Origin of the sequence: Stenotrophomonas sp. PI_27, from assembly GCF_027854495.1 — a bacterium.
Lineage (GTDB): Bacteria > Pseudomonadota > Gammaproteobacteria > Xanthomonadales > Xanthomonadaceae > Stenotrophomonas > Stenotrophomonas pavanii.
In genome coordinates this window covers 1-56,711 of sequence record NZ_JAJNOF010000018.1, presented here as the reverse complement: position 1 = coordinate 56,711, position 56,711 = coordinate 1, and the positions used below count along the sequence as shown (strand labels likewise).

Here is a 56,711-nt window from a genome sequence, read left to right as displayed (position 1 = left end):
AGGGAACTTTAGTGCTGCGGGCACGCCGCGTCCGACAAAGCGTCCGCTTCCGGCCATAAAGCGGACATCTCGCTCCGGCATGCCTGCGCTAGATCTACACAATGTGCGGGAACGCGGCTTGACCAACCATTACAGCCCAGCTTGAACCCGAACTAGCTCGAAGCCGCCATCGCAAAAATCATCGTTGCCCGCCAATGCTCGATACAGCTTGGCGAGCCAGTGGTTGGGACCTGAGACTTCCTCGAAGTCGACTGCTCCCTCGATCAGCTTCTCCGCGACGCGCTCCGCATTTTCACTAGAACCATAAGCGCGACGAAGCGCGGGATACTGCCCACCCAGATGCTCGAGACCCATCCGCCTGTAACGATCAGCGAGGTCAAGCTCGTTGAAGTGCGCGCGCAGATGCCTGAAGGTTCGGAACGCCATCCCCACAGGTCGCGTCAGTCTGTAGGAGAGGATCAGGGCGTCCGCCTCCATGCGCGCACGCACAGTCAGAAACTCCATATTCGGAATTACATCGTAACAAGGGTGCAGGAACATCCGTACCCTCGTCCCCTCGTCCAGGATGCGATCTCGTTTGCGCGTGTTGCAGACCGCACAGCTCGGAACGAGGTTCTTCGGGAATACTGAGAACTCGGGATACTGCTCCTTCGGCAGATAGTGGTCGAGCGTCGAGGATTCGCTGATCCCGCAGAACGGGCAACGCGCGACGCTGATCCGCTTCAGGAGATTGCCGCGGAGTCTCGCCATCGGCTCGGTCTCCACGGTGAACGCGTGACGCATTGCCTCCTTCTGCGGGTCGGTTAACGCGGCTTCGTCTAGCTCGCCCACCTCAGGGACCGCACTCTCGTAGCCCTGACAGGCGGCCAGCACCTCCGCGCGCGCCGCCTGCATCCGGCTGCGTCGCGGTTGGTGCTTGGCCGCAGCGATCTCATCGAACAAGTTCGTCGCATCGACTGCGAGCATTGGAATCGAGCGCATCCGCTACTCCTCGATCTCATCGCGAATGCTTAGAACGTAGGAGCGTGCTGCGAAGCCGAGCTTCCGACCGAACGCCTCTTCGATGCTCTCAAGCGTGCTCCGACGCGCCAGTGCGCTCAGCGTCTCGTGCCAATCGGCTGAGCCGTCACCAAGATTAAAAACCTCCTGAGTGATGACGCCAATGCTTTCTGCGAAGGTTTCCACACTTGGCGCCACAACGCAGCTCTGGTCAGCTGCTCGCCGCAGCACCTGGACGTATTTCGCGGGAGTCTCCTGCAGGACGACCGGCGAGTGTGTGGCGATAATTGCATAGCCGTCGAACGCCTCCAGGCAGGCTCGCACGCTCTTGAGAAATGCAGCGAGCAGCGGTGGATGGAGGTGCGTTTCGGGTTCATCGATGAGAACTAGGGTGGGCTCCGATCCCGAAATGTGCGCTGTGAGTTCGGTGACAATCTTAAGAACAACCTTGTGACCGCTGCTCAGTCCGCGGAATAGCTCACCCAGCTCCTCGTCGTCGCGATTGGCGTAGAGTTGAGTCAATCCGATGCGCTGGAACGATGGGTCGCGCAGGAGCGGCTTCAATATCTCCAGTAGGTTCCCCATACGGTCGGCTTGGCGGACGCGCTCGAGCGCCGACAGGTACTCTGCCTCGATCTCCGCCGGCGTGCGCAGCCGATAGGCCTGCTCACCGTTTAGCGAGTCATCGTCCGATCGTTCTCGAAGGCCGCAATAGACGTATCCGAATATTTCTCCACGCTCTTGCAGCCTCTCCTTCTCTGCCTCGGTGCGCCCAGGGATGACGAAGGTGTCGAACGCGCTATAGGACACCACGACCACGGTTTTAAACGGTGGCGCAATGCCGACGAACCGACCAGCTGCGTCGTCCAACACGTCTCTTTTGCTGCCATAGCCGTATCCGCTCGCCACGATCGCGAGGTTCGAAAGCAGCCGAGTCTTGCCAGTGCCGTTGTATCCGATCAGAGCGTTGATGCGGTTCGGCAGCCGACCGCGGCGCCGAAAATCGAAGTCGACTGTGAAGGCATTCGACCGCTGCGCCACCTGTGTCTTGAACTTGACTCTAAATCCCGCGTTTCGGCGTTTCGTGGGAAGGGTAGGTGCACGCAGCAATCGGGCGGCGTCACCAATCGTCCGCTCGGCACCGCCAAAACGCAACAATGAAACCCGATACGCCTCGCTATCTTCGATGCTGGCCTTGATCTCGTCGTCGAACGCAACATCTCGAAGACCTATCAAGTACGGTTCGAAGACGTTGCGCCCGAGTTTATAGATTTTTTCATAATAGTCGAGGTCGGCACCTAGCGACGCGTGGCCTTCCGGCAATTTAAAGAAAGGCCGCTTGGGCATTGCGGTGTAGCCACTCGTGCGACCCGCCTCGATGATCTTGATATTGCCGAGAACATGACTCTCTTCGGCCGACACATGCAGTGTGACGTGGAAGGTGGTCTTATAGCCATAATCATCCCAGTTGTCCTGCACGAGCACAGCATGGGGGTAACGATTGGTCGTGGGCGAGTCGCCTGACCTGAACTTGACAACAAACCTCATTCCAATATACCCCTCATGTCGGATTTTACCGTTGAACCAATGGCACAGGTACTTTCGGTCAGCCGCCGCGCGCTTGATCACCAGACACGCGGGAAAAGCATCATGGGCGTCCAATGCTCATCTCAGTGATTCTGTGCCGGGAGTACATGCTCACTGAAACTCAAGTGCCCCGGCCAAGCTTAAGCCAGATACTGACATATTGAACACTTCCTGTCCTGCTCCGAGAACGGACAGCTGCGCGCCACCTGCAGCGTCTGTTGTCGGCCAGAAGCGGACGTCAGGGAACAGAATTATTCTGCGCTCAACCTCGGAGTCAGGTCACGACGTCGAGAGTACTGATGAAGATAATCTACAAGTCACAATGTCTTGCTCCGTTCAACATCTCGATCGTATTTCAGGCCGAGCGCATATGTCTTGGCTAAGTCCCACTTGATGTCGGTCTCGAGCACCCTGAATGAGGGGCCGAAGTACTCCCAAAACACCCACTTCGCCTTTGGCTCCCAGTACTCAGTGATCAAATTGGTGATGCTTTCTTCGTCCCGAAGCCGATTGTGCAGCTCATGTATCAGCCGAAGCGGCGCCTTGTGGAAAACACTCATCTCGACTCGATAGACCTTGATGTCGCACTGAGCTACTCCGGGTTGGCTCATCAAGAATCGCGCCGCAGCTTCGGCGCTATCAGCGGCAAAGACGCAAGTTGAACGCGAGGGGAGTCCAGGTGGTCGCATCCGTTCGAGTTCTGCAACGACGTTCAAGTAGTAGCAAGTTGGCGAACTTGCAGTGATTACGTTACCGGCGACCAAATCGCTGGTAGTTGCGTGAAAGAGAGTCGCGTCGCTGTTTGACATTAGGGCCAACTTGTTTTTTAGCGCCAAATGCTAGTTCAGTCTGGTGGGCATGGGAAGCCGGATGACGTATGGATCCTCTTTGGGTAAAAAGTGGGCGCAGGCACTGCGGCCAGATTCCCACCCAAAACCGAAGACCGCTTTCGGCCAGGAGCGGACATCAATCGCAAGAGTCTTCCTTATCACGGAACACCGGCACGAGAGTATGAGCCCCGTCGGGCCGGTTTGATGCGCGATTCTCAAGCTCGACCCTTGCCACGCTACTGCAGGATGATTGCAGGCTATTGGCCTTGGTCTACTCCAGAAATTCGTCACTCCCGCCTTTCCGCCTGGATATGGATAGACGAAACACCAGAAACCAAGGAATGACTGGACCAAGCATCCAGCTCTTCTGCAATTGAGCCACTCAAGAGCCATCCGCGGCCGGTGCACTGAGCCGAAGCCAGGGCAAGAACCACAAATTCAGGCCACGATTGCGCGGCATGACGGGAGCAGGCACTCACCACGAAGCCACCCTTGTGATAGGGCTCGGCGTGGAGATTGCTGACTTCAAGACCTGCTTGCTCAAACATCCGCGCCGCGAGCTTGAGAGTCGCCTGCTGCGATGTGCAATTGGTGAACAAGCGCCAGTACAACTCCATGAGTCCACAATCTTCCAAAAGGCCCTCTGGGCGCGGTTGCGCTACTTATAGCAGAAGGCGTGCACGACCTTTCCCCTCTTGCCACCCGAGGTGCCTGCATCAAGGAACAGATGGTTGAAGACCGCCCACGATTTGAACAGTGAGCACCCTGGCATGAATCCCGAGAAGATCACCTTGAGCTGGGGCCGGAGAATCGAGAAGTCCTTGGTCGGTCCTCTATGCTCCTGTCGCGCGCCCCATCAATGCACAGGCTGCGCCTTCCGCGCGCTTGAACCCCGCCGCAACAGATACAACGCAACCAGGAACGGCCACAGCGAGTTGATCGACGAGAACAGGCGCTGTGTCAGCCCCCTGAACCCCTCCGGATCCGCTCCCACCACGTTCAACCAGAGATAGACGATGCTCGCGATGCTCACCACAGCGGTCACGGCATACGCCCTTCGGTTGGCAGACCACGCGCTCAGTTCGATGTGCGACATCGCCGGTGCAATGATGTTTGCGATACCAATGGTGTAGAAGCCGTGCATCGGATGGCCCATGGGCCAGAGCCCGTTGGTCAGCATGGAAATGCCAAAGACCAACCAGCAGATTGCACCTACTGCAATCCGGCGACCGGACTCCCGCCATACCCCGATGGAGAACGCCACGAAGCCCATACCGGAGCCGATAGCCGCGATCCTGCCGCAGATGCTTGCAAGCGTTGGCGCCTGCAGCAGCTCGCTGGCGTGCTGCGCAAGCGGGTTGTAGCCCGGCGCGAACAGGGCGGCAACGCTGGTCCAGAACAGGAACCACGGAAGCGGGACCAGACCCGCACAGAGAAGCAGTCGGCTGCGGTGTGACACGTATAGTGGTCCTTGTTTGGCCTGCGCCAGTGGGTGGAATCCGTTCAAACGCCGCAGAACCTTCCTGATCGGGGCAGGGTGGCTCCGGCTGACTACAGAGGTAGTCACCTTCTGCGCGACGCCCTAAGGGGTCAATAGGCAGAAAGTCACTCATGCCCGCAAGCGATGCAGACAACAACCTCATCATTCTGGTCCAGCCTGAGCTTCCACCATCTCTGGCTGTAAAGTCGACGTGTCCCATGCTCAGGTTTGCCATGTCCGCCATCGACCAGAATGACATTGTCGGTGCACAGCACGAAGTGCAACAGCTTCTTGGCCGTTGCATTCTGCGACTTCAGCAGTGCGAGCAACTGATGAAATCCATGCTCGCCTTTCAGAAGTTGTTCGGTACGCCGGAAACACTCCCAATGGCTTTGGACAAGCGCAAAGCAGAGATCAGCGGCAAGACCATGGGGGTGCTGGTAGGTCACCTGACTGCCGAATGCGTGGTCAAAGAGGGCAGCGAAGCCCCTGGCGGCCCATCGGGTTACGACAGCAATTCAAGCTTCGTCGCTCTGCACATGGGGCTAGAGTTTCCAGAGCAATCCCATGCAACGCTGCAAGCCGACCTGCGCGAACTGGTGAACCTCAGGAACGTGCTCGTTCACCACTTCATCGAGCAATACGATATCCAGACTGTCGAAGGATGCCTGAAGGCACAGGCTGCACTCAGCCGTTCCTACGCTCAGATCGACCGCCAGTTTCAACGGCTGCGTGCACTTGCGGCAGATGTTGCGCAGGGAGCGAAAGCCTTTGCGGAGCTGGTTCACTCTCCCCAGTTCCATGAGTTCATGGTCAACGGCATCGCGCCTGATGGGCAGATCCATTGGCCGCTCACAGGTATTGTCAGTGCGCTGAGACAGGCCTTCCGAGAACGGGCGATCGACGGCTGGGTGAGTGTGGACACAGCCGTTCGCTGGGTAGCAGAGCACCACCCGGAACAAACCCCCAAGAAGTACGGCTGTGCCCGATGGCGGCACGTCATTCACGAATCTCGTCAGTTCGAACTGCGCCACTTCGCGCACCACGGCCAGTTCGGGGCTTGGTTCCGCGAGCGGCCAGATTCGACTGGCTAGCCAGGCGCCGCTATTGGTAGTAGCAATACGCTTTCGCCTACCAAGTGCTGTCGCATTTGCCGCTCCCTGCGTCTCTAGCGGAAGGTTCTGACGACTCCGTTCCAGAAGTGCCGCTGCGCCAAGCACGCCAAGGCTCTCGCCGCTTCCGGTGCTATGCGACAATGCCAAAAGCGTCTCGGGTTTTGGCGGCATTGACCCCTACCCGTTGGCATTCCGCACAACAGCAGGTAATCGTTACTGCGCCACCGTGCATCGGTGGTCGGGACTCGAAAACCCGGATTGCTAGACGTAAGTTTGCGCTTGCCAGCCGGCACCACCGCGCGTGGTGCCGGCTGGCAATCCGTCTGCCGGCTATGGCGGGCGGGGCGTGGGGGCCTCGTGCCCGCCGGCTTTGTCTAGCAACCGGTTTTCGAGCCACGCCCTGTCCGCCACCTTTATCGGTGGCGGCTTCTGCCTGCATGCACGGAGCCCGCCATGACCACGCCGCACTCCCCTCCCCCGCGCCCGATCCAGGAAGCGCCGTCACGCGCTCCGAGCCCTGACCCCAACAGCCTCATCGCCATCCTGCACGCCATTGGCGCAGGCGCTGCGGCCGATGGCCAGCCCTGGCCCGAGCGGCATCATCTACGCAGCCGGCAGATGCAGTTGTCCGACGCCGACTGCGCACTCACCGGCCAGCGCATCGTGCAGGAGATCCTGCTGGCGGCCGAGCGCACGCGCCAGAACGGTGAGCCCGAGCAGTACGTCGGCGACCGGGTGATGGAGGGGCTGGTGATGGCCGATCTGGCGCTGACCGCCTTCATCCACGAGCGGATGCGACCCAAGGACTGAGCGCACGCTTATGGCGCGGACCTTTCTGCCTGTGTGCGGGGGCGACGAATGAAGATGCACGGCCTGGCCGCTGCGGTGGTGTGCATCGCAGTGATCGGCGCGATGTGGGTGGAGTGGCCCGAGCCCGCGGGCGATCAGGTGTGGGCCTACCAGAAGCTGCAGCCGGCCGATTACCGCCTGCTGCACAGTGATGCGCGCGGCTTCGTGACCGCGAAGGCCCACGAGGGCTTTGAACTGCACGCGCGCCATGCCGGGGCGACGTCCTTCGAGATCCGCTGCAAGGGCGTGCTGGTGATGGAGGTGGAGAACGCGCCCTCGCGCGTGCTGATCCGCATGCCTGCCGATGCCCACTGGCGGGCACCGGATATCGAACGGCTGCGCATCAGCTTCGAGCGTTGGCTGGATCTGCACCAGAGCCAGGGGCGGTTGCTGGTGGAAAGCGCGGGGCCTTCGTGGGTTGAGGCACGGTTTGGGCGCTTCAATGGGTTGGTGCTGGATGAGCAGCGGTGTCTGCTTGGGGCGCCAGCCCACCGCCAGGCCGCTCCCACCAATTACCTCAGCGCTGAAGTGCCTTCGTAGGCTGAAGCTCACAGTTGCGCTGTGCCTGCACCGCAAGGGGCACGGCAACCGGTCAGGGGCCGAACCCAAGTGCCATTGCAACCACTTTTCCGTCCCGAACGTAGAAGCATATGTTCGATCCGCTTTCCGAGAATCCACAGGTGCGCTCGACCTTGAAGCTGCCCAGCGTTGCCTGCTCTGTGTCCCTCTGACCATACCCGCCTGCTGCGCTGGCGGCCTTGGACGCCGGGTCACCCATGGCAACGCCTTTCAGCTTCACGCCGCGCAAGCTCTCGATTCTGCCCGCAGCAGGTTGCCCCGCGCTGATCGATGAAACGCGGATTTCATCGATGGTTCGGAACTCCGGAGCGACGTCAGGGTTGGAGGTCATCAGCACCTCCAATCGGGTAGTGGGATCCAGGTACCTGCGCCGCATCAGTCCTGCCGCGTCCACGACCATCTCGCCATCACCATAGCGGCGCAGGACATCCCGCTCGCTGTAGACATGCGGGATGAAACTTCCGTCGCGGAAGGCTTTCGATACAAAGTCCACACGTGGACTTCCTGCGGGAAAGCCTGCAGCTGCAGGCAACATACCCAGCGCAATCAAGATGAGTCTGCGTGTCTTCATGACAACTTCGTCCATCCATCTGAAAGAATGATCACAGAGCATTCGTGACTCATGTGCGGATAGCCCACTCGTTCCAGAGGCGCATCACCATTTCAGATCAAGCGGAATGCTCTCCGCGACACAGATTTTCCGCAACGCCGCCTCCAGCTTGCTGCCGTTGTCCAACGTTCTCAGTGTCACTGCAATCCCACCAGTGATCCCAAGCTTCCTCTGTGCACTTTCGGAGAGAGACAGCTCAAGCTCCATGCGCCGCAGAGAGATATGCACCAGACCGCCATAGCAAGGCTCAAGACCTCCACCGACCTCGATATGGGCGTGCGCCATGCCCAACTCTTCGTCCTGGTCGTCATACGCCTTCGCGTTCTGCAATACCACGTAACGAGACGGATTCGTCGAGCTGTCGGCCAAGCCAACTACGATGCAGTAGTCATCTTCCTCTATGGAAACGACTTCGGCCGTGAATCTGTACATCCCCCGGGTACTCCCTATATGTGGAAAACTCAATGTCTACTCCGCCGCTGTCCTGGTGCCGCTCTCAGGTTGCCCGTCACTGACCATCCGACCGATGTTGCAGTCGCTCCAGCCGCCGCATCCGCTTTACTTCCTTGCCTATCACAGGGTCGGATCGCAGCTCGTTCAGCAGCATCTTCGCCCTGGGGCTGCGGGACTTCTTCAGGGCGAGCAGCAGTAGCACCCGCTTGAAGCCAGCGTTGGAATCACTCGCCAGCCTGATGACATCATCAATGACGGTGTCGTCGGCTGCAGCGGACAGGATGCCAGCGGTCAGATAATCGATCTGTGGCGGTAGCGCCAGCGTGTCACTTTCATAAATTTCAACCAGGCATGGCCACCACGTTCGCGCGCCGGGTGTGGCCAGGGCGCGCAGAATTCCCTCGCGCACGCGCTCTGGATACGGGATCAGTGCATGCGCGAGAAGCACACGCAGGGCCGCATCGTTGTCACCCTTCCAGCCCACAAGGTCCCATACGGAATCGACATTCATTCCGGACCCGCGAAGCTCCCGGACCAGTCCGGCCTCCGCTTCCGCGAGGATCCCGGCGGCTTTCATCCGTTGTGCCTCTCTTTCCTGCTCACGCCGTACGAACTCCGGATCGGACATCAGCCTGTCCATCAGCTGTGAGGCGGTGATGCGTTCGCTCATGCGTTGATCTCTCGAAAGAAGTAGCGGCCCAGCGGACGACGCCAGCACATCATTCCCACTGCGTTCTGCACGGATGCGAAGTTTCAATCGCTCTGATCGCTCTTGCGACTTCTTCGCGGGGACTTACTGCTGGCGACAGGACCATTGGGCCGAGATTGGATTCAATGGGCGCCGTTTTGTCCAGCGCATCATGCAGAAGAGGCAGCACTGGACGAGCTCGACACCCCAGCATCGCCAGCATCCTGGAGGCGTAGAACCGGCCCACATCCCCATCCATCTCCAACAGAGAGGCGATCTCTCGCACGCTGGAGAGACTGGCTTCATCAAGCTGTCGTTTCTCGAGACTCGACAGACATTCAAGTAAGGCTCTCATGGCCAAGGCCCTTCGATCCGCGTTCGGCTGTGCTTTCAGCTCGCGAACCGACAGCGCAACACGCCGATTCACATCCATGAGGTCAACATGGGCACCACAGCCCTTTTCTTCGTGGATGGCCAAGGTCGATGCAGAACCAAGCCCTGTCTCATGACCATCACCGTCGTCGCTAATCGCACTGACCGGGCCAACCAGGCCAAGCCCAACAGCGAGGGCAACGCATACAGCGGCGCGTGTGGAACCGCTCCGCATCCGAGAATCGGCCCCGTACCGGATAACACTTAAGATAGATACAGGAACCATTGCCACTCCTCTTATCTCCCCTACTCCATGCCAGCCTTCCATCAGTGAACCTGCGCAGGCGCAACCCGGTTGCCCGACGTACCCCGGAATCGCGTAGGTTGAATCACCTGCGATCGCTCGCTCAGGTCCACAACGACATCGTCACCCGAGAACGTCAGCCGGAACCGGAGCGCGTTGATGTTTCCGATCTCGTTGTAGTCGAAGACAAAGGTGTTGCTGCTCTCCCATCTGCCACCTACTGCTACGGGCAGACCGAAATTTCCATTGCCTGACACGCGCGGAGTGCCATCCAACCCAACCGGCCGGGATGGCTCGTGGCGGCTGTTCAATTCAAGTTGGAGCTGCGCCACCTCTGCACCCGAGAACGTGAGCATCAGCGACTTCGCGCCAAGCGGGTTCTCCGACAGTACGTACCGCTTGCCTGACACCGTGCGTGCCAGTGGCGGCATGAACGATACCGGCGGGGGCGGTCTTGCCGCGTCGCTCACCGCGGCCGCCAACCGTGCCACCGCCGCCGGATTCTCCGGCAAGGGCTGGTCAGACGTGAGCGACGCAAGAATGAAGGCGCCAATATCGCCGGGTCCGAACGTCCCGCCGGTAAACACGACGACGATATTCTTCTCTGGACTTACGCTGATACGTTGGCCACCGCGGCCATTGGCCTCGAACAGCGACGGCTTCCTGTCCGGCTGCAGCCAAAGACCGTACCCGTACTGCTCGTCGCTACCTTCCAGCTGCGCCTGCGGTCGGACCGCAGCACGCATCCATGCTGCCGGGACGAGTTGCCGGCCTTCCCAACGGCCATCGTTCAACCAGAGGTAGCCCAGCTTCGCCATGTCCAGGGGCTCAAGGTGCAGATCGCCCCACCCATACGAAACCCCGTGGCTATCGGCTGGCCAGGCCGCATGGGTGATGCCGAGTGGGCCAAACAACTCGCGACGGGCGAAGTCAAACGCACTCTGGCCCGTCGCCTTGGTGATCGCCGCAGAGAGCAGATGCATGCCGCCGGAGCAGTATTCGAAATGGCTGCCGGGCGCGTCGCGCATCGGCAGGTCCAGCATGAACCGGCTCCAGTCGCTGCTCTGCCTCATCCGCGACAGCGTGATTTCGCCCTGGCTGGCATCGCAGTCCAACCCGGAGGACATCGTCATCAGATGCTCGAGTGTCACTCGCTTCTTCCGTTCGTCCAGATTCGCGATGCCCTGGGCGGCGAAGACCGACGTCAGCGGCTGGTGCAGTTCCAGCGCGTGCTTGCCGATCGCGATGCCCGCCAGCGTGGTGGTGACACTCTTCGTCACCGACGCAACATCGTGGTACTGCCCTTTCTGGAACGGCCAGAAATAGGCATCCACCACCACATAGCCGTTGCGGATGATGGTCAGGCTGTGGATGGGCGTCTGGTGCGCGCGCACGTAGTCGAAGGCGTTGGTCAGTACCTCCGAATCTATCCCTTGCGCTTCCGGGGAGGAGTGGCGCCATTCCTGGGTCGGCCAGTAGGGTTCCTGCGCCGCTGCATCGGGGATGCCTGCGTAGCCGGAGGCCACCACGGACATTACGCACGCAGCAACGAGTCGTATCGAATATCGCACGGGATCTCCTGGGCACTGACGGCGGAGGGCACTGCGTCGCGTTGTGGATCTGCCAGCCGCCGTAGAAGGGCACGGGGCCGGCCAGCGCCGATTCTGCCACGGTAGTGGGGTGAGTCCATGGCGGTGACTGGGCGCCATTCGCCCCGCCTGCGAGCCCATCCGTATTCTTTTGTGTTCGGCCGATGCTCGATCATCAAGGGCGGCGCCAACGTCACGGGCGGTCTGTACTGACCGAAACCGAGCCGTCCTGCCGCATGCGGACGTTTACGTATGCGTCTGGCGGCGGTATCCGGTCGATCGACGCCCCTGCGGGGAGAATGTCCCAACTGGTGATCGGGCCGCAGACTGTCCTATGCACCAAACGGCTGCTATCCAACCCTCGCTTGGCAAGCTCGGCCACAACTACTTCAGGCGGCTGGCGGTCGAAGCCCTTGTAGGCGGTGCACGTCTCTCCCGTCTGGTCAATGGGATACGTTGAACTCTCCACCTCATCCCGGCACCCCGGCAGGCCCATGGCGAGCGAGAGGGCCATCAGTACTCGAATGCACTGCATTTCAGCTCGCTCCTTTCCTTCACTGCCCTGTAGTACGCCTTGTCTGACGCAACACCTGCGAGACCGCCATCGCAGAGCCGCGCTGCACAGATCATTTGCCCTCGATGCGCACGCTGCACCCTTTGCAGGCAGAAATACCCCGAGACGCATTGCCGGCAAACCCCGATAGTCCCACGCAGATTACCTGCCGCATCATCAAGCGCCCCTCCGCAGGAAACCACACATGAGCCTGGCGCTGGTCCACAGCCGTGCCCGCGCCGGGGTCGATGCCCCGCTGGTGCGGGTGGAAGTGCACCTTTCTGGCGGCCTGCCTGCCACCCAGATTGTCGGCCTGGCCGAGACCAGCGTGCGCGAGTCCCGCGAGCGCGTGCGTGCCGCCCTGCTCTGCGCGCGCTTCGACTTTCCGCAGCGGCGCATCACCTTGAACCTCGCGCCCGCCGACTTGCCCAAGGAAGGCGGGCGTTACGACCTGGCCATCGCGCTGGGCATTCTGGCGGCCAGCGGCCAGGTCGATCCGCAATCGCTGCTGCAGTACGAGTTCCTGGGCGAGCTTGGACTGACCGGCGAACTGCGGCCGGTGGCCGGAGCGCTGCCGGCGGCAATTGCGGCGGCAGACGCCGGGCGCATCCTAGTGGTGCCTCCGGGGAACGCCGCAGAGGCAGCTTTGGCCGAGCATGCCGATGTGCGGGTAGCGCGTACGTTGCTGGAGTGCTGTGCCGGGCTGGGCAATCCGCGCCTGCTGCCACCCGTTGAGCGCGTGGACACGACGCCGTTGCCGCTGCCCGATCTGGCCGACGTGCGCGGGCAGGCGCATGCGCGGCGCGCGTTGGAAGTGGCGGCCGCCGGTGGGCACCATCTGTTGTTGATCGGCAGCCCTGGCTGCGGCAAGACGCTGCTGGCCTCGCGCCTGCCCAGCCTGTTGCCGGATACCGAAGAAACCGAGGCACTGCAGCTGGCCGCGATTGCCTCGGTGAGTGGCGAAGGGCTGGACCCAAGACGATGGCGGCAGCGGCCCTTCCGGGCACCGCACCACAGTGCGAGTGCGGCGGCGCTGGTGGGTGGGGGCAACCCACCCTGCCCCGGCGAGATCTCGCTGGCCCATCACGGTGTCCTTTTTCTCGATGAGCTGCCCGAGTGGAACCGAAGTGCGTTGGAAACTCTGCGTGAGCCGCTGGAATCCGGCCACATCCGCATCGCCCGCGCGGCGCGCAGCGTGCAGTATCCCGCGCGATTCCAACTGGTGGCTGCGATGAATCCCTGCCCGTGCGGCTGGGCCGGTGACCGCAGCAACCGCTGCCTGTGCAGCGACGAGCGTATCAACCGTTACCGTGCGCGGGTGTCTGGTCCGTTGCTGGACCGTATCGACCTGCATATCAGTGTGGCGCGCATGGACGCAGTGGAGTTGCGGGAGAGCACGCCGCTGGGGGAGCCCAGTGCTGCGGTACGTGCACGGGTGGAAGCCGCCCATGCCAAGCAGCAGGTGCGTGGCGGGCTCAACGCGCATCTGCCGCCGGCGGCACTGCGGGCCTGTACCCGACTGAGCGAGGCAGATCAGGACATGCTGGAACAGGCCATCGAGCGCTTGCAGCTGTCGGCGCGGGCGATGCACCGGATTCTGCGGGTGGCGCGCACGATTGCCGATCTGGCGGGTTGCGAAACGATCCAGACGGCGCATCTGGCCGAGGCCATTGGCTACCGGCAGTTGGACCGCGGGAAGGCGAGCACGTAATCGCAGCGGGCAGAATCAGGCCGCGTCATGCGGGCACACGTTCAAAAAGATCCGGCAGCCATTCCGGCTTGAACAGGGAAGCAGGCTGTTCTCTCATCTCTTCTACGCGCCACCATTTCCACGCCCTGATCGTGGCATTTTCCTCCTCCGTCCATCCGTCACGCTGGATGTCGGGCTGGTTGGGGCTGCGGACCAGAAAATACACTTCCAGCCATCGCGCGGGCGTTGATCGGGCGACCGCGTAGACGGCATCGCGCTTTTCCAGCCGCACGCCTATCGGCAGATCCAATCCGGTCTCCTCCCTGAGCTCACGCCGTGCGGCGTCCGCATATCCCTCCCCGGGCAGAAGCTCCCCACCCGGCGTAGCCCAGAAGGGAGCGTGGTGTTCATCGTGATACCGGAACAGCAGCACCGCATCCTCAGCAACGATCACAAGGCGTGCAGATCGTCTGATTTCCATCGTTTCCCGTCCTTACCGGCCCGCCCCAGAATAGGCCAAAAGCAGGCGGACCGAGAGAAAGCCATCAACGCGTGTCGATTCCTGGCCAGTGATTCACTTTCCCGGCGTGGGCGCTTGTCGCCGGACGGCAACGGACGCCATGCGGCGGCTGACAAGGCCGAAGAGGTCCTGCAGTTCGGCTGCGCGCTCGGGCGTGCTGTTGCTACCGAAAAGCACACGCGCCAGCGCGGCTTCACGGGTGTCATGCGGGAACCGCAGGCGGTCCCGGTACACCTTCTGGCACACCAGCCAGGCCCGGCGCAGCCCACCGCCGGGCAGCGGGCGGACCACGCGTTCGTAGACCTGCCAGAACTGGTATTCGCCCTGCAAGTCGATCGCCGGCGCCACGGAAAGCGCCTGCCGCGGCCGTCGTGGGCCGCCGATGCCGAGCAATCGGGTTGGCGGGGTGTGCTGTGCCATGCCAACAGGATGACCCAGCAACATTGTGGGAACCTTGCGTCGCTGCCAGAAAACCCCTGTTGTTTGCGCAAGGCGGGGTTCTAGGCGGGTTTTGGGGGTCAGAGCCCTTTGCTGCGCAAAAGGGGTCTGACCCCGATCATGGGATGGCTGCGGGGTCGGATCCCTTTGCGCAGCAAAGGGCTCTGACCCCACCCTCGCCGCCTCAGAACGCCATCGAGGTGCTGAACATCAGCTGCCGTGGCGCGCTGCGCTGCAGGGTCTGGTAATCCCCCGAGAACGACGAGCCGGCGATGGTGGCGGTGCCGATGTTGTGGCGGTTGAACAGGTTGCTCACGTCCAGCCGCAGCTCCAGGCCGGGCACGGCGCTGTCGGCACCGAAGCGGTAGGCGGCATAGGTATTGACCTGCCAGAACGTCGGCACGCGGATGTCGTTCTCGTAGGTGAAGGGCTGGCGCAGGTACGAGGTACTGGTGGCCCCCAAACGCCAGTCACCGAAGTGCGCGGACAGGTCGCTGACCAGCGAGATCTGCGGGTAGCCCGGCTGGGCGTTGCCCTTGATCGGGTACACCGTGTCGCCCACCACGAAATCGCTGTCGTAGTACGAACGGGCCACGGCCACGCCCTGGTAGAACTGCAGGTGCTCAGTCAGGTCGGCGGTGATGCCGAGGTCGGCGCCGATCACGTGCATCTTCGGCATCAGCCGCACGGTGTTGATCTGTGCGAACTGGGTGCCGATGGCGGCCGACAGCAGGCGGTTGCGGATGTCGTTGTAGAACACGTCGCCGGTGATCGTCAGCCGGTCGACGCGATGCGAGGCGCCCACGGTCAGGTTCCAGTTCTTCTCCGGGCGCAGCGTGCCGGCCACCCGGTCGAACTCTTCCTGATCGGTGATGGTCCAGGCCGAGGCGGTGTAGCCGATGTTGCCGCGCTGGGCGACCCGATAGCCGTTCATGGTATTGGCCAGGTCGATGAAGGCATCGGTGGATTCGGTCGGGCTCCAGAACAGCGAGACATGCGGCAGGAAGTTGCTCTTCGCGCGCAGCGTGCCGTTCACCGGCCGGTCCTTGGCGTCACCGAGCCCACCTCCACTGGTGCGGAAGTCCACGGCCTTGAAGCCAACGCCCAGCTTCAGCGTGTCGTTCAACACGATGTCGTCCTGCAGGTAGAACTGGCGCGAGCGGGTCATCCAGCTCGATGCGTTGTCGGTCTTGAACGCGGGGCCGTACACATCGAACGGGCCGATGGCCTTCAGCGGCGGGCCCTCGCCCAGCAGCGGCTGCTGGTACCACTCGGTCTTGGCCGCGGCTTTGCTCTTCTCCTGCCAGAAACCGGCGGTGACGGTGTGCGCGCCCGCCTCGAACTGCAGGTTGAGCATGCCGCCCAGCCGGTTGAGGCGCGGGGTCTGCACCTGTTCGGAGAACGGCGCGCCGTTGGGCGATGGCACGTTCGGGTCGGTGAGCGTGGCCTGGGTGTGGCTGTTGGCGTTGTACAGCTGCACGTTGCCGCTCAGCGCCGGGCTGATCTGGAAGCGATGGTTGATCGAGGACACCCGGTCGCGGGTGCTCTGGCCGGTGTCGTACGGAATCAGCCCGGACAGTTCACCACAGGTGTAGGCGCCGCAGGATTTGTCTGCGTTCTCCGGCGAGGCCACGTAATACGCCCACGCATAGTCCGGATAGAAGATGTCGGCTTTCCAGCCCAGCTTGCGGATCATGTCGAAGGAGATGTTGTTGTAGCCCCAGACCTGGGCCTTGCTGTCGGAGACGAACACGGTGAAATCGCCCCACGCCACATCCTGCTGCAGCTTCAGGTCACCGCGCAGGAAGTTCTGCGTGCCCTCACCCTGGTACTTGTCGGCGGACACGCGTTGCAGGTCGACCAGCACTTTCGGGCCATGCTCGCCGAGCTGGCCGCTCTGCCCGGATACGGTGGTGACCAACGTGCTGTTGCTGCCCACGCCCTGCTTCACGCGCAGGCTGGGCGTGTCCTGCAGGTCGCGCAGCCGGTATTCCAGGCTGCCGCCGTTGACGCTGCTGGAGAACACGCTGACCGGTGCGCCACCGGGGCTGACCGTGATCGCGCTGATGCCATCGGGCACGCCCACGTTCACCACACTGGTGCCGGTGAGCGAGAGGAAGCCGTTGTCGTTCAGCGGCACGCCTTCGAAGGTGATGCCCATTTCATTCATGCGGAAGCCGCGCACGAACAGGCTGGTGGCCGAGATATCCAGGCCCAGCCCGTCGGTGGCGGTGTAGCTGGCGCCCGGTACCTGCTTCAGCATGGCCAGGCCGTTGTTGCCGGTGACCATCGCGTCGAGGTCTTCGGCCTTGATGATGTAGCGGTTGGGACCGACCACCTGGGTCGGTGCCACGGCGGCGCCGCGCGGCGTGGCGATGACCTGCAGGGCGTTGAGCGTGGTGGGCGTGTCGAGCGCGGCGTCGTGCGTGTCTGCGGCGTACGCAGGTGCAGTGATGGCCGCGATGATGGCCAGGGCGAGGCGCGTCGTGGGTGGGGTGTTCATGGCAGTAGATCCAGGTGCAGGGAGAGAGCGGCGCAGGCGCACGCCCAGCGCGTTGCAGCACCGGTGTCGGCGCCCTGGGTGGCGATGCGGCTGCGTTGAAGGCTTGACGGCGCGGTGCGTGCCGGTCAGTGGCAGACGAAGACGATCATCTGCCGTGGGATTCGTTGGGGTGATTTCGACGTGCGGAATTCTTGCATCGCACTGCCGCATCCGCCATTGCACCGTGGTACAGCGCCAATAGCGGTGGGGATGGGTGGGTTATACGTGGGTATAGCCCCGGCGTGGTGGGGGCCGACCTTGGTCGGCGCTCGTGTGCCAACCGAGGTTGGCACCTACCGGGGCGGATGAGGTGGGCACCTACCAGGGCATAGGGACGCGCGGTTACTGCAGGACGAAACGCTCAATGGCGCGCGCCACGCCTTCGTCGGCATTGCTGCTGGTCTCAAACCGCGCCACCGCCTTCACCGCGTCGATGGCATTGCCCATCGCCACGCTGGTGCCGGCGTACTGCAGCATGGTCAGGTCGTTCTCCTGGTCGCCGATGGCCATCACGTTGGCGCGGTCGATGCCCAGGTGCTCGGCCAGTCTTTGCAGGCTCGGCCCCTTGCCCGCGCGGTGGTCGAACACTTCCAGGAAGAACGGTGCGCTTTTCAATACCGCGAAGCGCTCGGTCAGCGCGCCGGGCAGGCGCGCGATGGCAGCGTCCAGCACCTCGGGTTCGTCGATCATCATCAGCTTGATGAAGGACATCGACGGGTCCATGTCTTCCACGCGGCGATACGACAGTGGCATCCGCGAAAGATGCGAGTCGGCCACGGTGTAGTAGCTGATGTCCTGGTTGGGCGTATACATGCGCTGGCTGTCCAGCGCCTGGAAGTGCACGCCCAGGTCGCGGGCCACCTGCTCGCAGAACAGGAAGTCGTCGAAGCTGAGCGGATACGCGACCACGGTTTCGCGCGTGCCGATGCGCTGCACCAGGCCGCCATTGCAGGCGATGCAGTAGTCGTCGTTGCCGGTGATGCCGAGCTCGTGCAGGTACGGCGCCAGGCCCGGAACCGGGCGGCCACTGGTCAGCACGATGTGCACGCCCAGCGCCCGCGCCTGCGCGATGGCCTTCCGGGCGCGGGGGGTGAGCTGGTGCGACGGGTCCAGCAGCGTGCCATCCATGTCGATGGCGACCAGTTCGATGGTCGATTGCCTGCGGCCCATGTCCATTGCATTCAACTCGTGCGGGGCACGCCAGTTTACCCCCTCATGCCCGGTTCACCTCTTTGCCCACGTTGGCCGGGATACTCCAGGGGCCTGTGCGTCCCCCACCGCAGGACGGCCCGCTGACCGCCCTTCCCTGGAGAACCTTGCGACGCATGACCTACCGTGCCCCCGAAACCAATGACAGCGCGCCCCTGGCCCAGCAGATCGAGCAGATGATCGAGGAGCTGCCCGGCGACCAGGTGCGCGTCGGCACCCTGCTCAACGCGCTGGGCGATGAGGGCCTGCTGCTGATCGTGATCCTGCTCTCGGCCATCTTCATCATCCCGGTGTCGATTCCAGGGCTGAGCACTGTGTTTGGCGCCTCGATCCTGCTGATCGGCCTGAGCCGTGTGCGCGACCGCCCGCTGTGGGTGCCGCAGAAGCTGGCGCGCCGCGAGATCGCCACCGACAAGCTGAAGGCCAACCTGGGCCGTGCACTGAAGTGGGTGCACCGCATGGAGCGGCTGTCGCGGCCGATGCGGCTGGCGGTGATGGTGCGCTCGAAGAAGATGATGCGCCTCAACAACCTGATGCTGGTGTTTGCGACCCTGCTGTTGATGGCGCCGGCTGGGCCGATTCCCTTCAGCAACACGCTGCCGGCGTTGGCGCTGATGTCGTTTGCGATTGGCTTCATCCAGCGCGATGGTGCGGCGGTGGCAGCCGGCTACGGCTTCGTGGTGGCCACGGTGGTGTATTTCGGCGTGCTGCTGGGCGGCGTGGGGTTCGCCGCCGAATCGGTGTTCAGTGGGTTCCGGGCACGCTGAACCCGGTGGTTGAGCCGACGGGGTGGAGTCGACAGGGTAGAGTCGACTGCTCTTCGCTGCTCACAGGAAAAGCACGCGCTGCGCGCGCGAGTCGACTGACAGTCGACTCTACCGGATGTCCTTCGGCCATGGCTCAACGCTACACGGCTACTTGGCTGAGACCCGCCACACCACGTCGCCCACGTCGTCGGCCACCAGCAGTGCGCCCTCGGCATCCATGGCCATGCCGACCGGTGCGCCCATCAGGGTCTTCTCGTCCTTCGAGGTGAACCCGCTGACAACGGTCTGCGGCCGCCCGGTCGGCTTGCCGTCCTTGAACGGTACGTAGACCACTTCGTAGCCACTCAGTGGCGAGCGGTCCCAGCTGCCGTGTTCGCCGATGAAGGCGCCGCCGTGGTACTGCGCCGGCAGTGCCTGGCCGGTGTAGAACAGCAGGCCCAGCGGTGCCACGTGCGAGCCGATAGCGTAGTCCGGCACGATCGCCTTGGCCACCAGGTCCGGTCGCTGCGGCTGCACGCGCTCGTCCACGTGCTGGCCGTAGTAGCTGTAGGGCCAGCCGTAGAAGCCATCTTCCTTCACCGAGGTGAGGTAATCCGGCACCAGGTCGGCACCGATCTCATCACGCTCGTTGGCCACTGCCCACAGCTGGCCAGTGCTCGGCTCCCAGTCCAGCCCGGTCGGGTTGCGGATGCCCGACGCAAAGATGCGGCTGCCACGGGTGGCCACGTCCACTTCCAGCACGACCGCGCGGCGGTATTCAACGGCCAGGCCGTTCTCGGTGATGTTGCTGTTGGACCCCACGCCCACGTACAGCTTGCGGCCATCGCGGCTGGCCAGCAGTTCCTTGGTCCAGTGGTGGTTGATGGTGCTGGGCAGGTCGGTGAATTCGCGTCCCTTGTCGGACATGCGGGTTTCGCCGGGCACGTAGTGGTACTGCATGATGTTGCCGGTGTTGGCCACGTACAGCGTGTCGCCGATCAGCTGGATGCCGAACGGCGAGTGCAGGCTTTCGATGTAGACGTGCTGGGTCCAGGTGTTGGTGCCCGGCGAGCGGCGCAGCAGGGTGACCCGGTTGCCGCCCTTGCCGGCCTTGCCCGAGCGCGCCTTCACCTTGCCGGCAATCCACTGCTTGGGCGTGGTGACCGGCTCTTCGCCGGGGCCATTGCCTTCCACCACCAGTACATCGCCGTTGGGCAGGGTCAGCAGCCGGCGCGGGTGCTGCAGGTTGGCGGCGATGCGCTCGATCTTCAGGCCTTCGGCCACCGTGGGCGACTGGCCGTCGGCCCAGCCCACGCCCTTGGGCACCTGCATCGGCGGCATCAGGAAGTTGGCCGGCTTGGGCAGTGGCGGCTGCGGTCCCGACTGGTCGGCCGGATGGTACTCGGCCTTGCCGGCGCAGGCCGAGAGGGTGGCGGCCACTGCCAAGGCGGCCACGGTGTGCAGGATGTGCTTAGCCATGACGACCTCCCTGCAGCACTGGCGGCTGCAGCGACAGCAGGATCAGGCCCAGCGCGATCAGGGCCACGGTCAGCGCCGACAGAATCGTGCCCGGCACCGCAACGGCGTACGCATCACGGCTGTGCACGAAGGCGTTCCAGATGGCCAGCACCACGGCGACCAGGTTCAGGAAGAAGTCGATGCGGTCGATGCGGGTGGCCGTGCCGTTGCGGCGCCAGACCGCGAACAGGTTGATCAGGCGCGGCACGATGGCGATCAGCAGGCCGAACGTGATCAGCCAGGCGGCGGCCTTGCCCCACATTACCTCGGCGCTGTTGAGATAGATCGCGTCGAAGATCAGTGCGCCGACGAAGAAGCCGAAGGGTATCGGATTCAACAGGCTGAACAGCGTGGTGCCAAGGCCGCGATGGGCCTGGGCGAGCGGATTGACCATCATCGTACTCCGTGCGGAAGGGTGCACGGGCTGTAGTAGCACAGCCGGGTGTGAGGGCCGCGCCGAGACACGATGGATACACGCCCTGCTTGGATACAGGTGCCAGAAGGTTTGCCTCCCCATATGCCGACCGCAGCCGTCGTCATTGCCGCGCCTCATAAGTGTCTGTGACGAAATTCGCACTTCTGCATCTTTCGGGTGTGAAGAGGTAGGGGGTTCTTCGTTGTGTCGCGTTTGGCTCGTTGCGATGGGGCAGTTCCGCCCCGCCGTCCTGCCATGCCGATTCACAACAGAAGGATTCGTGTATGAAGCGACACACGCAACGCTCCGCGCCACCGCGCTCTGCGCGCCTGGCCCTTGCCACTGCCCTGGTGCTGGGCAGCCTGGCCGCCACCGCGCAGGCCCAACAGGCCGACCCGCTGGCGGGTATCCAGTGGCACCTGCTCAACACCGGGCAGACCGTCCCGGCCGACACCCGGCCGGTGGCGGGCAACGACCTGAACGTCGATGGCCTGTTCCGCAACGGCATCCGCGGCCAGGGCGTCACCATCGCCATCGTCGACGATGGCCTGCAGATCGCGCACCCGGACCTGGCCGCCAACGTGGCCGCGGTGGCCGGCAAGAACTTCACCAACGGCTCGAACAACCCCACCCCGACCAACCCGGATGTCGACAACCACGGCACCATGGTCGGCGGCATTGCGGGCGCGGTGGGCGCCAACAACCTGGGCGTGCGCGGTGTGGCCCCGGCGGCGACGCTGAAGGGCTTCAACCCGATTTCGCGCTCGGCCCTGGGCAACCAGCAGAGCAACATCGAGTACGCCTGGTGGGACGGCGCGGAATCGGCCGACGTGCAGGTCTTCAACAACAGCTGGGGCGCCGGCCCGGGCAATCCGAACCTGCCGTTGGCGTACAGCGAAAACACGATTCGTTCGTATGAGCAGGCCCTGTCGGGCACGCGCGGTGGCCGCGGCGGCATCTACGTGAAGTCGGCTGGCAACAACTTCAACAATGCCTCGATCAGCCAGACCCAGGATGTCTGCACCACCGACACCAAGAACCGCAACACCGGCTGCGTGCCGGCTGGCCGTGATCCGCGCAACAACCTGTTCAACGTGATCACCGTAGGCGCGGTGCGTGCCGATGGCGTGCGCTCGTCCTACTCCTCCACCGGCTCGGCGCTGTGGGTCTCGGCCTTTGGCGGTGAGTACGGCCTGCAGGCCCAGTACGCACCCGGCCTGGTGGCACGCGCGTACGACCCGGCCATCGTCACCACCGACGTGACCGGATGCGCGCAGGGCAGCAACACCAACACCAACCGCCAGAACACTCTGGACAGCAACCTGTCGGCCATCGACAGCACCTGCAACTACACCGCCAAGATGAACGGCACCTCGGCGTCGGCGCCGATGGTCTCGGGCGTGGCGGCGCTGGTGCTGGAAGCCAATCCGAACCTGTCCTATCGCGATGTGAAGTACATCCTGGCCACCACCGCCACCCGCAACCACCCGAACCAGCCGGCGGTGACGCTGGCCGACGGCCGCACGCTGGTGCCGGGCTGGACGGTGAATGCTGCCGGCCGTGCCTACAGCAACTGGTATGGCTTCGGCGTGGTCAACGCTGCACGCGCGGTGCAGGTGGCCGAGAACTTCCAGTCGCTCGGTGCGCTGGTCGACAGCGGCTGGCGCAACACCACGCGTACCGTGGCCATCGGCAACACCTCGGCCGCCGCCGCACGCCTGACCTTCCAGTTGGCCAACGGCGCGCGCAACATCGAAAGCGTGCAGCTGGGCTTCCGGGTCAACCACCGCAACACGCGCCAGCTGCAGTTCGTGCTGGTGTCGCCCAGCGGCACGCGCAGCGTGGTACAGCCGGCGTTCACCGCGATCGGTTCGGGCACGGGTGGCGCGCAGAGCAACTTCACCAGCTGGGACCTGCTGTCCAGCAATGCCTTCCTGGATGAGAACGCCACGGGCACCTGGACGCTGGAAGTGACCGACATGGGGCAGGCCGCGACCGCTGCATCGCGTGGCAACCTCGAATTCTTCAAGATCCGCGTTCTGGGGCACTGATGATGAAGACGACCATTCTGTTGAGCACGCTCGCCTTCGCGGCGATGACCTCCCCTGCCTGGGCACAGAGCTCGGGGCAGACCCCTCCGGCCAGGACCCTGTCGACCGTGGATGCGCAGGAACTGAAGGCGTCCGCTACCGGTCGCACGTTCGACGTGGGCGGTACGCGTTTCCAGCTGTCGCTCTCGGCAACGGTAAAGCAGGCCAGCGGCGGCCAGTTCACGATCACCCCGCAAGCGGCGGCGACCACCAGCGCGCGTACCAAGCGTTCGCTGGATGGCGCCACCGCCGCGCCGGCTGATGCCGGTGCCGGCAAGTTCGCGGCGGCGGTGTCCCGTGACGGCGCGCCAGTGGTGGCGACGTCGCGGGTCAAGGTGTTCTTCACCGACGCAGCATCGGCCCAGCGCGCGGCTACCGCCACCGGCGGCACCGTGGTGAAGGTGTCGAAGGCGTCGGGCCAGGCGATCGTGGAGTACCCGTCGGTGAACGCGGCGCTGGATGCGAGCACCAAGCTGCTGTCCACCGCCGGTATCCGCGCCACCGAGCCGGACGTGGTGCAGTGGGAAGAGACCAAGTAAGGCGTTGAGTGGTGCCCCGGCCGGCTGGCTCTCCTAGCCGGCTGGGGATTGGTGTGCCGAGGGGTAGGCCCCACCCGATCAGTAGTGCCGGCCGCTGGCCGGCAGCTGCTCGTGGGCGACGATCAGGTTGCCGGCCAGCGGCCGGCACTACCGTTTATGGTCAGGCCAGGGCGGAGAGTGCTGTCACCAACGCATCCATCTGCTCGGGCCGGGTGAACACCGACGGCGTCACCCGCACGCAGGCGCCGGAGTCCAACCCGTCGCGATGGGTGGTGAACACGCGATGCTCGTCCAGCAGGCGCTTCTGCAGCGCGATGTTGTCAGCCACGCTGGTGCGCCCGCGCAGGCGGAAGCTGGCCAATGCACTCGCCAGCGCCGGGTCCGGTGAAGACAGCACTTCGATGTGCGCCATCTGCCGCGCGGGCACCGTCCAGCGCTCGCGCAGGTAGCGCAGGCGCGCCTGCTTATTGGCCGCGCCGATGCGCTGGTGCAGCGCGATCGCTTCCGGCAGCGCCAGGTAAGCGGCGAAGTTGACCGTGCCGGTGTGCACACGGCTGCTTACGCGGCCGTCGTCGGTCTCGCCCATGTACGGGTCGAGGTCCGCAACGCGGCCCCTGCGCACGTACATCGCGCCGACGCCGACCGGCGCACCGATCCACTTGTGCAGGTTGATGCCGACGAAGTCGGCCTTGAGCTGCGGCACCGCGTAGTCGATCTGGCCGAACCCGTGCGCCGCATCGACGATCACGTCGATACCGCGTGCGCGAGCACGCTCGGCGATCTCCGCCACCGGCAACACCAGCCCATGGCGATGGCTGACCTGGGTCAGCAGCACCAGCTTCAGGCGTGGCAGCCGCGCGAACGCGGCCTCGTAGGCCTGCAGGATCTGCGCATGGTCGGGCACCACCGGCAGCGCAATGCGCTCGACCTGCACGCCACGGCGCTGCTGCAGCCAACGCATCGCGCCGATCATGCTGTCGTAGTCGATGTCGGCGTACAGCACCTGGTCGCCGGGCCGCAGGCGGTTGTAGCCACCGATCAGCGCCAGCATCGCCTCGGTGGCGCCTCGGGTCAGTGCGATCTCGTCGGCGCCCACGCCCAGCAGTTCGGCCACCTGCCGCTGCACCGCCATGTACTGCGCCGGGAACGCATGACGACCGTACCAGGCATTGCCACGGTTCACTTCAGCGGTATGGCGCTGGTAATTGGCCAGCGTTTCGCGCCCCATCGCGCCCCAGTAGCCATTCTCCAGTTGGTTCACTTCGTCGGTGATGTCGAAGTGGCTGGCCACGGCGGCCCAGTAGCTCTCATCGCGGGCCAGCACATCCGGTGCGGCCGAAGAAATGGGGATCTGCATGGACCCAGCGTAGCGCGCAGCGGCGGTGGCAGGCAGTGAAGACAGGGCGGCGGCCGGCAGCAGGGTGCCAGCACGCAGCAGGGAGCGGCGCGTGCGGTCCATCAGAAGCTCAGCCGATACTGCGCGTACAGATTGGCACCGTCGGTGTCATAGGGGGCGTTGCGCGAGTAGACCAGGCCGCGGCTGGCCTGGAAAGTCGCCTCGTCCGGATACCTGTCCAGCACATTGTCGGCACCTACGCGCAGGCTGTGATGTTCGTTGATGCGATAGCCGACGGCCAGGTCGAGGAAGCTCATCGCGCCGAAGCGCTGGTAGATGTCGCCCACTGCATTGCCGCTGGAATCGGTCCAGGCGCCGTAGTAGCGCACGCGCGCCATCAGCGACCATGCGCCCACGTCCCAGTTGCCGGTGAGGCTGCCCTTGTGCTCGGGCAGGCGGTCTTCGAACAGCACGCGCTGGGTCTCATTGGTGGCCACCGAGGTGCTGCCGTTGTCCACGCGGGTGCGGTTGTAGTTGTAGGCCAGGGTCAGCGTCATGCGGCCGGCGCCGAGGTCGCGCAGGTAGTTGCCGACCACGTCCACGCCGGTGGTGGAGGTGTCGAAGTCGTTGGTGAAGTAGTTCACCGAGGTGTAGCCCAGTGGATTGGGCGTACCGGCCGGAATGGCGAAACTGGCCGACTGGCTGAAGCGGTCGGTGAGCTTGATCTGGTAGACATCCACCGAGCCGGACAGGCCCAGGTCGGTGCGCCAGGTCAGGCCCAGCGACGCGGTACGCGATTCTTCCGGCTTCAGCGGCCTGGCGCCGAGCAGCTGCGCCAGCGGATCGTTCGGTGACAGGCGACCGCTGGTGAAGATCTGCAGCGTGCGCGTATCCAACCCCTGGGTGGTGCTGGTGGTGTTGAGCTGCGCCGGCGTCGGCGCGCGGAAGCCGCTGGACACGGTGCCGCGCAGGGCCAGGTCGGGCGTGATCGCGAAGCGCGCCGAGAGCTTGCCGTCCAGCGTGCTGCCGAAGCTGGAGAAGTCCTCGTAGCGGCTGGCCGCACCGATGCTCCAACGCTCGCCCAGCGGCACTTCCATGTCCACGTAGGCGGCCTTGCTGCGCTGGCTCCACTGCCCGGCCTGGCTGGCCGAGAAACCGGGCGCACCATTGGAATTGGCCTCCAGGCCTGCAGCCGCGCCCGGACCCACCGCGTACGAGGCCGGGTCACCGGCGCGCACCTGGTAGGTCTCCTGGCGGAACTCGCCACCGAAGGCGACGTTGATCGGCTTGGACAGCGCAGCCACGTCCCATTCGTAGTTGAAGTCGGCGTTGGCGTTCTTCTCGGTCTGGGTCAGGCGGCCGAGGTCGAATGCGGTCGGGCTGGCCGGGCCCAGCGAGGCATTGATCGAGTTCTTCAGGCGGTAGTCGATGGCATTGCGGCCATACGACGCGCTGGCATCCCAGCGCAGCTTGGGCGTGATCTCGCCACGCAGGCCGCCGACCAGCTGCAGGTCGTTCTGCACGTTGCCGTACTGCGGGCTGAAGCCCACCGGATAGATCGAACGCAGGTTCCAGCCTGGGAAAATGGCGGTGGTGCGGTAGGCACCGGTGGTGGTGTCCGGGTTGCGCCAGTTGAAATCGCTGACGCCATCGCTGTGGCTGTACAGGCCGAACGCATACAGCTCCAGCGTCTCGCTGGCGTTGGCCTTGACGTTGAAGCCGACGCGGCGGCTTTCCAGTTCCGGCTGGCCCCAGCGCTGCACCGGGTTGGGCACGTCCAGCTCGGGATGCGCAGCCTGGAAGGCGATCGCGTCCGGGCGCTGGCGGGTGCGCGAGGTGGCATCGGAGTTGGACGATTCGGCGAACAACACCAGGCTGCCGTAGTCGCCCAGCGACCAGCCGGTGCGCGCACTGAAGTCGCGCGACGCACCGTCACCCTGCGCGTACTGAGAATAACCGGCGGTGATCTCGGTGCCCGGACCATCCTCGAGGATGATGTTGATGACACCGGCGATGGCGTCCGAGCCGTACTGCGCCGACGCACCATCACGCAGCACCTCGATGCGCTTGATCGCACTGGTGGGAATCTGTGCCAGATCAGCGGCCTGCGCACCGCGGTTGCCGAGCAGCGCGCTGCGGTGGAAGCGGCGACCGTTGACCAGCACCAGGGTCTGGTCCGGCGACAGGCCACGCAGCGTGGCCGGACGCACGAACACCTGGCCGTCCGCCATCGGCAGGCGCTGCACCACGAACGATGGCACCAGCTGCGCCAGCACGTCCTTCAGGTCGGTGGATTCAACGGACCTGATGTCTTCCTTGCTGAACACATCCACCGGCGCCAGCGTTTCGAACTGGGTGCGGTTGGACGCGCGCGTACCGGTGACCAGCAGCGCGTCGAGCTGGGTGGGCGCGGCGCGGCTGCCGCCGGCGGCATCGACCGCATCGGCCTCCGCTGCGATCGCGCCTCCTGCGCTGGCCATGGAAAGGGCAAGGAGGATGGAACGCGAAAGCTTCGAACGATGCACGGCAGGGCTCCGGGAGGACGCGACAGGGCCAGCACCTGCGGGGGTAGCGCAGGCCTGGACAAGGCGCGCAGTCTCGGCGCGATCTGTGAAGGAGCCATGACGTCAGTGCGACAGCTTGATGCGGCACAGGCGCAAGAACTGCTAAACGCCGCGCCTGCCGATCCGCTACTGTGCCGGCATTGGATCCGGGGAAGGGCAGGATGAGCGCGGCAGGCAAAGCGTTGTGGTACATCGAAACCCATGCGGACCAGCCCTTGGCGCTGGCCGACATTGCCGCTGCGGCCGGCCTGTCGCCGTTTCATCTGTCACGCCTGTTCCAGGCCCGCACCGGCACCTCGGTGGTGCGCTACCTGCGTGGGCGCCGCCTGACCGCTGCCGCGCAGCGGTTGGCCAACGGCGCCGGCGACATCCTGCAGGTGGCGCTGGGGGCCGGCTACACCACCCATGCCGCCTTTACCCGGGCCTTCAGCGAACAGTTCGGGCAGACACCGGAACGGGTACGCGAACAGGGCACCGATGGGCTGGCGCTGGTGCAGGCGATCCGCCTGGACGAGGCCCCGTCAGCCTGCATTGAAGCCCCCCGGCTGCTCGATACGCCCGCGTTCCAGGTGGCAGGCGTCGGCATGCGGCATACCCGCGACAGCAGCGGCGCGATTCCGGGCCAATGGGCCCAGCTCAACCGCGAGTGGCCGACGCCGGCACCGGTCAGCTTCGGCGTGTGCTGCAACAGTGATGACGATGGTGGCTTCGACTACATTGCGGCACTGCCGGCAAGCACGGTGCCGAGCGTGCCTGCGCACTGGCGACGCGTGGACATCCCGGCGCGCCGCTACCTGGTGGCCTGGCACGGCGGACACATCTCGGCCATCCGCTCGACCTGGTTCTGGTTGCTGGATCATTATCTCCCTGCGTCCAACCTGAGCCTTGCCGATGCGCCGGACCTGGAGCGCTACGACGCCCGGTTCGACGAGCACAGCGGCCAGGGCGGCGTGGAAATCTGGCTGCCGGTCGAAGAACGCCCCCACTGACAAGGAGTTGAAGATGCGCATGACCGCTGCTGTGCTGGGAGGAATTCTGCTGGCGTTCGCGAGCGTCAGCGCCGCCCGCGAAAGCGGCGTCGCCGGCGAGCGCCACGGCACGACGGCGCTGGCCAGCGCCGCCGTGCGCGACGCAGGGCACCGCGACGCGCTGCGCTACACGGTCTGGTATCCGGCACCGGCCGGCAGCCGCGAAACCGCGCTGACCATCGGTCCACCCGACGCGCCGCTGTTCGACGTCGGCCGGTCGGCCAAGGATGCGCCGGTCGCGGGTAATCGCCTGCCGACCCTGCTGCTCTCGCATGGCAACGGCGGCAGCGCGCGCATGATGGGCTGGCTGGGCACGGCGCTGGCTCGGGCCGGGTATCTGGTGATTGCGGTGGATCATCCAGGCAACAACGGCGTTGACACCCTGACCCTGCCCGGCAGCCTTCTGACCTGGTTGCGCGCCGATGACCTGCGTGCCGCACTGGCGGCCGTGCAGGCTGATCCGGTGCTGGGCCCACATGTCGATCCTGAGCGCCTGGGGGTCGCCGGCTTCTCGGCCGGTGGCTACACCGCGCTGCTGACAGCCGGTGCGCGACCGGACCTGCAGCGATTGCGGGACTTCTGCACCGCATATCCGGATGACGGCGTCTGCCGGCCCCAACAGGAGGCGGCAACGCACACGATGGAGGCGCGCGTTGCCGCTGCGGCGTCGCCCGAGCTGTCGCCCTGGATGTCCCACGCCAACGACGCACGCGCCATTCCCGGCGTGCGCGCGGTGTTCCTGCTGGCGCCGGCAATCGTGCAGGCCTTTGCGCCCGAGCAGCTCTCCTCGCTGAAACAGCCGGTGTCGATCGTGCTGGGCCAGGCGGACACGGTCGCGCCACCACAGACCAATGGCGAGGCTGCGCGTGCGGTGATTGCGGGCGCTGTACTGCAGGTGCTGCCCGGTGTCGGCCATTACGATTTCCTCGCCGCATGCACCCCGGCCGGACAGCAGCGGCTGCAGGACCTGTGCAGCACGTCGGTGCCGAAGGCGCAGACCCACGCGCAGGCAGCGGACGCGGCAATACGGTTCTTCAACCATTCGCTGCGCTAGTGGCCGCCGGGCATGGCCCGGCGCTACAGTGGGCGCGTCCACGGAGGATCGATCATGCGCCTGCTGCACCTCACTCTGCCGGTATCCGACGTCGCTTCCGTGGCTACATATTTCCACGATGTGCTGCAGCAGCGCGTGGTCGGCAACCATGTGCACATCGGCTGGAGCACGATCGAACTGCAGCCGGCGGGGGGTCACTCCGTCGGTGGCGTGCACCTAGCCTTCAACGTACCGGACAACCGCTTCGGCGAGGCGATGGCCTGGTTGCGCGAACGTACTCCGCTGCAACGTAATCCTGAGGGCCTGGATTACTTTGCTCTGGAGAGCAGCTGGCAGTCGCAGTCGGTGTACTTCACCGGTCCCGATGGCCTGATCCTCGAATTGATCGGCCGCCGCCGTCTGCCGGTCAGCACGCGCGCAGGCGCCTTCCATGGCAGCGAGCTGACGTGCCTGAGCGAGGTCGGCCTGCCCAGCCACGATGTCGATGCGGTGCGCGAACAGTCCAGCCAGCGCTTCGGCCTGCAACCGATCAGCCCGCCTTCGCCGCAGTTCGCGCCGATGGGCGACGACGAGGGCCTGCTGATTGTGGTTGCGGCGGATCGACGGTGGTTCCCCGAGCAGAAAGACCTGCCCAATGCGCAGGGCGTGCAGCTGCAGGTGGGTGATGTGAGCGGTAGCGGCGAACTGCGTGATGCCGCGCTGGGCTGGCGGGTGTGGGCGACCTGAGCTACCAGCTGCCCGAAGCGCCGCCGCCGCCGCTGCGACCACCACCACCGGATCAGCCGCCGGAACTGCTCGAGGACGAGCTCGACGACGAGGTACTGGACGAGGAACGGTAGCCTTGGGACGACCCTCGCGTCAGGGCAACGACGGAATCGTCTGTGCGCCAATCCGCTGGCAACAGGTTGCATGCGGAGGAACCTTCCAAGGGCGGCAGCTGCTCGCCATCGATCAGCGCCACCAGCAGCTTGCTGCCGTCCAGCATGCCCTGGTCCAGGCTCCCTCGCGCAGGCGCAGCACGCTGTGCATCCTGCGAAGCGGCGTCCGTGGATGTCCTCCCCCATGAACGGAAAAAGCCGGCCGGATCGCTCCGGCCGGCCTCCTTTACCACACGCCTGTCAACACGCAGCGGTCAACGGCCCATGGCTACTCGCTGCTGCTCGTCCTGCACGTGTTGCTGCGAAGGCTCGTGCTTGGCCAGCATTGCAGCGCTGGTTTCCTGCAGGCTCGGTGCCGTCTGGGTCATGTCCACCGCAGTACGGAAGCCGGGAACGGTGCCCATGACGAAGGCCTTGCCATCCTGCACGGTGACGCCCTGCAGCTTTTCCGGCGAATCGATGCCGGCGGCCTTGGCCTGGGCGGTCACATGCGCGCTCATCTCGTTGCAGATCATGCCCGGCAGGTGGCCACGGATCGCATTATGCAGCGGCGTATCCGGATGCGCCTTGTCGCCCAGTTGCGGCCCCTTCGGCGCCGCCTCGGCTTGGCTGCGGCCTTCGGCCAGCTTGGCCAGCGTCGCCGGACCCGCCACGCCATCGGCGGAGAGCCCGTGCTGCTTCTGGTAGGCGGTCAAAGCGTCCTTGGTATTGGCACCGAATTTGCCATCCTCGCTCAGCCGGTTGCCATGGCCGTCGCGCACGCCCAAGCGGTTGAGTTCCTTCTGCAGTGCAGTCACTTCCTCGCCCTTGGCGCCCTGGCGCAGCACACCGTTGTGGTCGGCCTCATGCGAATGGCCACCCTTGCCGGTTTCCTTGAGCTTGCCGTGGTCCCAGAAGTCCTGCGGGCTGAGCAGCTTGCCGTGCGGATCCTTCAACTGGTAATGCACGTGCTGGGCATACTGCCCCGCACCGCCCGGGCCACGCCCGCCCATGGTGCCGATCGGCTCGCCCGCCTTGATCGGCTGGCCTTCCTTCACCTGGGTCGACTGCAGGTGCAGGATCTCGTGCGAGTTGCCCTGTGCATCCCTGATCTTCACCGTGCCGTAGTCGCCACCGACGAACGTCACCGTTCCGGAGATCGGTGCGTGGACGGTCGGGTGCTGCAGATTACGGCCGTGCTGGCCGCCGACATAGTTGAAGTCGGTGCCACCGTGCGGCTTGTGCGCGCGGTGTTCGCCGAACTCACCGGTAACGTGCGGCTTGACTCCGTTCTGCGGGGGCAGCATCACCTGCATCGTCTGCTCGAAGGTGCGGGTCTGGCCTTCGGCGTGCGCCGCTGCCGGCTTGGCCTGCGCATGCGTGGCCGCAGCTACGGCGGGGGCCGCGTGGCTGCCTTGGGACTGGCCGTGGGTCAGTCCCAGGCGCTGCTCCACGAACTGCTCGTACTTGTCCACGTACGGCATCACCTTCTTTTCAGACAGGTTGAGGCCGCCGTAATCGCGGGTCGGGCCGTCGTGGTGGTACTTGTAGATGTACTCCTCACCCTGGCCGCGCTTGTGCGCCAGCGTGCGGTTGTCGATGTAATGGTCAACCAGTGCATCGGACTGTGCGCCGACGTCGAAGCGGTTGCGGTTGTTGAGGTGGTAGTGGTTGCCGGTCTTGTCGATGAACTGGCCCAGGCCCGAGGCCGAGGTGGTGCCAGCGGCGGCATCGGGGTTGAAGCCCGATTCAACGCGGGCGATGGCCAGTACGTGCGCCGTTTCGCGCGGGGTCAGGCCCTTCTCGCGCGCCGACTCGATGATCGTGTCGATCACCCGTGACTGTACTTCCGGGGTCGCATCGCCCCACCGGCGGGAATTGCCATGCAGGCGGCCGTCACTCTGATCGATCGGCTCCCGGTAGTGGCTCCACGGTTTGATGCGGTCACTGCTGTAGGCCGCCCCGCGGGGCTGGACCATGTCCTGGTAGATGTCTGCCATGTCTGTGCTATCCATTCTATGAAAAGGGGGATTTCCTTAAGGGGTACTGCTCCTGGTACTTCGGGTACTGCGGTACTGCGGTGCTGTGTTCACAGCGCGCGTGCGACGTCCTGCCGCTGCGCTCAGTCTTCGATGTAGTTCACCTCCGGATGCTTGATGCCGAGCGAGTCGATCAACTTCTCGTACTCGTCGTTGTTGGGCTCCTGCTCCTCGCCTTCCGCGCCGCGCAGCGGCGGTGTGCTGTGGGTCAACTGGCGGCCACTGGCGTCGTACAGGTAGTACCACTCGCAGAAGCTGCAGCCGAACGGCAGTTCACCGTACTGCACGACGAAGTACGGCGTGCCGCTGCGGTCCTGCACGCAGGCCAGGCCAACGGCGGTATAGCCGTCCATCTCCTTGGGCGCAGCAATGGCCTGGCGTGCGCCGTCCTTTTCGATTTCCAGCGTGGTCAGCCGGGAAGCGTCCGTGTCTTGGGTGGGCTGGGCCGCCAGGTGCAGGCGGGTGCCTTGGCAATCGATATGCATGCCGGTCTCGTCGCGCGTAAGAGAGGTGGGAAGGTCCGCAACGGCAGCCGCAGGTGCGGCCGGCGCCGCTGCCGGGTCAGTGGATGCGGGGGTCGCCGCCGGTGCAGCCGCCTCAGGGCCGCTGCAGGCAGCAAGCATCAGGGCCAGCACGGGGGCAACGGGAGACAGACGCATGCGGTGCTCCTTGGGTGAATCACACGACCGCCCGCAAGCGGTCGCTCAGGGGTCAGATCGATTCGTCCTCACGCTTGACCAGCTGCCAGCACGGCCTCTGGGCAAAGGTGTAGACCTGCTGGTCGCTGGTATCGGGGGTGCGCATCTGCACCTGCACCTGGCCGTCGGGCAGGCGGGTGACCTGCATCTCGCGGCCCTGCCGCTGCAGCGTGGCCGGGTCCGGCATCACCGGCCATTCGACCTTGGCAAGCGGCACCTTCTTCTCCACCTTGCGTGGCTCCGGCTCGGCTTCGCCGTCGATGTGGCTGTCCAGCAGCGGATCGGCAGTGGACGTTTCCTGCAGCGCGATCTCGTTGCCGAAATGCTTGAGGAAGTCGTCGAAGACCGGATGGGGGCAGCTGGTAGAAGCGTCTGCCGGGGCCGCCGCAACCGGCGTGGCAGGCGCCGTGGCGGCGGCCGTGCTGGCCGGAGCCGGTGCGGCGGCGCCAGCGGGGGCCGCCTGGGGAGCAGGCTTGCAGCCCGACAGCGCAAGCCCCAGGGCAAGCGCAAGCAGGGCAACGGGGCGGAGCTGGTTCACGGGATCCTCCTGATTCCGGGTGGTCGCGCGCGGTTCCGGCGCGGTGGGGAGGCAAGGATAGCCATGCCTCCGTCAATTCAGTTTCAACATCCGCTGTCAGGAATATCCCGACATGCTGAATTGAGACTCATATCACACTAATGCTGAAATCAGCGTCACCGCGGCAGCCGGTAGACTACGCCGCACACGCTTCGACCCTGGCCCCATGCGCGGATTCCTGCTTGCCCTCTCGCTGTTGATGCCAATGCTGTGGCCTGGTGTTGTGGCCGCGCTGGAGGTCCGGGAAGGCGACCTGCTGTTCGTCACCGCCGGCCGCAGCGGCCTCAGCGCGGCCATCGACGATGCCACCGGCAAGCAGGGCGCACCCAGCTTCGATCACGTGGCCCTGGTCGCTGCGGCGCCAGACGGCTGGGAGGTACTGCATGCGGACGAGAAAGGATCGCGCCGGCAATCGCTGATCGAGTTCCGCCAGGACGCCCGGGCCAAGCAGCGGCAGATCGTGGTCTATCGCCTGCGCGCACCGCAGCAGGCCGCCATCAAGGATGCGGTCGCGACCGCACGCACGATGCTGGGCAAACCGTACAACACGTCATACGTAATGAACGAGGACAGCTACTACTGCTCGGACTTCATCGAGCGCGCGTTCCGTGCGCACCACGTGTTCGCGCTGCAGCCGATGAACTTCCGCAACCCGCAGACCGGTCAGATCGCCCAGCACTGGGTGGATCTGTACCGTGGCATGGGCATGGACGTGCCGCAGGACCAGCCCGGCACCAATCCCAATGACATGTCAGCGGCGCCGGTGCTGCAGCGCATCGGCGTGCTGGAATAAGCGAAGCCCCGCGCGCGGCGGGGCTTCGGGGTTACCCAGGGTGGGTACCGAAGTCACTCTTCCTCGTCCTGCCCACCTTGCTGCTGATTGCGCTGGTTGCGCTGCTGCTGTTCCTGCTGCTGTTGCTGCTGCTGGTCGCGGCCACGACCCTGCTGCTGATCCTGCTGGTTCTGCTGGCCCTGCTGCTTCTGGTTCGGGTTCTGGTTCTGCTGTGCCATGTCCGATCTCCAAAGCCACGCGCGGAATGCGGTGGACGGGGCCATCGTCTGCAGCGGTTGGTTAATCACGCGTGGGTGGGCGGCTACATTGGTGTGTACGCGCGTGAATGAACGCGCAGAAGCCCTTGCGGCACAAGCCACTGAAGGATTCATGCGGGTTCGGCATGTGCTCATGCCGCTATCCATGCCGCGCGCATTCATGGCGCGCGCCGTCGGAAACCCGCGCTGAACGGGGCTGGTTTCACGACGCTCGCAGTGATGCCAGCCCGCAGTCAGGGCATCACCGGCGGCACATACGCCAGGGTCATGCCCAGCAGCCACAGCAGGCCCAGTACCAGCGGGATGTGCACCAGCAACTGGATGAAGGTGAAGCCCACGATGTCGCGTGCCTTCAGCCCCAGCACGCCCAGCAGCGGCAGCATCCAGAACGGGTTGATCAGGTTCGGCAGCGCTTCGGCCGCGTTGTAGACCTGCACCGCCCAGCCCAGGTGCGCCTTCAGTTCGTTGGCGGCCTGCATCACGTACGGCGCCTCGATGATCCACTTGCCGCCACCGGACGGCACGAAGAAGCCCAGCACGGCCGAATAGACGCCCATCACCAGCGCGAACGAATCGGTGCTGGCCACGTGCACGAACAGGCTCGACAGCCGGTGCGCCAGGGTCTGCCCGTCACCGCCAGCGGCGTGGGTGAGGATCATCGCGATGCCGCCGTACAGCGGGAACTGGATCAGCACGCCGGTGGTACTCGGCACCGCCTTGGCCACCGCGTTGAGGAAGCTGCGCGGGCGCCAGTGCAGCAGCAGGCCCAACGAGATGAACAGGAAGTTGTAGGTATTGAGGTTGGCGATGGCGGTGATCACCGGCTTGTTGGCGAACTCGTTGAACAGCCAGCCGAACGCCAGCAGCGAGAGCAGCACGGTCAGCAACGGGCTGTACTCCAGCCATTCGCCCGGGCGCGTGCGTCGCTGCAGCGGCTCCGGCTCCGCCTGCGCGGCGCCGGGGAATTCCTCGGCAGTACGCGCACTGCCGGCGGCAGGCGCGGTCAGCCAGGCGATCAGCAGCGAGACCAGGATCAGCACCGCGGTCAGCGCGATCGACTGCCACAGGAAGATGGTTTCGGTGAACGGCAGCACGCCGGTGATCTCCACCAGCCCCGGCGGCATGCTGGCCGGATTGGCCTGCAGCTGCGCGGCCGAGGAACTCAGCCCCATGGCCCACACCGCGCCCAGGCCAAGATATGCCGACGCACCGGCCGCGCGGTAGTCCATGCGCAGTTCGGTGCGACGGGCCAGCGCGCGCACCAGCAGGCCACCGAACACCAGCGAAAAGCCCCAGCTGAGCAGCGAGGCCAGCATGCTGACCAGGCCCACGTACACCACCGCACCGCGACCGGTGCGCGGCACCCGGGCCAGGAAGTCGATGAAGCGCGCGACCACCGGCGCGGTGGCCACGGCGTAGCCACCGATGACCACGAAGGCCATCTGCATGGTGAAGGGAATCAGGCTCCAGAAGCCGTCACCGAAGGCGCTGGCAGTGGCCTGCGGGGTCGAGCCGAAACCCATCGCGGCCAGCGCGACGATGACCACGCCCAGCACCGCGAACACATACGCGTCGGGGAACCACTTTTCCGCCCAGGCGGCCGAGCGCAGCGCTGCGCGCGCCATCCAGCCGTCCTGTACTGCTGCCGTCGAGGCCATCGCCTACCCTCCCAGGTTCGATGGATCGATTCTGGGCGGTGGGGTGCAGGCTGTCAGCCACCTATTGGTCGTAGGTGACACAGAACGGTAGTGCCGGCCGCTGGCCGGCAATTTCCTGATCGGGATGGTCGTGCAGCCGGCCAGCGGCCGGCTCTACCATGCGCGGGAATCGTCGTAGCTGGCGGAGAACGGTAGTGCCGGCCGCTGGCCGGCAATTTCCCGATCGGGATGGTCGTGCAGCCTGCCAGCGGCCGGCTCTATCAGGCCCGGGAATCGCGGTAGCTGGCGGAGGACGGTAGTGCCGGCCGCTGGCCGGCAATTTCCCAATCGGGATGGTCGTGCAGCCGGCCAGCGGCCGGCTCTACCAGGCCCGGGAATCGTCGTAGCTGGCGGAGGACGGTAGTGCCGGCCGCTGGCCGGCAACCTCGGAATCACACACGGGTGCAGCCGGCCAGCGGCCGGCTCTACCAGGCATTGGGATCAACGCAGCGCCAGGTCCACGGCGATGCCGGCAAACAGCGCGGCACCCACCCAGTTGTTGTGCAGGAACGCCTTGAAACAGGGACCGCGCTCGCGATTGCGGCAGATCCAGAACTCGTACACCACCAGCGCGGTGGCCACAGCCACGCCGGCGAGGTAGTACCCGCCCAGCCCGCCACGCACGCCGACCAGCGCCATCGTGGCCAGGAACAGTGCGTACAGCACGCCCTGGATGACCAGGTCGAGATCACCGAACAGGATCGCGGTGGAGTGCGAGCCCATCTTCAGGTCGTCCTCGCGGTCGACCATGGCGTACCAGGTGTCGTAGGCGGTGGACCACAGGATGTTGCCGGCATACAGCAGCCAGCCCAGCATCGGCACCTCGCCCTGCACGGCGGCGAACGCCATCGGGATGCCCCAGCCGAACGACATGCCCAGGTAGACCTGCGGCAGATGGGTGTAGCGCTTCAGGTACGGATAGCTGGCGGCCAGGAACACGCCGATGAAGCTCAGGCCGATGGTCAGCCCGTTCAGGGTCAGCACCAGGCCGAACGCCACCAGCATCAGCACGGCGAACAGCGCCAGCGCGGCGCGGCCGCTGATCGCACCGGTGGCCAGCGGACGCGCCTTGGTGCGCTCTACATGCGGGTCGAGCCAGCGGTCGGCGTAGTCATTGATGACGCAACCGGCCGAGCGGGTCAGCCACACGCCGGCGGTGAACACGAACAGCGTCCACAGCGGCGGCAGGCCGCCCGCGGCCAGCCACAACGCCCACCAGGTGGGCCACAGCAGCAACAGCGTGCCGATCGGGCGATCAGCGCGCATCAGACTCCAGTAATGCCGCCAACGCGGCGTCGCCGGCGACTGCGGCGAAGTGAGGGGGGTATCAGCCATGGCGATAGGATACTCCTGCCCCTACGGCAGGGCTTTGCCGGTGGGGGGAGATTTGTTCGGCGAAACTGGATAGAATGCCCGTCCCGCACCGCCTCATGGCGCTGCGATGCCCGCCACGGCACTGGCCGACGGCGCGGCGGTTCTACAACGCGCCCGTAGCTCAGCCGGATAGAGTAGTGGCTTCCGAAGCCATTGGTCGGGGGTTCGAATCCCTCCGGGCGCGCCATCTTCTTGTCGGCTTCGGCCTGCCACTCACCCGGCAGATTCGCCCGCGCATGTCTCCGTTCTCAGTTTATGAGCCCCGCAGGGCGCAGAATGTGACTCTGTACTCCAGCTCCATTCCGATTGAGTAGACTCGGCGCCATGGGTATCGCCTTGCCAGCACAGGACAGCCTCGGCGTCGGTCTCTATTCCTACGCCGATGCCGCGCGCTTCATTGGCGGCAGCTCGTCGGAACTGCGCCGGTGGCTGAAGGGCTACCATGGCCGGAAGCACGGGAAGCCGGAAGCCCACCCTCCCCTGTGGAAGTCGCAATGGGCTGATTCAGAGATCGACGGCATTGGCTTTCGCGATCTGATCGAGCTGCGCTTCGTCCGCACATTCGTCGCATGTGGCGTGCCACTCAACCTGGTGCGGCGAACCATTGTCGAGCTGAACGAGCGGCTCGGTAAGGAGTACCCCTTCACCAGCACGAGCTTCAAGACCGATGGGCGCCGCATTTTCATGGAGCTCGTGGGCGACAGCGGCGATGCCGCACTGGTGGATGTGGTGAAGCGCCAGGACGTGATGCGCAAGGTCATCGCACCTTCGCTGCGTGACGGCATCGAACTGGGCATCGATGATCGAGCCGAACGATGGTTCCCACTGAAGGGATCCCGCGCGGTGGTATTTGATCCACAGCGCAGTTTTGGTCAGCCCATCCTTGCCGAATCGGGCGTTCCTACCATCGCCATTGTCGAGGCGCTGCGCGCCGAAGGTGGCGACGAGCGTCGCGTGGCCAGGCTGTATGACCTACCTCTGACTGCAGTGAAGAAAGCACTGCAGTTCGAGAATCGAGCCGCGCCTTGAAGGCGCAGATCGATGAGAATCTTCCGCCCGCGCTGGCCCGGGCCATCGACGCCATTGCAGGAACGGACGAACACGAAGTCTTCCACGTAAGGGAGTTCGTGATGCCCGGTACTACTGACCTGGAGCTCTTCGACGCGGCCACCCAGCGTGGCATCCGCGTACACGTTACCCAGGATCATCATCATCGCAAGCCCGCAGAGCGCGAGGCGATCGCACGCCTCGGCCTGACCGTATTCGTTCTGGCCAAGGGCTGGAGCACGTTCAATCACTACGAGCGCGCAGCGCGGCTTCTGGAGTGGTGGCCCAAGATGATGCAGCAGGCCGAACTCGTGCAACCTGGTGCAATGTTCCGCGTACCGCATGCCAGGGCGTCTGGGGGACGGCTGACGCAGATCAAGTTGTCGCGGTAACCGCTTCGCGCGTCAGCTCTGATCATCCGTGAGACCATGCTGTGCACGCAGCATCGGGTCGGTCTCGATCATGAACATACGGAACAGGTGTTTATGGTGTCGCGACCAGCTCCTCTGCAACAGACGCCACGACGCCGCATCCACGCGCGGCAGCTTCCGTTCCAAGTAGTAAACACGGCTGCCATCGCCCGAGAAGTGTCCGCCCAGCAAACGCCAGCGCGCGTGATCCACGCCGGGCAGAGGCTTCCCGTCGCAATAGACGCTGCTGTCGTCAACGGCGTACAGCGGATCCTGCGGGATTGTCTGCAGCAGGTCGCCGCGCAGGCAATGCTTCATGCGTCGGCCGCAGTACCAGCCGCCGTGATCGTCGGCACCGTAGCCGCCCATACTGCGGAAGGTGGCGCAGTTGGCCTCGGCCAAGGCTTTCAGCGAAGTCCCGTATTCGAAGTAGACATTGCGCTTGTTCAGCCAGTAATCACTGCACTGGCGGAAGCTGTCGCGGTCAATCGCGGGTGGAAAGACAGCCAAGCGTGGTTTCGGCTCTATGGATGCCAATGCATCAATGCAAACAGAAACGCCGGGCATCGCCCGGCATTTCAGTCACCGCATGGAAGGGGTAAACCTCAGTACTTGCCGTCAAACGCAAATATCGGCTTGCGCGTCTTCCACGCACCAGCAGTAAAGTCGGGGAACTCCAGCGTCTGGAAACCGTTGGCGATCGACTGCTCGCTCAACGGGGTGATCGCACTCCAGGTCACTGCATCATAGATGTCGATCGGCATCGGTGCCTTGGCCTTCAGCGCTTCAACAAATGCATGGATGACGAACCAGTCCATGCCGCCGTGGCCGGCGCTGGCGGCGGTGTCGGCGTTCTGTTTCCACAGCGGATGCTCGTACTCGTCCTGGTACTTCTTGAACTCTTCCCACTGGTGCGGCGGGCTGCGGCCTTCGATGTGGATCGAATGGTTCACGTCCATCCACAGGCCCTTGGTGCCCTGCACGCGGAAACCCATCGAGTACGGGCGCGGCAACGAGGTGTCGTGCTGCAGCAGGATGGTCTCGCCGTTCTCGCAGGCCAGCGTGGTGGTGACGATATCGCCCAGCTTGAACTTCACCTGGGTGCTGGGGTGGGTGGTGCCGCCACTCTTGGCCACGGTGTATTCGTGCAGGCCACGCGCCTTGGTCGCGAAAGCGTTGATGTGGGTGAAGCGGTTGCCACGGTTGATGCCGGTGTACATCGCGCACGGGCCGATGCCGTGGCTGGGATACAGCTCGCCATTGCGTTCCACCGAATGCTCGGTGCGCCAGCGTGCTTCGCTCCAGCCCTTGGGACCGAATTCCACGCCGCTGTCATACGGCTGGTTCGGGTCACCGGAATTGAATTTCACGCCGCGCAGGTCGTGCTGGTAGCCGGCCTGCAGATGCACCAGCTCGCCGAACAGCCCCTGGCGCACCATCTGCAATGCCGCCATCACGTCGCGGCGGTAGCAGACGTTCTCCAGCAGCATGTACGGGGTGCCGGTGCTCAGCTGGGTCTTCAGCACGTCCCAGTGGTCCTGCAGGGTGATGCCGGCCACCACTTCGCAGCCCACGGCTACACCGGCCTGCATCGCGGCAATCGCCATCGGTGCGTGGTATTCCCACGGCGTGGCGATGATCACGCCATCGATGCCCTTCTGTTCCAGCAGGCGCTTCCAGGCATGGGTATCACGATCCTGGCCATAGGTCTTCGGCGCCGGCTTGCCCGCCTTGGCCACCATCTCTGTGGCACGGCCCAGCATGATCGGCTCGATATCGCAGAGGGCGACCACTTCGACGTCGTCGCGGCGCACCAGCTCCTTCAGCAGCACCAGCCCGCGCATGCCGGTGCCGATCATGGCCAGGCGCACCTTGCGCCCGCGTGCCCAGGCCGGGCTCTGCGGCAGCAGGCTGCTGGCGGCGACAGCGGCGCTGGCCGCGATGAATTCCCTACGCTTCATGGCAGACATCTCTCCTCTTGGCAGCGTGCCGGCCACAGCCGGCACGCCAGGTCACGCAAACGGAATTACTTGAACCGGTAGCCGATGGTCACACTGTAACCACGGCCGAAGATGGTTGCGTAGTCACTGGAGTCACCCAGGAAGCTGTTCGGGTCGTAGAACGGCAGGCGGTTGAACAGGTTCTTGACGGTGAAGCTCAGGTTCCAGGCATCATCCGGGCGCCAGGTGACGCTCATGTTGGCGGTCCACCACGACGGTGCACCATCGCACTTGCTCTTCTGCAGGGCCAGGTAGCCGCCGGTGCAGGTTTCCTTGTTGTTGCTCTCTTCGTCGATCTGGTCGGTGGCCCACTTGGTGCCGCCGACGTAGTTGACGAACATGCTGGTGGTCACCTGCTTGTAGGTCCAGTCGGCATTGAGCGTGGCGCGCAGGCGCGGGTTGTTGTAGTAGCCCACCACGTCGCCGTAGTACCAGCCGTTCTCCGCGTCCATGTAGAAGCGGTTGCGGTTGGCGATGGTGGCGGCCAGCCCGATGTTCAGGTTGCCCCAGTCGCCCAGCGAGAAGCGGCTGCGTGCGTCGATGTCGAAGCCGTCGATCAGCGTCTTGCCACGGTTCTTGTACTGGCCCACCACGCTGGCCACGTTGCCGGCCGAATAACCCGGCAGCACCGACGGGCAGCTCACGCCGCTGGCCGGATCGGCGCACATTGCCGCCAGCTGCGCCAGGTTGGCACGGTCGCTGTCGGTGATCGGCGAGCGCGACATCGAGATGATGTCTTCCATGCGGCGATAGTCCGGCGCGACGATTTCATTGTTGCGGTAGATGAACCAGTAGTCGGCCGACACCGACAGCCAGCTGGCCGGCTCGTAGACGAAGCCGAGGGTGGCGATCTTCGCCTTCTCCGGCTTCAGGTCCTTGTTCGGCTGGGTCATGCGTGCCACGGTGCGGCTGCAATCGACGTTCAGCAGGCTCTTGCCCAGATCGACATCGCCCGGCCGCTGCGACTTCAGCAGCAGGTTGGCGATGGCATTGGTCTCGCCGCAGCGCAGTTCGTCACGGAAGCCACCGAGCTGTGCGAACACGCCGCCATTTCCGGACTCGGCCAGGCTCGGTGCGCGGAAGCCGGTGGAATAGGTGCCGCGCAGCATCAGCTGGTCGAACGCCTGGTACTTGAAGCCGATCTTCGGCGCGACGTTGGCGCTGAAGTTCGGGTACTTGTCCACGCGGACCGCCGCATCCAGTTCCAGCTTGTCGGTGATCGGTGCCACGGTCTCGGCGAACAGCGCGTAGGTGTTGCGCTTGCCATCGAACCACGAGCCACCCTGCTGGGTGATCAGGCCGTTGGCCGCGTCGGCATTGCCCGGGGTGTAGAAGGTCTCACGGCTGGCATTGAAGCCGAACGCGGCGCGCATCTCGCCGGCCGGCAGCTGGAACAGCGGGCCTTCGATCTTGCCATCCAGGGTATGCAGGCGGGTCCACGACTGGATGTCGAAGGTCGGGAACGCTTCACGGATCAGCGCGGCGTTGGCTTCGCTGATCTCGCCGAACTTGTACGCCGGATGATCGGAGATGATCACCCGACCGGTGCCCGGATCGATCGTGTATGGGCCGAAGGCCTTCTCGAAGCCCTTGGTGTTGACGTTGATCGTCTGGTAGGTGGTGGAGTGGGTGCCAGCGCTGGCGAATGCGGTTTCCCAGTTCCAGTCACCCACATTGCCACGTGCGCCCGCCAGTACCCGGTAGCTCTTGTCAGTGTTGCGCTGGCCGAAGTAGTTCGGGCCGGCATCCTGCAGCAGGTAGTTCAGGCCGACCACCCCGCCCATCATTGCCTTCAGCTGCGGGCTGGCGTGGTTGTATTCGTTGTTGGGTCCCAGGAACGGGTACAGGAACTGATTGACGGTGTTGCCGGTATTGCGCGAGAACCAGCTGGTCGGGTTGCCGGTGGTGGTGCCGTAGGTGCGCGGCGTACCGCCGTTGGCGCGCAGGTCGATGTCGGTGTAGGTGGCCTCGGCAAAGATCTCGGTGTTGTCGCCGACCAGGAACGTGCCGTTGAGGTAGGCGGTGTTGCGCTCGGACTTGGCGCCGGCATCGATCTCGTTGTTCATCCAGGTTTCCCAGACGCAACGCGGGCCGGCCGCTTCACTGGTCAGCACGTTCCTGCAGCCCGGTGCAGCTTCCTGCACGCGGCGGCCGGTGACCGGATCGAACGCGAAGTAGGTACCCGGGTTGAACTCGCCCGGCTTGCTGCCCACGCCCAGGCGCAGGTTGTTGAGGTAGTTCGGGTTGTTGACGTAATACTGGTCGGGCCGCTTGTCGTAGAAGTCGCTGAGCGGAATCGCGTCGCGGCGGTACATGTTCACCGCGCCGTAGATGTTGAAGCGGTTCTCGGCCAGGTCACCGAAGCCGGCGGTGATGCTGGCCTGGCGCTCGCCGTAGGAGTCGATGCGCGAGGACGTATCGTTGGTGAAGCTGACCTCGGCACCCTGGAAGTTGCGCTTGGTGATCACGTTGATCACGCCGGCCACCGCGTCGGTGCCGTACACCGCCGAGGCGCCGTCGGTCAGCACTTCCATGCGCTCGATGGCGGCGGCGGGGATCGCATCGATGTTGACGAACTGGGTCTGGAAGCCGGCCGGTGCGCCGTAGTACGACAGGCGACGACCGTTCAGCAGGACCAGCGTGCCCTGCGCGCCGAGGCCACGCAGGTTGGCCTGCGAGGCACCGTCGGAACCGGTGAACAGCGACCGCGCATCCTGCTGCGCCGGGCGTGCGGCCGGCAGGTTGTCGAGCACCTGCAGCAGCGTGCGCGCGCCCATGTTCTGGATGTCCTGCTTGCTGATCACCTGCACCGGCGAGGCGGTTTCAACGTCGGTGCGGCGGATGTTGGAGCCGGTGACCTCGATGCGGGCCAGGTCAGTGGCCTTGTCCTTGCTCTCCTGGGCGAAGCCAGGAACGGCAACCGACAGCAGCACGCCGGCGATGGCCAGCGACAGCGGAGCGATCGAACGACAGGGGGGGCGGTGGTGGCGGGCGGGCAACATCGGGGTTCTCTCCTGGCAGGGGTGCAGCGCGATAAGTGAGCGCGTGGGCGTTCGGCGGGCAAAACGCTCCCGGGCCACGGCCACCAGGGCCATGGTCGGAATGGGCGGGGGGAGGAGCGGTGTTACGAGGGGGTCATGGGGCGACGATGCTGGCGGAGTCGCCCTCCTGGCCGATCAGTACGGCGTTGGCCCAGTTGGCGCAGACCTGGGCGGGTTGGCTGCCCTGCGCACCCAGCGTGCGCAGGCTCAGGGTGGAAAGGCCACGGATGTCCAGCTCCGGCTTGACCACGCCGGGCGCCTTCACCAGGCCGCTGTCGTACAGCAGGCGGTTGTCGCCCCAGACCTGGAACTGCAGGCCACCGGCGTTGCGGCAGGCGTCATCGATGCCGAGATCGGCGCGCAGCAGGTGCCAGCCGCCCTGCAGGCGCAGGTCGATCCGGCTGTTGGCGCCAACACCCAGGCCCCGGCGGAACTGCAGGCCGTTCATGCGCATGCCGGCGTCGCCACGGAACGACTGGTCGGCGCGCAGCTGGCTGGCCAGCGCGGCCGGCACCGGCAGCTCGGAGAGATAGCGCTGCCGGGCCGGTCGTTCTGGTTCCTGGTGTTCGAGGATGTGGAAAGTGGACAGCGCGATCGGGCCGACGTCGCGCGGCTGCAGTGCATCGAACGCGCGGGCGCTGCCCTGGGCGGCGGTGACCATCGGGTCGGTGCTGCTGGCGCCGTCGCCTTCCGGGTTCTGCACGCTCAGTACGCGGAAGCGCAGCAGGCGGCCGGCATGCGCCGGGAAGTCGATGCGCTGCACGCCCTCCTTCAACTGCAGGCGGCCGCGGGCGATCGGCTCGCCCCACTCACCGTTGCTGTCGCCCAGGTACACCTCATAGTCGCGTACCTGGCCATGCTTCCAGTTCTTGTCGTTGCGTGGCGCGATGTCGATGCCATCGATCATCTTCCGCTCACCGAAGCCGATCACCCACTCGTGGGCGCCGGTGCGCACGGCCTGGTTGCGCACACTACGGAACCAGGTGGCCGGATCGTCGTCGAAGGCGTTCTCCAGTGCATGGCCGGGCTCTTCGGCCGGGCGGTTGACCACCAGCAGGCTGTCGGCCGGCAGTTCTCGGCCCAGCACCGGTGCGGCCGGGTAGGCATCATCGGCGGCCGCTGCCGCCACCGCGAAGTCCAGCTGCAGCTGCAGCGGCTGGCGGATGTCCTGGGTGGCGGTACGCACATGCAGCGTGCCGCGGCGCTCCTTGGCATCGAAGTACCAGCCTTCGCTGGCGTTGTTGAGCGCTGCCGCATCGGCCAGCGCCGGCAGCGCGCGGCCACCGGCCTGCACCGCACGTGGTGCCTGCCGGCTGAGTACGCGCAGGCCGTAGCGGCGCTGGGCCAGCTGGCCGTTGTACTGGCCCTGCACGGCGTCGATCTGCACCTGCACCGGGCCACTGCCCTGCGCCGGCGCCTGCACGCGGATCTGCTGCGTGCTCGACTCACCCTGCTGGTAGCGGCGCGTGTTGCCATCGTCTTCGTACAACGTGTACTGCGAATCACCCTGCGGGTACAGGTCGAAGGTCACTTCATCGAGCGGTTTTTCGCCATCGAACAGCATCGACGGGTACATCGGCAGGATCGCACCGGCACGCACGAACACCGGCAGCGTGGCCAGGTCCACCTGGCGGTCCAGCTGGCGGCCGTCGGCACCGGCCTGCACGCGACGGCCATCCCAGTAGTCGATCCAGCCGCCGGCCGGCAGGTGGATGTCGCGGCGCCAGCCACGGCTGGCCGCCTGGCTGCGGTACACCGGCGCCACCAGCAGGTCGCGGCCGAGCAGGAACTGGTATTTGTAGGTCTCATCCTGCGCATGCGGATCGCGCGGGTGGTCCCACATCAGGCCACGCACCGGCGGTGCGCCGGTCTGCGCGGCCTCGTGCACCAGCCCATACATGTATGGCGTCAGGCGCATCTTCAGCTTCAGGTAGTCGCGGTTGATGCTGCGGTAGGGCTCGTCATACCACCAGGGGTGCTTGCGCGCGTTCGACGACCAGCCGCTCATGCCCATCAGCACCGGGGTGAACGCCTTCCACTGCAGGTCGCGGGTGAAGGTCTCGGCGCTGCCGCCGAAGATCGCATCGACGTCGCCACTCGCGTAGGCCATGCCGGACAGTCCCGAACCGACCAGGGTCGGCACGTGCCAGCGGATGTAGTCCCAGCTGCTGCTCTGGTCACCGGTCCACGCTACGGCGTAGCGCTGGATGCCGGCCCAACCCATTACCGTCCACAGGAACGGGCGCGAATCGGAGTTGTCGAGGATGCCGTTGAACGCCTGGCGGTTGGCGTCCATCGCGAACTGGTAGCCCTTGCCGGTCCAGGCCACGTCCAGCTTCTGCACGCGGCTGCCGGCCTTGCCCACTTCCCAGGCGATCTTGTCGACGCCGTTCTCGGTCCACAGGCCAGTGCGGAAACCGTAGCCGGCCAGCCCCTTCACCGTTTCCGGCAACTGCTTGTAGCCGCAGCCGTAGCCATCGTTGGGCAGGATCCAGCCACCGGGCATGTCGTGGGCGCGGTACTGCTTGGCCACGCTGTCGATCACATCGGGCGTGGTGCCGGTCGGGCCGTCGCTCCAGCCTTCGGGCACGGTGCCGGGCTTCTTGCTGTTGTCGCCGTCGTTGTAGCAATCGGCATCGCCGTAGGACAGCGCCCAGCGCGCGACCATGTTCGGGCGGCCGGTCAGCTGGGTATAGCGTTCGATCAGCTTGGGCAGGTCCGCGCCGACGAAGTAGTAGGCATCGAAGCGGTCTTCGCGATGCAGCAGCGTGGCCTGGTCGCTCTGGCGCAGGTCGTAGCTGCCATCGCTCCAGGTATTGCGCAGCATGCCCCAGCCACGGCTGCTGAGCAGCATCGGCGCCGGGCTCGGCCGATCACCTTCTTCCCAGCCACCGGAATAGGACACGTCCAGCTCGCGGCCCTTGAACTGGTAACGGCCGTTCTGCTGGCCACCACCGAAGTAGCCCTCATCGGCCTGCGAGGACAGCACCTGCACGCTCTGCGTGGCATCCAGGTCCAGCGGCTGCAGTTCCTGCCACAGCGCGGTGGGCTGGCCGTTGTCCAGCCGTTCCAGGCGCAGGCGCAGCGGCTGCCGCTGTACGTGCAGCACCAACGCGTCGGTGCGCACGCGGATTTCCTGCGCGTCTTCTTCCAGCTGTGCCTGCACGTTCGCCTTGGGCTGTGGCAGCACGATCGGTGCGGCCTTGTCGCCGGCGCCGGTCAGCGTGCCGTTGCGGCCGGCCTGCACGCGGATGATGTCGGTGGCCGGCAGTTCGATGCGGATCCGCGCGCCCTTGTCGGTCTGCAGGTCCCAGCCCTGCACGCCGTCGCGGCTGTCGCTGGCGCTGACCGAACGCAGGTTGCCGACCGGCTCGGCCCGGGACGGCATGGACGCCAGCATCAGTGCCGGCAACAGGGCCAGCATCAGCGGCGAGCGACGAACGCAGTTTTCCACGCGGACTCCCAACCCGTTCACCGGGCGTTTCGAAAGCGGTTGGGCCGACTCTAGGGCAGCGATTCGAAAGATGTCAACAAATTGAAAGGAAAAAGGAAGATATATTCCAGTGAAACGAAAGTTGTTGCGTTGCAGTACTTTGTGTAAGCGCTTGCAGGCGCCTGTTAAGCATTGTGCGATACGGCATTCCGCCCACCCTTTCGTTTTCCTGCGGTCGGTGCGCCGGGAAAAGTCGCCCACCCGTTTTCTTTCTTTTTACTTTCGATGTTTGACATTTCGAAAGAAAACGCAGATGGTGCGCTGGCCTAACTGGAACCTCCGAATGGACGCCACCCTGCTTTCCGATGTCCCCGCCTGGCAGCGCCTGGGCGGAGCCGATACCGCTACCGAAATCGCCCAGCAGCCTGCGCTGTGGGAAGCCCTTGCGCTGGACCTGTCGCGTGCCCGCGACCGCCTGCAGGCCTTCCTTGGCGACAGCCTCAACGACCCCCACCAGCGCGTGCTGTTCACCGGCGCTGGCAGCTCCGGCTTCATCGCCGAGATGGTGGCCGACGCGATCAACGCGCAGTGGCCGGCCGAGGTGCGCGTGGTGCACACCACCAGCCTGCTGACCCACCCGGCGCTGTACCTGCAGCGCGACCGCCCGACCCTGCTGGTCTCGTTCGGCCGCAGCGGTTCCAGCCCGGAAAGCGTGGCAGCGGTGGATCGCGTGCGCAGCGACGTGGATGACGCGCGCTTCCTCGACATCACCTGCAACGCCGATGGCGAACTGGCCCGCCGCGGCGCCGGTCGTGCCGATACCTGCACCCTGCTGATGCCGTCGGCCAGCTGCGACCGCGCCTTCGCCATGACCAGCAGCCTGACCTGCATGCTGCTGGCCGCACTGACGGTGTTCGATCGCTCTCCGTGGGATGCGCGCGTGGCGCGCCTGAAGCAGATCGCCGCGCTGGCCCGCGAAGGCCAGGCACAGTGGGATGCACCGGTGGCCGCGCTGGCGCAGCGCCCGTTCAACCGTGTGATCTACCTCGGCAGTGGCCCGCTGGAAGCGCTGGCGCGCGAGTGCGCGCTGAAGGTGCTGGAACTGACCGCCGGCCGCGTGCTGGCACTGGCCAACACACCGCTGGGCTTCCGCCATGGCCCCAAGTCGACGCTGGATGGCAACACCCTGGTCGTGGTGCTGCGCAGCGTGCAGCCACTGGCGCGCCGCTACGAGCAGGACCTGCTGGAAGAGCTGCGCCGCGACGGCGTAGCGGGCCAGGTGCTGGCGATCGGCCCGCATTCGGACATCGGCGCCGACGACGACTACACCGTCAGCGTGCCGCCGCTGGACGATCCGTGGCTGGCGCCGGTGTGGCTGGGCTTTGCGCAGCTGTTCGCACTGCAGCGCTCGGCCGCGCTGGGACTGACCCCGGACAACCCGTTCCCGGACGGCACCGTCAACCGCGTCGTCAAGGGCGTCACCATCCACCATGGCTGAGCTGATCGCCCACGCCTGCTATGGCATCGACATCGGTGGCACCAAGATCGAGCTGGTGGCATGCGATGCGGCGATGCAGGTCACCTGGCGCCGCCGCGTGGCCACCCCACAGGGTGACTACGACGGCTTCCTGCAGGCGGTGGTGGCGCTGGTCGCCGAGGCGGACGCTGCCCTCGGCCGCAGCGATGCGCCCATCGGCATCGCCCTGCCCGGCGTGCGCGACCGCCGCAGTGGCCGCCAGCTCAGCGCGAACGTGCCCGCACTGACCGGCCAATGCGTGGCGCAGGATCTGCAGGCGCGGCTGCAACGCCCACTGCATTTCGGCAACGACCTGCAGTGCTTTGCCCTGTCTGAAGCGCACGGCGGCGCGGCTGACGGTTACCCCAGCATGTTCGGCGCCATCCTCGGCACCGGTGCCGGTGGCGGCTTCTGCCTGCAGGGCCGGCTGCTGTCCGGCTTCAACGGCCTGGCCGGCGAATGGGGCCACTGGAGCGTGCCCGGCCACCTGCTGCAGCGCCACGGCCTGCCGCTGCTGGACTGCGGGTGCGGCCTGCAGGGCTGCGTGGAGCGCTATGTCTCCGGCAGTGGCGTAGCAATGATCGAACGCCATCTCGGTGGCAGCGCCGCCGACGCCAGCGCGGTGATTGCCCTGGCCGAGGCCGGCGATGCGCGCGCGCGCCAGGCGCTGGACATCCATCGTGACCTGCTCGGCCACAGCCTGGCCGCGCTGGTGCTGGCGCTGGACCCGCATGTGATCGTGCTCGGCGGTGGCCTTTCGCAGTACGCGCCGCTGTACCAGCAGCTGCCAGCGGCCATCGCGGCCCATCTGTTCCATGGCGTGCAGGTACCACCAATCGTGCCGCCGCGTTTCGGCGATGCCGGTGGCGCACGCGGTGCCGCGCTGCTCGCCTGCCAACCCTCGTTTTCCTGATGTCCGGAGCCTGACCATGTCCCCGCTGCAGACCCTGCTTGCCTCCCACCGCGCCGGCGCCAACGTCGGCCTGTACAGCGTCTGCTGCAGCAACGAGCAGGTGCTGCGCGCCGCCATGCATGTGGCGCTGGCCCATGGCACCGTGCTGCTGATCGAGGCCACCTCCAACCAGGTCGACCAGTTCGGCGGCTACACCGGCATGACCCCGCCGCAGTACCGCGATTACGTCGGCGCCCTGGCCGATGAAGAAGGCTTCCCGCGCGAGCGGCTGATCCTAGGCGGCGACCACCTCGGCCCGAATGCCTGGCAGAAGCGCCCGGCTGCCGAAGCGATGACCCACGCGCGCGTGCTGATCGAAGCCTACGTCGCCGCCGGTTTCCACAAGATCCACCTGGACTGCAGCATGTCCTGCGCCGATGACCCGGTGCCGCTGCCCGATGCCGTCGTCGCCGCGCGTTCGGCCGAGCTGGCCGAGATTGCCGAACGCACCGCCGCCGAACACGGCCTGCCGCCGCCGGTCTACGTGATCGGTACCGAGGTGCCGATTCCCGGGGGTGAAGCCTCGCTGGCCGAGGGCCTGCAGGTGACCACGCCGGCCGCCGCCGCGCAGACCCTGGCCATCCACCAGCAGGCGTTCGATACGCCACAGCTGCGCGATGCATGGCAGCGCGTGATCGCGATGGTGGTGCAACCGGGCGTGGACTTCGACCACAGCGGCGTGCACGAGTACAACCCGGAGGCCGCCCATGCGCTGGCCGACTTCCTCGAGCGGCAGCCGCGCATCGTGTTCGAAGCGCACTCCACCGACTACCAGCGCGAAAGCGGCCTGCACGCCCTGGTGCGCGACCACTTCGCCATCCTCAAGGTCGGCCCGGCGGCCACCTTCGCCTATCGCGAAGCGCTGTTCGCGCTGGCTGCGATCGAGGCCGAACTGCTGCCGGCTGCACAATGCTCGCGCCTGCCGCAGGTGCTGGACGCGGTGATGGTGGCGCAGCCGAAGTACTGGCAGTCCTACTACCACGGCGATGACGCCACACTGCGCCTGCTGCGCAGCTACTCCTTCAGCGACCGCTGCCGTTACTACTGGGGCGAGCCGGCGCTGGTGCAGGCGGTGCAGACCCTGTTCGCCAACCTGGAACAGCACGCGCCGCCGCTGGTGCTGCTCAGCCAGTACCTGCCGGAGCAGTACCGCGCCGTGCGCGAGGGCACGCTGGCCAACACCCCCACCGCACTGGTCCAGCACCGCATCGGCCTGTGCCTGGGCGAATATGCCCGCGCCTGCAGCGGCAACCGCGCCGGTAACCGCAGGCACGACGCAGCTTCGGCTGCCGGCGTTCCTGCGAACGGCTAATCTCTACCTCCCCGCGAAACCGAGAATGGCCATGCGCAACACCCGCTCCCGCCGGCAACAGATCCTGCAGCTGCTGATCGAGCACGGCTCGGTGCAGGTGGCCGATCTGGTCGAGCGCTTCGGCGTGTCGGCGGTGACCATCCGTGCCGATCTGACCCACTTCGAGTCGCAGGGCCTGGCCAACCGTACCCACGGTGGTGCCACGCTGGTGCGCACCCCGCCACAGGAGCAGGACATCCACGAGAAGGATGCGCTGAACCTGCCACTGAAGGAGTCCATCGGCGCCTGTGCGGCGCGCCTGGTGCAGCCGGGCGACAACATCATCATCGACTCGGGCTCGACCACGATGACGCTGGCCCGCCACCTGCGCGCGCATCGCGACGTGACGGTGATGACCAATGGCCTGAACATCGCCTGGGAACTGGCCAACGCGCCGGGCATCAACGTGCTGCTGACCGGCGGCCTGCTGCGCCAGCAATCGCTCTCGCTGCAGGGCAGCCAGGCCGAAGCCAGCCTCAACTCGTACAGCTTCGATACCCTGTTCCTGGGCGTGGATGGCCTGGACCTGCAGTTCGGGCTGACCACCCATGACGAAGCCGAAGCCCGTCTCAACCACCGCATGGTCGAACGCGCGCGTCGCATCGTGGTGCTGACCGACGCCTCCAAGTTCGGCCGCGTCAGCCTGCACCGCATCGCCCGCCTGGACCAGATCCACGCCATCATCACCGACGCCGGCATCGACGACGCAACCCGCGAGGGACTGCAGCGGCTGGGCATCGACGTGATCATCGCCGAGCCTCCCGCATGACCGATACCCGTTCCCTGCACGCCCGCATCCTCACCCCACTGGGTTGGCGGCGCGGCCACGTCCATTTTGATTCGCATGTGCGCCAACTGCAGGTGGATGACCACAGCGGCGCTGATGACCCGCAGCTGCCGGTGATCCTGCCCGGCTTCATCGACCTGCATGTGCACGGTGCGGCCGGCGTGGACCTGATGCAGGGCGGCGACGTGGCGCGCACCATCGCCCGCACCCATCTGCGCTTCGGCACCACCACGCTGCTGGCCACCACCATGACCGCCGGCCTGGACGAGATCGCGCACGCGCTGCAGGGTGTGGCCGCCGCCATGGCCGCGCCCGACGCCGATGCGGCATGCATCGCCGGCGTGCATCTGGAAGGCCCCTTCATCAGCCCGCAGCGATTGGGCGCGCAACCCAACCGCACCCTCGAGGCGACGCTGGCGCTGGTACAGCAGCTGCACGCGCTGGCGCCGATCCGGGTGATGACACTGGCGCCGGAAATCGGCGAGCACACCGCGCTGATTCCCGCACTGTCGGCACTGGGCATCCGCGTGCAGCTCGGCCACAGTGCGGGCACTTACGAAGAGGGCGTGGCTGCCCTGCAAGCGGGTGCCTCCGGCTTCACCCACCTGTTCAACGGCATGACCGGCGTCGATCACTATCGCCCAGGGATCGCTGCGGCCGCGCTGGCGCATGCGCAGTACGCCGAGATCATTCCCGACCTGCAGCACATCCACCCCGGTGTGATCCGCCTGGCTGCGCGCGCGATCCCGCGCCTGTACGCGGTGACCGATGCCACTGCCGCCACCGGCATGCCCGATGGCGAGTACGCACTGGGCGAGCAGCGCGTGCACAAGTGTGGCGGTTGCGTGCGCCTGGCCACCGGCTCGCTGGCCGGCAGCGCGCTGACCATGGACCAGGCACTGCGGAACCTGGTGTGCGTCGGCCTGGACCTGGCCGATGCCTCGCAGCGCGTTTCCACCTTCCCGGCCGACTACCTGGGCCTGGGCGATCGCGGCCGCATCGCGCCCGACGCCCGCGCCGACCTGGTGGTGCTGGACGCCGAGCTGCGCCTGCAGCAGGTGGTGGTCGGTGGGCGGGTAGTCGATCTGAACGCCGCAGACGCTTGATAGCTGCGTTCTTGTAGAGCCGAGCCATGCTCGGCTGCTTTTCGTACCGACATCGATGACGTCCGCGCCGTGCTTCGCGCGGCAAGCCGAGCATGGCCCGGCTCTACATGAAGCGCGCAAGCAAAATGCCCCAGCCACGCACCATCCCCGTTATTCCAGGAATACGCCGATGACCGCAGCCGTCGCACCTGCCGTACCCGCTTCCCCCACCCCGCGCTGGCCCGTGCGCTACCTGCTCTTCATCGGCGGCCTCGGTGGCCTGCTGTACGGCATCGACATCGGCATCATCGCCGGTGCCCTGCCCTACCTGGAAGCAACGGCCAGCCACGCCTGGCAGCTCAGCAGCCAGCAGCTCGGCTTCGTGGTGGCGGCGGTACTGCTGGGCAGCGTGCTGTCCTCGCTGTTCGCCGGCATGGTCGCCGACCTGATCGGTCGCCGCGGTGCGATGCTGCTGGCCGGCCTGCTGTTCACCGCCTCCATCCCGATCATGGCGCTGGCCTCCGGCTACACGCCGCTGCTGCTGGGCCGCCTGCTTCAAGGCGTCAGCGGTGGCCTGATCGGCGTGGTGGTGCCACTGTACCTGGCCGAGGTCCTCAGTCCCGAGCGACGTGGCCGGGGTGCGGCAATGTTCCAGCTGCTGCTGACCATCGGCCTGGTGCTGGCCGCACTGATCGGGCTGTACCACGCACATGCGGTGGATGCCGCCGCCGAAGCGGTGCGCTCGCTGCCGCTGGCACAGCAGGCGCAGGAACTGTTCACGGTGAAGGATCATGCCTGGCGCACCATCTTCTGGAGTTGCCTGGCGCCGGGCCTGTTGTTCTGCGCGGGCATTTTCTGGCTGTCCGAATCGCCGCGCTGGCTGGTGCGTCGCGGTCGCATCGACGACGCCCGCCGCAGCCTGCAGCGTGTGCTTCCTAGCGCAGACGTCGAGCCCACGCTGGCCCAGATCCAGGCGCCGGAATCGAGCAGCAGCGACGGCAGGCGCGACCCCCTGCTCAGCCGCCGCTATGTGGTGCCGTTCCTGCTGGCCTGCGTGGTGCTGGCCTGCACCCAGGCCACCGGCATCAACTCGGTGCTGGCCTACGCGGTGAACATCCTCAACCAGGCCGGCCTGTCCGGCTCGGTCGCCAACGGCGCCGACGTGGCAATCAAGCTGCTCAACGCGGTGATGACCGTGGTCGCCCTGCTGCTGGTCGACCGCAAAGGCCGCAAGTTCCTGCTGATGCTCGGCAGCGGCGGCATCTGCGTGGCCCTGCTGGCCGCCGCCACCCTGTTCTTCCAGGCCGAGCGCGGCCGTGCTGACGTGCAGCCGCAGCTGCAGGCGGCGGTCAGCGGCGACGGCCTGCAGCTGGTGCTGGACGACGCGCAGTGGCAGCGCCTGGGCAATGGCATCGACAGCCAGGGCCGGCCGATGCAGCTGACCGTGTCGTACGCCTATGGTGACTTCACCAATGTGCGCGCCCTGCGCAGCGACAACCTGACTGATCGCGAGCTGCGCATCGAGCGCGCCGGCACCGTGCAGGCCGACAGCGTGATCGGTGCCTTCTTCCGCAAACTGCATCTGAACCCGTTTGCCGACCCGGCCAGTGCCGCGCAGGCACCGCTGCGCATCGAACAGGCCCGTATCGGCCCGGTACCGCCGCCGGCCCATGGCTGGGCGGTCGCTGCCTGCATCCTGGTGTTCGTCGCGTTCTTCGCGGTCGGCCCCGGCGTGTGCGTGTGGCTGGCGCTGTCAGAACTGATGCCCAACCGCATCCGCTCCAACGGCATGAGCATCGCCCTGCTGATCAACCAGTTCGTGTCGACCACCATCGCCGCGATCTTCCTGCCGACGGTGGGCCACTACGGCTACGCCAGCATGTTCGTGTTCTGGGCGGCGTGCACCTTCGTGTTCTTCCTGGTGGCCGCGTTCTGGCTGCCGGAGACCAAGGGCAAGTCACTGGAGGAGATCGAGGCACGGTTCGCACGGTAGCGGTCGACCTTGGTCGACCTCCGCGCGTAGCGCGGTGGTGTTGGCGCACCCGTCACTGACCGGTGATGTGCCTGGCCAGCGCCTGCGCCTCGGCAACGCTCGGCAGCCCGCTCAGCATCATCGATGCCCCGAACGGGCCTTTCACCGTCGCCACCATCAGCACGCGGCCATCCACGCTGATCGCCGCTCGCTGGCCGACCAGTGCTGCCGTGCCATCGTGGATGCGCTCGTGCGCTTCGGGTCGATAGCGGATCTGCAGGCCAGGTTGCTTGTCCTGATCCAGCACGTAGCGCACATCAGCGATGTCGGCGCTGCCGGCAATCGGCGGCTCGCGCAGGGCCAGGGTTTCACCTTGCCAGCGCGCCGGAGTGCCGTTGCCGGCCGCATCGACCGCGCTCAGGCGCACGTCCACACCGGCGCGCGGCGGCTGATCCTTGCCACCGGTCAGCGCGTGCGGAAGGCCACCCGGCGCGCAACCGCTCAGGGCCAGTGCCACCCCCAGCAACAACGATGGCACCGCCCTCATTTCAGCTTCCGCAGCTTGAACGCCACCAGCACCTGCAGCAGCCCGTACAGCAGGCTGCCAATGCCGATCCACAGCGTGGTCACCGCCACGCCTGCATACGGGTTGGCCGCGAACAGCAGCCCCAGCGTCACCGCCAGCACGCCACTGAGGATCAGCAGCCACTCGCCCTGGATCTGCTTGCGCACGCGAATGGCGAAGACGATGCGATAGATGCCGGCCACCAGCAGCCATGCCGCCAGGAACAGCACCAGCACGCTGGCGGTGGCCAGCGGGTTGATCACCGCCAGGATGCCGAAGCCCAGCGAGGCGATGGCATACAGCGCCAGCCAGCCGCGCGAGGCACCGCTGCCGCCGCTGATCAGTGCGAACAGGCTGATGACGCCTTCGATGATGGCCATCACGCCGAGCGTCCACGCCAATGCCATGGCCGCGGACAGCGGCCAACCGATGGCGATGATGCCGAAGCCGAGTGCGACCAGGCCATACAGCAGCAGGATCCACCAGCTGCGGCCAACCGCCGACAACAAGGGAGACAGGGGGGAATTCATGGCCACTCCTTCGATCCGGAATCGGCTTCATCC

49 protein-coding genes and 1 tRNA gene are annotated in these 56,711 nt (G+C 65.5%); 20 read left to right on the top strand and 30 right to left on the bottom strand.

The genetic code is table 11. The features are described 5' to 3' along the window. Positions 1-129: 129 nt before the first annotated feature. From LRM18_RS18615 to LRM18_RS18595, 5 genes are all read right to left on the bottom strand, one after another. The gene (locus LRM18_RS18615; protein ID WP_270955251.1) at positions 130-981 is read right to left on the bottom strand and encodes an HNH endonuclease; all 852 of its coding nucleotides are present in this window, start codon (positions 979-981) and stop codon (positions 130-132) included. A 3-nt stretch (positions 982-984) separates the two neighbouring features. Continuing rightward, positions 985-2,661 carry an AAA family ATPase gene (locus LRM18_RS18610; protein WP_270955250.1) on the bottom strand — a complete coding sequence of 559 codons (1,677 nt, stop codon included), beginning with the start codon at positions 2,659-2,661 and terminating at the stop codon, positions 985-987. A gap of 242 nt (positions 2,662-2,903) precedes the next feature. Then, positions 2,904-3,395, bottom strand: coding sequence for a hypothetical protein (locus LRM18_RS18605; RefSeq protein WP_270955249.1), 492 nt, complete (start codon positions 3,393-3,395; stop codon positions 2,904-2,906). 308 nt (positions 3,396-3,703) lie between these two features. Continuing rightward, on the bottom strand, positions 3,704-4,033 hold the full coding sequence (locus LRM18_RS18600) for a hypothetical protein (RefSeq protein WP_270955248.1): 330 nt from the start codon (positions 4,031-4,033) through the stop codon (positions 3,704-3,706). A 239-nt stretch (positions 4,034-4,272) separates the two neighbouring features. Beyond that, positions 4,273-4,875, bottom strand: a complete 603-nt coding sequence (locus LRM18_RS18595; RefSeq protein ID WP_270955247.1) for a DUF998 domain-containing protein — start codon at positions 4,873-4,875, stop codon at positions 4,273-4,275. Between the two features lie 254 nt (positions 4,876-5,129). On the opposite strand from LRM18_RS18595, the gene LRM18_RS18590 reads away from it, so the two are divergent. The 3 genes from LRM18_RS18590 (at position 5,130) to LRM18_RS18580 (ending at position 7,400) form a co-directional block, all read left to right on the top strand. After that, the gene (locus tag LRM18_RS18590) at positions 5,130-5,990 is read left to right on the top strand and encodes an OST-HTH/LOTUS domain-containing protein (RefSeq protein WP_270955246.1); all 861 of its coding nucleotides are present in this window, start codon (positions 5,130-5,132) and stop codon (positions 5,988-5,990) included. A 474-nt stretch (positions 5,991-6,464) separates the two neighbouring features. After that, positions 6,465-6,821 carry a hypothetical protein gene (locus LRM18_RS18585; protein WP_100450727.1) on the top strand — a complete coding sequence of 119 codons (357 nt, stop codon included), beginning with the start codon at positions 6,465-6,467 and terminating at the stop codon, positions 6,819-6,821. 48 nt (positions 6,822-6,869) lie between these two features. Continuing rightward, positions 6,870-7,400, top strand: a complete 531-nt coding sequence (locus LRM18_RS18580; RefSeq protein ID WP_270955245.1) for a cold-shock protein — start codon at positions 6,870-6,872, stop codon at positions 7,398-7,400. Between the two features lie 52 nt (positions 7,401-7,452). Here LRM18_RS18580 and LRM18_RS18575 read toward each other — a convergent pair whose 3' ends face one another. The 5 genes from LRM18_RS18575 to LRM18_RS18555 all read right to left on the bottom strand — a co-directional run bounded on the left by LRM18_RS18575 (position 7,453) and on the right by LRM18_RS18555 (position 11,401). Beyond that, complete coding sequence (locus LRM18_RS18575; protein WP_270955244.1) at positions 7,453-8,010, bottom strand: hypothetical protein; 558 nt, start codon at positions 8,008-8,010, stop codon at positions 7,453-7,455. 84 nt (positions 8,011-8,094) lie between these two features. After that, positions 8,095-8,481, bottom strand: a complete 387-nt coding sequence (locus tag LRM18_RS18570; protein WP_270955243.1) for an Imm10 family immunity protein — start codon at positions 8,479-8,481, stop codon at positions 8,095-8,097. Between the two features lie 76 nt (positions 8,482-8,557). Beyond that, a complete protein-coding gene (locus LRM18_RS18565; protein WP_064239421.1) occupies positions 8,558-9,172 on the bottom strand; it encodes a hypothetical protein in 615 nt (204 codons plus the stop codon). Positions 9,173-9,221: 49 nt separating this feature from the next. Beyond that, positions 9,222-9,668 (bottom strand): hypothetical protein, encoded by a 447-nt coding sequence (locus tag LRM18_RS18560; protein ID WP_149901745.1) that lies wholly within the window; start codon positions 9,666-9,668, stop codon positions 9,222-9,224. A 221-nt stretch (positions 9,669-9,889) separates the two neighbouring features. After that, positions 9,890-11,401: a serine hydrolase gene (locus LRM18_RS18555; RefSeq protein ID WP_270955242.1), complete on the bottom strand. Its 1,512-nt coding sequence runs from the start codon at positions 11,399-11,401 to the stop codon at positions 9,890-9,892. 812 nt (positions 11,402-12,213) lie between these two features. Between LRM18_RS18555 and LRM18_RS18550 the strand changes: the two genes are divergently transcribed. Next, entirely contained in the window at positions 12,214-13,719 is a 1,506-nt protein-coding gene (locus LRM18_RS18550; RefSeq protein ID WP_270955241.1) for a YifB family Mg chelatase-like AAA ATPase, read from the top strand. Positions 13,720-13,744: 25 nt separating this feature from the next. On the opposite strand, the gene LRM18_RS18545 is transcribed toward LRM18_RS18550, so the two are convergent. The 4 genes from LRM18_RS18545 to yidA all read right to left on the bottom strand — a co-directional run bounded on the left by LRM18_RS18545 (position 13,745) and on the right by yidA (position 18,374). Continuing rightward, the gene (locus LRM18_RS18545) at positions 13,745-14,179 is read right to left on the bottom strand and encodes an NUDIX domain-containing protein (protein WP_270955240.1); all 435 of its coding nucleotides are present in this window, start codon (positions 14,177-14,179) and stop codon (positions 13,745-13,747) included. 93 nt (positions 14,180-14,272) lie between these two features. Then, on the bottom strand, positions 14,273-14,662 hold the full coding sequence (locus tag LRM18_RS18540) for a hypothetical protein (protein ID WP_064239426.1): 390 nt from the start codon (positions 14,660-14,662) through the stop codon (positions 14,273-14,275). 178 nt (positions 14,663-14,840) lie between these two features. Further along, the gene (locus LRM18_RS18535) at positions 14,841-17,159 is read right to left on the bottom strand and encodes a TonB-dependent receptor (protein WP_270955239.1); all 2,319 of its coding nucleotides are present in this window, start codon (positions 17,157-17,159) and stop codon (positions 14,841-14,843) included. Positions 17,160-17,540: 381 nt separating this feature from the next. Then, a complete protein-coding gene (gene yidA / locus LRM18_RS18530; protein ID WP_270955238.1) occupies positions 17,541-18,374 on the bottom strand; it encodes a sugar-phosphatase in 834 nt (277 codons plus the stop codon). Positions 18,375-18,523: 149 nt separating this feature from the next. On the opposite strand from yidA, the gene LRM18_RS18525 reads away from it, so the two are divergent. Then, the gene (locus LRM18_RS18525) at positions 18,524-19,174 is read left to right on the top strand and encodes an exopolysaccharide biosynthesis protein (protein WP_270955237.1); all 651 of its coding nucleotides are present in this window, start codon (positions 18,524-18,526) and stop codon (positions 19,172-19,174) included. Between the two features lie 147 nt (positions 19,175-19,321). Here the strand turns inward: LRM18_RS18525 and LRM18_RS18520 are convergent, their stop codons facing one another. After that, entirely contained in the window at positions 19,322-20,632 is a 1,311-nt protein-coding gene (locus tag LRM18_RS18520; RefSeq protein WP_270955236.1) for a sorbosone dehydrogenase family protein, read from the bottom strand. Beyond that, a complete protein-coding gene (locus tag LRM18_RS18515) occupies positions 20,625-21,065 on the bottom strand; it encodes a DUF2231 domain-containing protein (protein WP_041863928.1) in 441 nt (146 codons plus the stop codon). Before LRM18_RS18515 ends, LRM18_RS18520 begins: the two co-directional genes overlap by 8 nt. A 305-nt stretch (positions 21,066-21,370) precedes the next feature. Between LRM18_RS18515 and LRM18_RS18510 the strand changes: the two genes are divergently transcribed. Together LRM18_RS18510 and LRM18_RS18505 are read left to right on the top strand one after the other, a co-directional pair. Beyond that, on the top strand, positions 21,371-23,137 hold the full coding sequence (locus tag LRM18_RS18510; RefSeq protein ID WP_049460503.1) for a S8 family serine peptidase: 1,767 nt from the start codon (positions 21,371-21,373) through the stop codon (positions 23,135-23,137). Further along, positions 23,137-23,715 (top strand): DNA breaking-rejoining protein, encoded by a 579-nt coding sequence (locus LRM18_RS18505; protein WP_336297094.1) that lies wholly within the window; start codon positions 23,137-23,139, stop codon positions 23,713-23,715. Before LRM18_RS18510 ends, LRM18_RS18505 begins: the two co-directional genes overlap by 1 nt. Positions 23,716-23,875: 160 nt before the next feature. Here the strand turns inward: LRM18_RS18505 and LRM18_RS18500 are convergent, their stop codons facing one another. After that, positions 23,876-25,174 (bottom strand): aminotransferase class V-fold PLP-dependent enzyme, encoded by a 1,299-nt coding sequence (locus LRM18_RS18500; protein WP_270955234.1) that lies wholly within the window; start codon positions 25,172-25,174, stop codon positions 23,876-23,878. Beyond that, positions 25,174-27,576, bottom strand: a complete 2,403-nt coding sequence (locus tag LRM18_RS18495) for a TonB-dependent receptor (protein WP_270955233.1) — start codon at positions 27,574-27,576, stop codon at positions 25,174-25,176. Before LRM18_RS18495 ends, LRM18_RS18500 begins: the two co-directional genes overlap by 1 nt. A gap of 200 nt (positions 27,577-27,776) precedes the next feature. Here LRM18_RS18495 and LRM18_RS18490 point away from each other — a divergent pair, with 200 nt between their 5' ends. Genes LRM18_RS18490 through LRM18_RS18480 form a run of 3 tightly spaced genes read left to right on the top strand, consistent with a single transcriptional unit; the run spans position 27,777 to position 30,423 of the window. Further along, complete coding sequence (locus tag LRM18_RS18490) at positions 27,777-28,604, top strand: AraC family transcriptional regulator (RefSeq protein WP_154331341.1); 828 nt, start codon at positions 27,777-27,779, stop codon at positions 28,602-28,604. A 13-nt stretch (positions 28,605-28,617) separates the two neighbouring features. Continuing rightward, the gene (locus LRM18_RS18485; protein WP_270955232.1) at positions 28,618-29,697 is read left to right on the top strand and encodes an alpha/beta hydrolase; all 1,080 of its coding nucleotides are present in this window, start codon (positions 28,618-28,620) and stop codon (positions 29,695-29,697) included. 54 nt (positions 29,698-29,751) lie between these two features. Continuing rightward, positions 29,752-30,423 (top strand): VOC family protein, encoded by a 672-nt coding sequence (locus LRM18_RS18480; RefSeq protein ID WP_270955231.1) that lies wholly within the window; start codon positions 29,752-29,754, stop codon positions 30,421-30,423. 406 nt (positions 30,424-30,829) lie between these two features. On the opposite strand, the gene LRM18_RS18475 is transcribed toward LRM18_RS18480, so the two are convergent. The 3 genes from LRM18_RS18475 to LRM18_RS18465 all read right to left on the bottom strand — a co-directional run bounded on the left by LRM18_RS18475 (position 30,830) and on the right by LRM18_RS18465 (position 33,829). After that, positions 30,830-32,554 carry a peptidoglycan-binding protein gene (locus LRM18_RS18475; RefSeq protein WP_270955230.1) on the bottom strand — a complete coding sequence of 575 codons (1,725 nt, stop codon included), beginning with the start codon at positions 32,552-32,554 and terminating at the stop codon, positions 30,830-30,832. A gap of 122 nt (positions 32,555-32,676) precedes the next feature. Next, positions 32,677-33,078 (bottom strand): hypothetical protein, encoded by a 402-nt coding sequence (locus LRM18_RS18470; protein WP_005420055.1) that lies wholly within the window; start codon positions 33,076-33,078, stop codon positions 32,677-32,679. Positions 33,079-33,304: 226 nt separating this feature from the next. Then, the gene (locus LRM18_RS18465; RefSeq protein ID WP_270955229.1) at positions 33,305-33,829 is read right to left on the bottom strand and encodes a hypothetical protein; all 525 of its coding nucleotides are present in this window, start codon (positions 33,827-33,829) and stop codon (positions 33,305-33,307) included. Between the two features lie 238 nt (positions 33,830-34,067). Between LRM18_RS18465 and LRM18_RS18460 the strand changes: the two genes are divergently transcribed. Then, positions 34,068-34,661 carry a YiiX/YebB-like N1pC/P60 family cysteine hydrolase gene (locus tag LRM18_RS18460; RefSeq protein ID WP_270955255.1) on the top strand — a complete coding sequence of 198 codons (594 nt, stop codon included), beginning with the start codon at positions 34,068-34,070 and terminating at the stop codon, positions 34,659-34,661. Positions 34,662-34,714: 53 nt separating this feature from the next. Here LRM18_RS18460 and LRM18_RS18455 read toward each other — a convergent pair whose 3' ends face one another. From LRM18_RS18455 to ubiA, 3 genes are all read right to left on the bottom strand, one after another. Beyond that, the gene (locus LRM18_RS18455) at positions 34,715-34,879 is read right to left on the bottom strand and encodes a hypothetical protein (protein ID WP_005414774.1); all 165 of its coding nucleotides are present in this window, start codon (positions 34,877-34,879) and stop codon (positions 34,715-34,717) included. A 272-nt stretch (positions 34,880-35,151) separates the two neighbouring features. Next, entirely contained in the window at positions 35,152-36,576 is a 1,425-nt protein-coding gene (locus tag LRM18_RS18450) for a TIGR00366 family protein (protein WP_270955228.1), read from the bottom strand. Between the two features lie 480 nt (positions 36,577-37,056). Continuing rightward, on the bottom strand, positions 37,057-37,950 hold the full coding sequence (gene ubiA / locus LRM18_RS18445) for a 4-hydroxybenzoate octaprenyltransferase (RefSeq protein ID WP_005411493.1): 894 nt from the start codon (positions 37,948-37,950) through the stop codon (positions 37,057-37,059). A gap of 149 nt (positions 37,951-38,099) precedes the next feature. On the opposite strand from ubiA, the gene LRM18_RS18440 reads away from it, so the two are divergent. From LRM18_RS18440 to LRM18_RS18430, 3 genes are all read left to right on the top strand, one after another. After that, positions 38,100-38,176, top strand: a tRNA-Arg gene (locus LRM18_RS18440). A gap of 137 nt (positions 38,177-38,313) precedes the next feature. After that, positions 38,314-39,018, top strand: coding sequence for a DUF433 domain-containing protein (locus LRM18_RS18435; RefSeq protein WP_049468866.1), 705 nt, complete (start codon positions 38,314-38,316; stop codon positions 39,016-39,018). Beyond that, entirely contained in the window at positions 39,015-39,428 is a 414-nt protein-coding gene (locus LRM18_RS18430; RefSeq protein ID WP_154331344.1) for a DUF5615 family PIN-like protein, read from the top strand. Before LRM18_RS18435 ends, LRM18_RS18430 begins: the two co-directional genes overlap by 4 nt. Before the next feature lie 12 nt (positions 39,429-39,440). On the opposite strand, the gene LRM18_RS18425 is transcribed toward LRM18_RS18430, so the two are convergent. From LRM18_RS18425 to LRM18_RS18410, 4 genes are all read right to left on the bottom strand, one after another. Continuing rightward, the gene (locus LRM18_RS18425) at positions 39,441-40,013 is read right to left on the bottom strand and encodes a DKNYY domain-containing protein (RefSeq protein WP_154331345.1); all 573 of its coding nucleotides are present in this window, start codon (positions 40,011-40,013) and stop codon (positions 39,441-39,443) included. Between the two features lie 38 nt (positions 40,014-40,051). Continuing rightward, positions 40,052-41,407, bottom strand: coding sequence for a Gfo/Idh/MocA family oxidoreductase (locus LRM18_RS18420; RefSeq protein ID WP_270955227.1), 1,356 nt, complete (start codon positions 41,405-41,407; stop codon positions 40,052-40,054). A gap of 65 nt (positions 41,408-41,472) precedes the next feature. After that, positions 41,473-44,448 carry a TonB-dependent receptor gene (locus tag LRM18_RS18415; RefSeq protein WP_270955226.1) on the bottom strand — a complete coding sequence of 992 codons (2,976 nt, stop codon included), beginning with the start codon at positions 44,446-44,448 and terminating at the stop codon, positions 41,473-41,475. A 133-nt stretch (positions 44,449-44,581) separates the two neighbouring features. Beyond that, the gene (locus tag LRM18_RS18410) at positions 44,582-47,941 is read right to left on the bottom strand and encodes a TIM-barrel domain-containing protein (protein WP_270955225.1); all 3,360 of its coding nucleotides are present in this window, start codon (positions 47,939-47,941) and stop codon (positions 44,582-44,584) included. 322 nt (positions 47,942-48,263) lie between these two features. Here LRM18_RS18410 and LRM18_RS18405 point away from each other — a divergent pair, with 322 nt between their 5' ends. The 6 genes from LRM18_RS18405 to LRM18_RS18380 all read left to right on the top strand — a co-directional run bounded on the left by LRM18_RS18405 (position 48,264) and on the right by LRM18_RS18380 (position 55,604). Then, positions 48,264-49,418, top strand: coding sequence for an SIS domain-containing protein (locus tag LRM18_RS18405; RefSeq protein WP_270955224.1), 1,155 nt, complete (start codon positions 48,264-48,266; stop codon positions 49,416-49,418). Then, complete coding sequence (locus LRM18_RS18400) at positions 49,411-50,349, top strand: ROK family protein (protein WP_206631795.1); 939 nt, start codon at positions 49,411-49,413, stop codon at positions 50,347-50,349. The genes LRM18_RS18405 and LRM18_RS18400 overlap by 8 nt, the downstream gene beginning before the upstream one ends. 16 nt (positions 50,350-50,365) lie before the next feature. Then, positions 50,366-51,700, top strand: a complete 1,335-nt coding sequence (locus LRM18_RS18395; protein ID WP_270955223.1) for a D-tagatose-bisphosphate aldolase, class II, non-catalytic subunit — start codon at positions 50,366-50,368, stop codon at positions 51,698-51,700. A 31-nt stretch (positions 51,701-51,731) separates the two neighbouring features. Continuing rightward, on the top strand, positions 51,732-52,508 hold the full coding sequence (locus tag LRM18_RS18390) for a DeoR family transcriptional regulator (RefSeq protein ID WP_049468965.1): 777 nt from the start codon (positions 51,732-51,734) through the stop codon (positions 52,506-52,508). Then, positions 52,505-53,632 carry an amidohydrolase family protein gene (locus LRM18_RS18385; RefSeq protein ID WP_270955222.1) on the top strand — a complete coding sequence of 376 codons (1,128 nt, stop codon included), beginning with the start codon at positions 52,505-52,507 and terminating at the stop codon, positions 53,630-53,632. Before LRM18_RS18390 ends, LRM18_RS18385 begins: the two co-directional genes overlap by 4 nt. A 169-nt stretch (positions 53,633-53,801) precedes the next feature. Then, positions 53,802-55,604: an MFS transporter gene (locus LRM18_RS18380; protein ID WP_270955221.1), complete on the top strand. Its 1,803-nt coding sequence runs from the start codon at positions 53,802-53,804 to the stop codon at positions 55,602-55,604. 52 nt (positions 55,605-55,656) lie between these two features. On the opposite strand, the gene LRM18_RS18375 is transcribed toward LRM18_RS18380, so the two are convergent. Both LRM18_RS18375 and LRM18_RS18370 read right to left on the bottom strand, forming a co-directional pair. Next, a complete protein-coding gene (locus LRM18_RS18375; RefSeq protein ID WP_270955220.1) occupies positions 55,657-56,130 on the bottom strand; it encodes a hypothetical protein in 474 nt (157 codons plus the stop codon). Then, complete coding sequence (locus LRM18_RS18370; RefSeq protein WP_270955219.1) at positions 56,127-56,678, bottom strand: HdeD family acid-resistance protein; 552 nt, start codon at positions 56,676-56,678, stop codon at positions 56,127-56,129. The genes LRM18_RS18375 and LRM18_RS18370 overlap by 4 nt, the downstream gene beginning before the upstream one ends. Between the last annotated feature and the right edge of the window lie 33 nt (positions 56,679-56,711).

What these genes read in the sequence shown, in the direction of transcription:
- LRM18_RS18615 (WP_270955251.1), bottom strand. Translation starts at nt 981, where the DNA reads ATGCGCTCGATTCCAATGCTCGCAGTCGATGCGACGAACTTGTTCGAT.
- LRM18_RS18605 (WP_270955249.1), bottom strand. Translation starts at nt 3,395, where the DNA reads ATGTCAAACAGCGACGCGACTCTCTTTCACGCAACTACCAGCGATTTG.
- LRM18_RS18600 (WP_270955248.1), bottom strand. Translation starts at nt 4,033, where the DNA reads ATGGAGTTGTACTGGCGCTTGTTCACCAATTGCACATCGCAGCAGGCG.
- LRM18_RS18590 (WP_270955246.1), top strand. Translation starts at nt 5,130, where the DNA reads ATGTCCGCCATCGACCAGAATGACATTGTCGGTGCACAGCACGAAGTG.
- LRM18_RS18585 (WP_100450727.1), top strand. Translation starts at nt 6,465, where the DNA reads ATGACCACGCCGCACTCCCCTCCCCCGCGCCCGATCCAGGAAGCGCCG.
- LRM18_RS18580 (WP_270955245.1), top strand. Translation starts at nt 6,870, where the DNA reads ATGAAGATGCACGGCCTGGCCGCTGCGGTGGTGTGCATCGCAGTGATC.
- LRM18_RS18575 (WP_270955244.1), bottom strand. Translation starts at nt 8,010, where the DNA reads ATGAAGACACGCAGACTCATCTTGATTGCGCTGGGTATGTTGCCTGCA.
- LRM18_RS18570 (WP_270955243.1), bottom strand. Translation starts at nt 8,481, where the DNA reads ATGTACAGATTCACGGCCGAAGTCGTTTCCATAGAGGAAGATGACTAC.
- LRM18_RS18565 (WP_064239421.1), bottom strand. Translation starts at nt 9,172, where the DNA reads ATGAGCGAACGCATCACCGCCTCACAGCTGATGGACAGGCTGATGTCC.
- LRM18_RS18555 (WP_270955242.1), bottom strand. Translation starts at nt 11,401, where the DNA reads ATGTCCGTGGTGGCCTCCGGCTACGCAGGCATCCCCGATGCAGCGGCG.
- LRM18_RS18550 (WP_270955241.1), top strand. Translation starts at nt 12,214, where the DNA reads ATGAGCCTGGCGCTGGTCCACAGCCGTGCCCGCGCCGGGGTCGATGCC.
- LRM18_RS18545 (WP_270955240.1), bottom strand. Translation starts at nt 14,179, where the DNA reads ATGGAAATCAGACGATCTGCACGCCTTGTGATCGTTGCTGAGGATGCG.
- LRM18_RS18540 (WP_064239426.1), bottom strand. Translation starts at nt 14,662, where the DNA reads ATGTTGCTGGGTCATCCTGTTGGCATGGCACAGCACACCCCGCCAACC.
- LRM18_RS18535 (WP_270955239.1), bottom strand. Translation starts at nt 17,159, where the DNA reads ATGAACACCCCACCCACGACGCGCCTCGCCCTGGCCATCATCGCGGCC.
- yidA (WP_270955238.1), bottom strand. Translation starts at nt 18,374, where the DNA reads ATGGACATGGGCCGCAGGCAATCGACCATCGAACTGGTCGCCATCGAC.
- LRM18_RS18525 (WP_270955237.1), top strand. Translation starts at nt 18,524, where the DNA reads ATGACCTACCGTGCCCCCGAAACCAATGACAGCGCGCCCCTGGCCCAG.
- LRM18_RS18520 (WP_270955236.1), bottom strand. Translation starts at nt 20,632, where the DNA reads ATGGCTAAGCACATCCTGCACACCGTGGCCGCCTTGGCAGTGGCCGCC.
- LRM18_RS18515 (WP_041863928.1), bottom strand. Translation starts at nt 21,065, where the DNA reads ATGGTCAATCCGCTCGCCCAGGCCCATCGCGGCCTTGGCACCACGCTG.
- LRM18_RS18510 (WP_049460503.1), top strand. Translation starts at nt 21,371, where the DNA reads ATGAAGCGACACACGCAACGCTCCGCGCCACCGCGCTCTGCGCGCCTG.
- LRM18_RS18505 (WP_336297094.1), top strand. Translation starts at nt 23,137, where the DNA reads ATGATGAAGACGACCATTCTGTTGAGCACGCTCGCCTTCGCGGCGATG.
- LRM18_RS18500 (WP_270955234.1), bottom strand. Translation starts at nt 25,174, where the DNA reads ATGGACCGCACGCGCCGCTCCCTGCTGCGTGCTGGCACCCTGCTGCCG.
- LRM18_RS18490 (WP_154331341.1), top strand. Translation starts at nt 27,777, where the DNA reads ATGAGCGCGGCAGGCAAAGCGTTGTGGTACATCGAAACCCATGCGGAC.
- LRM18_RS18485 (WP_270955232.1), top strand. Translation starts at nt 28,618, where the DNA reads ATGCGCATGACCGCTGCTGTGCTGGGAGGAATTCTGCTGGCGTTCGCG.
- LRM18_RS18480 (WP_270955231.1), top strand. Translation starts at nt 29,752, where the DNA reads ATGCGCCTGCTGCACCTCACTCTGCCGGTATCCGACGTCGCTTCCGTG.
- LRM18_RS18475 (WP_270955230.1), bottom strand. Translation starts at nt 32,554, where the DNA reads ATGGCAGACATCTACCAGGACATGGTCCAGCCCCGCGGGGCGGCCTAC.
- LRM18_RS18470 (WP_005420055.1), bottom strand. Translation starts at nt 33,078, where the DNA reads ATGCATATCGATTGCCAAGGCACCCGCCTGCACCTGGCGGCCCAGCCC.
- LRM18_RS18460 (WP_270955255.1), top strand. Translation starts at nt 34,068, where the DNA reads ATGCCAATGCTGTGGCCTGGTGTTGTGGCCGCGCTGGAGGTCCGGGAA.
- LRM18_RS18455 (WP_005414774.1), bottom strand. Translation starts at nt 34,879, where the DNA reads ATGGCACAGCAGAACCAGAACCCGAACCAGAAGCAGCAGGGCCAGCAG.
- LRM18_RS18450 (WP_270955228.1), bottom strand. Translation starts at nt 36,576, where the DNA reads ATGGCCTCGACGGCAGCAGTACAGGACGGCTGGATGGCGCGCGCAGCG.
- ubiA (WP_005411493.1), bottom strand. Translation starts at nt 37,950, where the DNA reads ATGGCTGATACCCCCCTCACTTCGCCGCAGTCGCCGGCGACGCCGCGT.
- LRM18_RS18435 (WP_049468866.1), top strand. Translation starts at nt 38,314, where the DNA reads ATGGGTATCGCCTTGCCAGCACAGGACAGCCTCGGCGTCGGTCTCTAT.
- LRM18_RS18425 (WP_154331345.1), bottom strand. Translation starts at nt 40,013, where the DNA reads ATGCCCGGCGTTTCTGTTTGCATTGATGCATTGGCATCCATAGAGCCG.
- LRM18_RS18420 (WP_270955227.1), bottom strand. Translation starts at nt 41,407, where the DNA reads ATGAAGCGTAGGGAATTCATCGCGGCCAGCGCCGCTGTCGCCGCCAGC.
- LRM18_RS18415 (WP_270955226.1), bottom strand. Translation starts at nt 44,448, where the DNA reads ATGTTGCCCGCCCGCCACCACCGCCCCCCCTGTCGTTCGATCGCTCCG.
- LRM18_RS18405 (WP_270955224.1), top strand. Translation starts at nt 48,264, where the DNA reads ATGGACGCCACCCTGCTTTCCGATGTCCCCGCCTGGCAGCGCCTGGGC.
- LRM18_RS18400 (WP_206631795.1), top strand. Translation starts at nt 49,411, where the DNA reads ATGGCTGAGCTGATCGCCCACGCCTGCTATGGCATCGACATCGGTGGC.
- LRM18_RS18395 (WP_270955223.1), top strand. Translation starts at nt 50,366, where the DNA reads ATGTCCCCGCTGCAGACCCTGCTTGCCTCCCACCGCGCCGGCGCCAAC.
- LRM18_RS18390 (WP_049468965.1), top strand. Translation starts at nt 51,732, where the DNA reads ATGCGCAACACCCGCTCCCGCCGGCAACAGATCCTGCAGCTGCTGATC.
- LRM18_RS18385 (WP_270955222.1), top strand. Translation starts at nt 52,505, where the DNA reads ATGACCGATACCCGTTCCCTGCACGCCCGCATCCTCACCCCACTGGGT.
- LRM18_RS18380 (WP_270955221.1), top strand. Translation starts at nt 53,802, where the DNA reads ATGACCGCAGCCGTCGCACCTGCCGTACCCGCTTCCCCCACCCCGCGC.
- LRM18_RS18375 (WP_270955220.1), bottom strand. Translation starts at nt 56,130, where the DNA reads ATGAGGGCGGTGCCATCGTTGTTGCTGGGGGTGGCACTGGCCCTGAGC.
- LRM18_RS18370 (WP_270955219.1), bottom strand. Translation starts at nt 56,678, where the DNA reads ATGAATTCCCCCCTGTCTCCCTTGTTGTCGGCGGTTGGCCGCAGCTGG.